We start from the raw sequence: 56,157 nt of genomic DNA on the forward strand, positions 1-56,157 counted from the left end.
CACGAGCCTCGACGGGCTCACTCCGTGGGAGTATCACCAACGGTCAATAGAGGACCAAACACTGAACAGAGCGAACTAACAACCGCGGACTCAAAGGGGAGCAGGTCATGATCTAAATCTTTTGGGAACAGGTTGGAGTCAAAGTAATGTGCTGAATACTTGACTTCTTGTACTGAGAACTCTTGAAACCACTGATCTTTTAGTGGGGATTTGTTGGTGTTTATTAAAAATGCAATCTTTGTCATGATCCTTTCGTGTTTAAATTTAAGTTGCGGTTGAATTTGGCCGTAGATCAAAGCGCATGTGGTTGTTGTGAGTGGGTGAAGGGAGTATGGTGGTCAGTCCACTTCCCTCACCGCAACCTTTTATAATTTAACATTTCCGAAAGGGTTGTTAAATCAGAGCGCATGAACTTTGTTCCCCATGAGTATTTAGAAAATACCTATGCTCCGGATTCAGCGATCCGACAAAAAGCTTATGAAATTTTCCCATGGATGGCGTTCGTTAGGTGAGTGTAATTCACTCCTTTGAACTAAATCCATATTAACAATTCGCGCAGTAGCGTGTCAATGCCAAATATATGATCAGCGCCTTGTTCTCATAAGATGTATTAGATTGTAATGAGTGGAAGGGGCAAGCCCCTTGGCTTCGCCTCAGTTTAATTTTTGCACCCATGTAGAAAAAGCAGCAAAATACACCAGTTACGCGAATGTCCATCTAATATAGAACTTATACCCTTATTACATGGGTGCAAAAATATCTGTATTGATCCGTAAGGCCCATCCGAAGGCTCCATGGTCTGATATTTCCTTTGTTGACTGCAGGAGCAATTGATGTGATTCCCGAAAATGCCCTTCGGCTTTGATTGGGTTATATTGACAAATGGCGCAGCCAGAGGCAGATCGACGTGATGTAAATGAAGCCCGAGAAGCTCTCCGCAATCTTGCCACAACGGGTAGCGACACGGCGGGTGTTTTCGGTTTGCTGAAACGCCGTTCGACCAAGTTACGCAGACGATACAAAGCCCGTTCGGCGACAACCCACCTCTGGAGCTGCCAAACTTTGCAGTAGCAGGCTAATTGAGGAGAGCCGTTTGCTGATACGCGGATAGTCGAGATTATCAAAGAGCAATAGACGGGCTTGCTGATTGCGGGGATATTTACCCTGTGAGGGTTCTGCCCGCAATATCGCAACAGCTGAAGTCTAAGTCTTGCGGGATGCAGTTTCCCTGGCAGACAGGCTAAAAAAGTTGGAGGAAAAGATCGCCTATTCAAAGTGGCTTTTTTCCTGCGCCCCCAACACAGAGGGGCGCACTTTGTGGTCTTGCTAAGGGCGCTAAGTCATGGACAAAAATTAGAAATAGCGCGTTACCAGTAAAATCAACTCACAAATTAAGGCCCATGGCTTTCAATGTTTTGCGATCGGGCGCTCCAGTTGCGGAAAGACCGTTAGCTTCCTGGAATTTTCTCAGAGCTTTCTTGGAGCCATTCCCCCAAACTCCATAAGGGTCACCTGCATTGAAGCCGCCTGCATTTAGCATCGTCTGGATTGCCTTATAGTCATCGCGGGTCAGTTCAAGGGTAGAGAACCCGCATGCAGCAGCGGCCGCATCAATGACCACATCTGTTCCAGCCATGTTAAGAGACATGCTATGAATCTCCCCATCCCGCTCTCTCAGCCGGAAGAAGGTCTTCTTGGACCCGTATAGTTTCCGCAGGAATGCCTCCCCATCGGCATTGAAAAGACCTGCCCCCTTGCTCCCGGAAAGCTCGCTCCAGCGGCCAGTTTGGGCCTCAGAGTCGTCAATGCGATAGGTCACAGAAATCGAGTTTGCACGGCTATCAGTCTGAATGTAGTCATCGGTATCAAAGACGATGGATGCAGTACCTTCCTGGCAGCCAATCTTAAGAGAAGGGTCGTCTCCATAGCCTTCCGTAAATGCGTTAACATTGATCGCAAATACTGCAGGGCTATCGTCAACTTCAGCTTGGTATTTCTTCAGGCCCCACCACCCAACAACTTCAAAGCCTTCATTGTCCAACTGGCGGAAAATGGACTGATCATAGTCGATGTCAGGGTGGGTCGGATCAGCCCAAGCGACCTTGGTGTCATCTCCGTCATCATTCGAAGGATTGGAGTTGCCAATGTCCGACGCTGATGACCTTGCGGACCCACTGACATTGGCCGGTAGTGCGATGCCATACTCAGCCTGCATCCAGGCTGCACGAATTTGGGCTAGTGTCAGCTTTTCCGTTTCGAGCCTGCTGATAGCCATGGCCTGAACCAATCCCCCTGAATACTGGGCAACTTCATCTTGGACTGCGTCAATTACCTTCATTTGCTTCATGTACTCTTCAAGAAGCTGGGCGGACTTTTCAGGATGGGGCTGAACCGCAGGCACGATTACCTCGATTGTCCCCGCGCCCTCATTGGCAAGCTTTTGATTGGTAAGCAGCGCCAAGGTTAAAGCTGTTGCATCCAATCTGGCTTGTTTGAGCACCCCAAACAGGCTGTCTGGATTTGCCATATTGGAGATTTCTTCTTCAAGCGACGCAATCTCCCCCTGGATTGCTGCAATTTCAGAGGTAATATCTGCTAATGCAGGCCCTGACACCAGCATGGTAGTCGAAAGCAACGCCGCAGCTGCAGACTGAAAAACAGTTTTCCTTATCATTTTAACTCCAAAGCTTCAGTACTTTACGTCAGCTTAGTGCGCATCTTCAGAGGGCGCACCCCCGAAGGTTGCGAAAAATCGTCCTGAGTCGCGTTGTCAAAAGGGTTTCATGGTAGAAAACGAGTAAGAAATCGAAGCGAACCCTTGTTTCAGCACTGTAAGGGGCGACGCAAAGACATCGTCCTCTGGAACTGGAGGAACGCGCGAAAGTTGGTGATGCCCTGAGGGGCGGCATATCAAGGCGGTGTCGAGTCGCCGTCAATTCTTTGCTGAGAAAAGGATATGCCACATGCCAAAGACTACCATCACCCAACTGCCCGATCCATCGGGATTTAGCTCCGACCCTTTCACTGACGTTCTGCGCGATGGCGCGCGCAAGCTGATCGAACAAGCGATCCACGCCGAGCTGGCCACACTCATGGCGGCCTTTTCGAAGGAAAGGCTCGAGGACGGGCGGGCGCGTCTGGTCCGCCATGGTCACCTGCCGGAACGCGAGGTGATGACCGGCATTGGTCCAGTGCCAGTGAAGGTGCCGCGTGTCCGTGATCGGGGTGCTGGCGACGATAAGATCACCTTCACTCCCAGCATCCTGCCGCGGTATCTGCGTAAGGCAAAGTCGGTCGAGGAGCTGCTGCCGTGGCTTTACCTCAAGGGCGTGTCCACAGGCGACTTCAGCGAGGCTCTGGAGGCTCTGCTTGGCCCGAATGCCAAGGGCCTGTCTGCCAAGACCGTCACCCGGCTGAAGGCCGACTGGTGGAAAGACTACGAGGCTTGGCAGAAACGTGACCTCGGCAACCGACGCTTTCTCTACATCTGGGCGGACGGGGTTTACTTCAAACCGCGCATGGCCGAGGAAAAACAATGTGTTCTGGTGATCGTCGGGGCGGACGAATACGGCCGCAAGGAACTGCTGGCGATGACCGACGGCTTCCGCGAAAGCACCCAAAGCTGGCGCGAGGTGCTGCTCGATCTCAAGCGCCGCGGCCTGAAGCAGGACCCAAAATTGGCTGTTGGCGACGGCGCCCTGGGGTTCTGGACCGCGCTGCGCGAGGTATTCGCCACGACGCGGGAGCAGCGTTGCTGGGTTCACAAGGCCATGAACGTGCTGAACGCGCTGCCGAAATCCAGCCAGGCCAAGGCGAAGGCGCATCTGCACGACATCTGGCAGGCCGCGACGAAGGCCGAAGCCAACATCGCCTTCGATTTTTTCGTCGAAACATACGGTGTGAAATGGGACAAGGCGGTGGCCAAGCTGGTCAAGGACCGCGACGCGCTGCTGACCTTCTACGACTACCCGGCAGAACACTGGAAGCACATCCGGACGTCAAATCCGATCGAAAGCACCTTCGCCACCGTCCGGCATCGCACGAAACGCACCAAGGGATGCCTCAGCCGCAAGACCGGTCTGGCCATGGCGTTCAAGTTGATGATGTCGGCGCAGAAGAAATGGCGCAAACTCGACGGCCGGAACCGCCTGCCCGAGATCATCCAAGGGGTTGAGTTCCGCGACGGCCTCCGCCAACTTCAAGCGGCCGCCTGATCAGGCGTCACCAACTTCTGCGCATATCTCCTGGAACTGTCCCTTCCGGCGCTTCTCGAGCTGGGTCTGAAAATCAGTGGGGCCTTCTGCATAGACAACAATCTGCGGTGGACACGGCTGATCAGTGAGGCGACCAACTGTGTCACCATCCTATACGTTTGTGGCCGAGGAAATGATTGAGGAGCGTGGCTGAAGACACTACTTTAAAGATGTGAACGCCACTTACTGAGCAGCAGCACCTCTTTTTCCAAAGAACCTCATCACTGCTCTCCACAAGAAATTATGCGTTTTGGACGCGCTACGGAGCATTCTCTCGACCAACTTTGCTTCTCGCTTCGAGAACTTCATTTCTTGGCCTTCTGGTGTCGACAGAACTTTTGTTCGCAGTTTTTGGACGCGACGAGCATAAATCGCTCCAGCACCTAGAACCAGAACCGCGGCAGAGCCTAAGAAAACCGGTACCAGAATTGATACCGAGGGCAGAATACCGGCTCGCATCATTAAGCCAGTAATACCAGTCGCTCCAATCGTAGTACCCAAGAAGCCCGCGCTTCCAATCAGAGAGATTGCTGCTCCGGCAACCGTTCCATAAGCCCAGATGGCCGCACCTCCTATTGCTGCAGTTCCAAGTGTGCCCGCCGCAATCGCAGTCCCAGTCAAGAAAGAAGCCAGCGCTGCGGTGCTTATGTATGTGCCTGCAACGTAACCTCCTGTGAGCGAACTGTATACGATCAGCCCGCCAGCAGAATGGGCGACGAGGCTTCCTCCGCTAGCCAAGGCTGTAACAACTGGGATCAATGGGAGTACCAAATTTATTTCTCCGACAAACAAATTCCATTTTCTTGTCGCTCATAGGCCCAAAACTGAGCGCCGACACGACTAGCATCGTCCCGTCTTTACGCTGTGTCAAACGCCGTGATGTAGTCCCCAACAACGCCGTCGGTTTTGGTCCGGGCTTTTCGTAGCGAATCCTCGACTGAGTTTGGATGAGAAGCCATGGAACTACAGAATACAGACTCGAGAAACACTCTGAGTTGGGCACTATCTTGGACACTAAGTGGGTATTGATAAATTTTGTAAGAGGTTGAAATAAAACAGCAATAATCGGAGGTTGCGGTTCCGGTACTCGCCTCCAAATACCAACAGCGACATATCTCCTGAAAACAAGAAGATGCCGACTAGCTGGCATGCGTTTGTCATGGCTTGCCGATTGATTGGCTGGTCTTACCCGCTGTTGGCGGCGGCAATGGCCTTTGCGATCAGGGCAGGGGTGCCGGGCAGGGCGCCGACAACCGGCAGGACTTGTCCCGCGAACGCGGCGCTGTTGAGAGCCTCGGGAATGTCCCCGCGCACGTGATCACCGGCCTGAGCGAAAAACGGCAGGCACAGGGTCCGGCGGGGCAGGGTGCGTGCGATGGTGTCGATGCCGGGGGCTTGCTCCACAAAGGCGGGGCTGATCTGCGCACTGGGTAGAAGCGCGCGCAGGTGGGTGGCGAATGCCTCTGCGGCTTCGGCTGCCTTTGGGCCGCGGGCGGAGCCATGCGCAGCGAGCAGCACGGAGAGGGGGGCGTCGGCCCATCCGGCCTCTCTTTGCGCGTCTTGCAGGGCAGCTGCGGTCAGCTCCGGCAGGGAGGAATCCAGGCCAAAGGGGCAGGCCATTGTGTAGACGCGTCCCGACAGCCGCTCGGGCAGGACCTTTGCGGTGAACCAGCCCCGGGCCATGAAAAAGGGGTAGATGATGGCGCCGTCTGTCATCACCGCATCGAGCCTGCCGGGATTGGCCAGGGTGGCGGAGCGAATATCCCAACTTGGCAGATGCACCGCCACCTCTGCCGCCAAGGCGGCAAGGGCGCGTTCCGGCGGCTCTGGCGCCGAAGGTTGCCCGTGGGATGTCAGAATGGCGGTCTTCGTGGTCATGGAGGCGGTTTCCAATGCAGCGTTTGTGGCGGCAAAACGATGGCGTAGGGTGACAATTAGGGCCGCTCAGGTGCCTGTCTATCCTGATTGTTACAAAGGCCGAAAGATCAGAGCCGCAGCCGGTTGCACATTGATGGGAGATGACCGCTGGAGCGGGCGTGTGCTGCCCTTAGGTTCGGGCAAGAATTCCACGCAAGCCCCTTTGATATAGAAGTTTTCGCGCCAGGAGGGGCGCGCATCCCTTATCCGGGCTTTTGAAGCCAAGAAGGTGGTTGACCTCACCTGCGGCTTCAAATAAATCACGGATTACTCTGAGCGGGTATGGTGAAATGGTATCATAAGAGCCTTCCAAGCTTAAGGTGCGGGTTCGATTCCCGCTACCCGCTCCAGAAATTCCCCAATGCGCTGATTTGATGTTTAACCGGGACGGTCTTCCGTTGTTTGGTTGCAGCTTCAGGGCCTGTTTGCGGCCTTTGTTTCGGTGTGCGTCCAGATGCCCTTGGGCGGAACGCTTGACCTGCGGGGCCGTGAGGGCCATGAACCACACTGGACCGCAAGGCTCATGGCTTTGCCAGGAAATTGTCATAAGGATCAGCAATGGCGCGCAAGACGGCAGCCCCGAACGCGAAAGAAGAGCGGCAAAGTTCGCGTAAAATCGGAGTGCTGGCGGCGCTGTGGCCCTTTATGCGCCCCTACAAGGCGCTGATGTTCGTTGCCACCTGCGCACTGGTCCTGACCGCTGGCGTGTCGCTGAGCCTGCCGCTGGCGGTGCGCCGGGTAGTGGACAACTTCCGTATCTCCGACAATGCGCTGCTGAACCAGTATTTCATGGCCGCCTTGGCGATGGCGGCCCTTTTGGCCGTGGGCACTGGCCTGCGCTATGCGCTGGTGACGCGGCTGGGTGAACGGGTAGTGGCTGATATCCGCAAGGCGGTGTTCGACCGGGTCATCGGCATGAGCCCCGTGTTCTACGAACGGATCATGACCGGCGAGGTGCTGAGCCGGATCACCACCGACACCACGCTGATCCAGTCGGTTCTCGGCTCGTCCGTCTCCATTGCCCTGCGCAATATGCTGTTGTTTGGCGGCGGGCTGTTCCTGATGTTGCTGACCTCGGCCAAGCTGACTGGTCTGGTGCTGCTGATCGTCCCCGCCGTTATTGTGCCGATTCTGGTGCTGGGACGGCGCTTGCGAGCTATCAGCCGCGAAAACCAAGACTGGATCGCGGCCTCCTCTGGCAATGCCGGAGAGGCGCTGGGTGCGGTGCAGACCGTGCAGGCCTTTACTCATGAGGACGCAAGCCGCCTGCAATTCGCGCAGATGACCGAAACCTCCTATGACGTTTCGCGCAAGCGGATCCGCACGCGGGCGTTTCTGACGGTCATCGTGATCTTCCTGGTGTTTTCCGGCATCGTCGGGGTGCTGTGGATGGGCGCCATCGACGTGCGCGCCGGTGTGATGACCGAAGGAACCCTGATCCAATTCGTCATCTACTCGGTTCTGGTGGCGGGCTCCGTCGCCGCCCTGTCGGAAATCTGGAGCGAATTGCAACGGGCGGCCGGGGCCACCGAGCGGCTGGTCGAGTTGCTGAATGCCGAGGATGCCGTCAACGATCCCGGCGCGCCCAAGGCGCTGGCTAAGCCGGTGCGCGGCGAAATCAGTTTTGAAAACGTGATGTTCCGCTATCCCGCGCGCCCCGATGTGCTGGCGCTGGACGATGTTTCTCTCTCCATCGAACCCGGTGAAACGGTGGCCTTTGTCGGCCCGTCGGGCGCAGGCAAGACGACGATCATTCAGCTGATCCAGCGGTTTTATGACCCGAACGCCGGTGCGGTGCGCCTGGATGGTGTTGCGCTCAGTGATCTGCGCCGGGATGCCTTCCGCAAACATATCGCCATGGTGCCACAGGATCCGATTATTTTTGCCGCGTCCGCGCGGGAAAACATCCGCTTTGGTCGCCCTGATGCCACTGATGCAGAGGTCGAAGCCGCGGCCCGCGCCGCTGCTGCGCATGATTTCATCTCGGCCCTCCCCGAAGGCTATGACAGCTATGTGGGCGAGCGCGGTGTGATGCTGTCTGGTGGTCAGAAACAGCGGATCGCCATCGCCCGGGCCATCCTGCGCGATGCGCCGGTTCTACTGCTGGACGAGGCAACCTCGGCGCTGGATGCCGAAAGCGAGCGTCTGGTGCAGGCTGCCGTGGATGAGCTGAGCCAAGGCCGCACCACGCTGATCGTAGCGCACCGGCTTGCGACGGTGAAAAAGGCCGACCGGATCGTGGTGATGGAGGAGGGCCGCATCGTGGCCACCGGCACGCATGATGCGCTGGTTGCCGAAGGCGGGCTTTACGCGCGTCTGGCGCGCCTCCAGTTCACTGACGGGCTTGCCGCAGAGTAACCTTCCTGCACGGACACATTCCGCCCCACGGGCCGGTTTCCCTTTCGTAAGCTAATGATTTGTCGCAGCGTTAAATGCGCCCCTGCCTTGACGTGACCCTTGCGCTGCGCTTGCACAGCGCGGGTTTTACAACCATCTTGATCGTAGGAGATAATCCCCCGGGACAGGGGGCAGGGGAGGAAAGCAATGGCGTTTGCCACAGTGGAAGATTGCAAGGCAGTTGAGAACGAGATGCCGTGGGAGGCGCGGGACCTGCCGACCACTCTTTACGGGTTGCTGGACCGCACGGCAGGCAAGTTCCCGACCAATAATGCAATCAGCTATCAATTGTTTTCCGGCCCGAACGACAAGGCGGAAACCCTGAACTGGAGCCAGCTCAAGGATCAGGTCACCCAGGCGGCCAATCTGTTCCGCGAGCTGGGCGTCGGAGAGAAGGACGTTGTCGCCTATATCCTGCCGAACTGCACCGAAACGCTGGTGACTATGTTGGCGGGTGCCGTTGCGGGGATCGTGAACCCGATCAACCCGCTCTTGGAGCCGGAGCAGATTGCTTCGATCCTGCGGGAAACCAACGCCAAGGTCGTGGTGACGCTCAAACCCTTTCCGAAGACCGACGTGGCCCAGAAGGTGGCCGAGGCGGTGCGCCATGCGCCGCATGTGAACACCATCCTTGAGGTGGACCTGAACCGCTATCTGACGCCGCCGAAATCCTGGATCGTGCCCCTGGTGCGGCCCAAGCTGGAGAATAAGGCGCAGCTGGCCCACGCCGATTACAAGAGCTTCACCAAGGAAGTGCGCCGTCAGCCCACCACGCTGCAGTTTGCCGACAGCACCGAGGACCGCGTCGCCTGCTATTTCCACACCGGTGGTACAACCGGCATGCCCAAGGTGGCGCAGCACACCTATTCGGGGATGATCTACAACGGCTGGATCGGGCATAGCCTGCTCTTTACCGAAGAGGACAACATCATGTGTCCGCTGCCCCTGTTCCACGTCTTTGCCTGCCATGTGATCGTGATGGCAGCAGTGGCCTCGGGCGCGCATGTGGTTTTCCCGACGCCGCAGGGCTATCGCGGCGATGGGGTGTTCGACAATTTCTGGAAGCTGATCGAACGCTGGAAGATTTCCTTTATCATCACCGTGCCGACCGCGATCTCGGCCAAAATGCAGCGCCCGGTTGATGCGGATGTGTCGACGGTGAAAACGGCCTTTTCCGGCTCGGCGCCGCTGCCGGTCGAACTGTTCCGCCGGTTTGAAAAGGCCACTGGCGTCAATATTGTCGAAGGCTACGGTCTGACCGAGGCCACATGCCTGGTGTCCTGTAACCCGGTGGATGGCGAAAAGAAGATCGGCTCGATCGGGATTCCGTTCCCCTATACCGATGTGAAGATCATCAAATCCACTGCCGACGGACTGGTGGAATGCGGCACCGACGAGGTCGGGGAGATCTGCGTGTCCAACCCCGGTGTCTATGCGGGCAATACCTATACCGAGGCGGAAAAGAACGCTGATCTCTATTTCCACGATAAATACCTGCGCACCGGCGATCTGGGGCGTGTCGACGCCGATGGTTATGTCTGGATCACCGGGCGGGCCAAGGACCTGATCATTCGCGGCGGTCACAATATCGATCCCGCCGAGATCGAAGAGGCGCTTCTCGGGCATGAGGCCGTCGCCTTTGCCGGGGCGATCGGACAACCCGATATTCACGCTGGTGAGGTGCCTTGTGCCTTTGTGGAACTGGTCGATGGTGCCAGCGCCACGGCTGAAGAGCTGATGGATTACTGCAAGGTGCACATCCACGAACGCGCGGCGATCCCGAAACATCTGACGGTGCTGGACGAGCTGCCGAAGACGGCCGTTGGCAAGGTTTTCAAACCGGACCTGCGCAAGAATGCCATCACCCGGATCTACAACGAAGCGCTGCTGAAGGCGGGGCTGCCGACCCGCGTTGAAGCAGTGATCGACGACAAGAAGCGCGGCCTTGTCGCGCAGGTCGAGGCCAACGGCGCCAGCGACGGCGAAATCGGTCAGGTTCTGGGGGGCTTTACCCGCCCGTGGGAGCATCTGCCGCAAGATCAGGGCTGACTCTGGTCTGATATCAAAATTCTGCACAAAGCGCTTGAAAGGGCGCTTTGTGTCGTTTTGGGCATTCCCTTCCTGCCATGGCGTGGCCTAGGGTTTGCCTCAGCAGGCAAAAGGGAGGCTTCCAGATCATGGACTACGAACAACTGATCGACGCGGAAACCTGGGCGTTCATTCGCCGCACCAACGACTGTTATCCGGCGGATACGGCAGAGCGTTCGGTTCCGGAGCAACGCGAGATCTACAACGCCATGGCCCGCAGTTTTCTGGCGCCCCGCCCTGATATGGTCGAGACCGAGGACCGGCAGGTCAATGGGGTGCCGGTGCGGATCTATACTGCCGGGGACCCGACGCGCACGGTGATGTATTGCCATGGTGGCGGCTTTGTCGTTGGCGGGCTGGAAAGCCACGATGACGTCTGCGCCGAGATCTGCGCCCAGACCGGATATCGCGTGGTTGCAGTCGACTATCGTCTGGCGCCCGAGCATATGCACCCGGCGATGTTCGATGACGCCTGGGCGGCCTTTGAATGGATCCTGTCAGAATATGAGGGCGGTATTGTCCTCTCTGGCGACAGCGCTGGCGCCAACCTCTGTGCAGCGGTCGCCCATCATGCCCGGGGGCGGACGGATCGCATTCTGGGGCAGGTGCTGATCTATGGGGCCTTTGGCGGCGATGTGAATGCGGGATCCTACCTCGAGCATGCCAAGGCGCCGATGCTGACCAGGGATGAAATCCTGTTTTATCAGGGGATACGCTGCAAGGATGGCAAGGTAGCCCAAGGCGATCCCACCTATGCGCCGCTGCAGGACGGCGACTTTTCCGGACTCCCCGCTACCATTCTGATCAGCGCCGATTGCGACCCTGTGCGCGATGACAGCCGCGACTACCGGGACCGCATCCTCGCGGCCGGGGGCAAGGCCCATTGGATCAACGAAGAAGGGCTGGTGCACGGTTATCTGCGCGCGCGCCATTCAGTTGGCCGCGCCCGCGACAGTTTCGAACGTATCTCGCTCGCCATTGAGGCGCTGGGCCAGGAAATCTGGCCTTACGATTAGGGTTGGGGGCGGGTGATCAGCCCGCGAAATCCCGGCAGGGGACCTCCCCGGCCTTTTCATAGTTCAGCCAGCCGCCGCTTTTGACGCGCCAGTCACCATGTCCCGCAGATGTGGTGACGTAGGTCCAACCCGCATCGGGCCAGTGGCTATAGGATACGGTGTCATCGGGCAGGATCTGCCCGATCACGGGGCTGGCTTCGCTATGCCCGGCATGCAGCGCGGTCGCGGGGCCCATCCAGCCGAGGCACGCGCCCTGTATTTCGTCCGGGATCGGCAGATCCGACAGCTGCCTGCGGATATGCAAATCATCCAGATCCAGATGGTGCTGTTTGGTATTCACCCGGCAGGACATGTCGCGCTCCATTCCCTGGATCTGCGCGACACGTTGCTGATCCTGCGGCGTCAGGCTGACCGATTTGCCGATGCAGGGCCCCGTGCCGAACACCGCCTGACCCAGAGCGGAACCAAAGCAATACCCGGCCCGGTCCATGATGGCGTTCCGTGTGTACCACAGATCATGGCAGAAATCGCCCGCGGCTGCCGGAGCGGCGAATAGGGCAAGGCAGGCAACTGCGGGTTTCAGCATGGGGGCTCCGTTTGCATCAGCTCAGAAAAGGTTTGGCCTTCATCGTATCGGCGATGGGCGCACCCAACCGGTTCAGGATCGTCGGCGCCAGTTGCAGCTGGTCGATGACAGTGTCCGCATGGGGCCCTTCTGCATCGCCGAAATAATAGAGCGCGGTTTCCTGTTGCAGCGGGCTGCGTCCGCCGTGGTGGCCGCGTTCGTCCTGTCCGTGGTCGGCGGTGACGATCACCTCGTAACCCATCTTGCGCCAGCGCGGGATGAAGGGCGCCAGCATCTCGTCCATGACCGCGCAGGCATGGTCCATCTCCTGGCAGTCATGGAAGAACCGGTGCCCCATGCTGTCGAGGGTGCAGGTGTGCAGCATGCCATAGTTCAGATCGAACCGGTGGGCGAGGTTGGTGAGCGTGCCGAAGAGATCCACATCCGAGGGCGTCATCTGATTGATGAGACCGTAACCGGTCATGCTGTGAAAACGACCGTGGTTGATGGTCTCGCTTTCGGGTTCATCGTATTCGATGTCGCGCACGAAATCGAAAGGGTGCCGGTTGAAGAACTCGGACCAGAAGCTATGCGCCACGGCGCCGGTCGTGCCGCCGCCACTGCGTACCTGGCTGAAGACGTCCTTGTGCGACAGGCGAAAGACGTTGCCGTTGCCGGTGCAGCCATGTTCCGCCGGGGCCACGCCGGTGTGGATCGAGGCATAGCAGCTGGCCGAGATTGACGGCAGTACGGCGCGGTGTTTCCACACGCGGGCATCGCCGCTATCGACCCAGCCTTCTAGATTTCCGAACAGGCGGCGGAAATTGCGCCACGGCACACCGTCCAGAATGATGAGGAGGAGCTTATTGTCCATGATCGGCAATCCTTGTCTTGGCGTTTGCCCGGCGGGTGAGACCGCCCTTATCGGCACAGGCCCACGCAGCTGCGCGGGCCTATGGTGTTTTGTGACCGCGGCGCCGGATCAGTTCCCGGCGCTTTCCATCTTGCGGTTCGCGATGACTTCTTCGAGCCAGCCCAGCCGCATTTCCGGGACCGAGCCGAGTAGCAGATCGGTGTAATCGTCGAACGGCGGCGACAGCACCTCGGTCTTGCTGCCATAGCGCTGCACGCGGCCCTGATACATCACGGCGATATTGTCCGAGATCGCCCGCACCGTCGCCAAATCGTGGGTGATGAACAGATAGGCGACGTTCTCGATCTTCTGCAGGTTCAGCAGCAGCTTCAAAATGCCGTCCGCCACCAGCGGGTCGAGCGCCGATGTCACCTCGTCACAGATGATCATCTTGGGTTTGGCCGCCAGTGCCCGCGCGATGCAGACACGCTGCTTCTGACCGCCCGACAGCTCGGCCGGGTAGCGGTCGATGAAGCTTTCGCCCAGTTCGATCTCATCCAGAAGTTCGATGATCCGCTTGCGCTTTTCGGCGCCCTTCATGTCGAAGTAGAACTCCAGCGGGCGCCCGATGATAGTCCCCACGGTCTGGCGTGGGTTCATCGCCACATCCGCCATCTGGTAGATCATCTGCAATTCGCGCAGATCATCCTTTGTACGGCTTGCCAGATCGGGCGAGAGCACGCGGCCTGCGAATTCGATTTCCCCTTCGCGCGGCGGCAGAAGGCCGGTGATCACGCGGGCGAGGGTGGATTTTCCGGAACCGGATTCACCCACCACCGCCAGCGTCTGACCAGGGTAGAGATCGGCGTTGACGTGATGCAGCACGTCGAACTTGGTGCCCTTGTAGCGGGCGGTAATGTTGCGGATGCTGAGCACTGGATCGCCCGACGGGGCCTTCTCCTCATGCTCGATCGAGCGGACTGAGACAAGCGCCTTGGTGTAGTCTTCCTGCGGTGCATTGATGATCTGATCCACATCACCGTATTCGACCATGTCGCCATGGCGCAGTACCATGATGTCATCGCTGACCTGTGCCACCACCGCCAGATCGTGGGTGATATAGAGTGCGGCTACGCCTGTGTCGCGGATCGCTTCCTTGATCGCCTTCAGCACGTCGATCTGGGTTGTCACATCCAGTGCGGTTGTCGGTTCGTCAAAGACCACCAGATCGGGTTCGGGGCAGAGCGCCAGCGCCGTCATGCAACGCTGCAGCTGACCGCCCGACACCTGGTGCGGGTAGCGATCGCCGATATTGTCCGGATCCGGCAGGCCCAGCTTGGCAAACAGGGTGCGGGCACGGGCCTCGGCGTCTTTCCTGGAGAACTTGCCTTGCTCCACCGCAGCCTCGGTCACCTGTTCCATGATCTTCTTGGCCGGGTTGAACGAAGCAGCTGCGGATTGCGACACATAGGTCACTTCACCGCCGCGCAGGCGGCGCACATCGCGCAGCGAGGATTTCAGGATATCACGCCCGTTGATCCAGACCTCTCCACCGGTGATCTTCACACCGCCGCGGCCATAGGCCATGGCGGCAAGACCGATGGTGGATTTGCCGGCGCCGGATTCCCCGATGAGACCGAGTACCTTGCCCTTTTCCAGATCAAAGCTGACGCCATGCACGATTTCGATGTCATGCGGCCGTTCACCCGGCGGATAGACCGTTGCCCCGATTTTCAGGTCACGGACTTTAATCAGTGGATCGCTCATCCGCGGCCTCCTTTCAGCGAGGTGGTTCGGTTCAGCACCCAGTCGGCAACCAGATTGACCGAGATCGCCAGCGTGGCGATGGCAAAGGCCGGGATCAGTGCGGCAGGAATGCCGTAGACGATACCGTCCTTGTTCTCTTTTACGATACCGCCCCAGTCCGCTTCGGGGGGCTGCACGCCCAGACCCAGGAACGACAGGGTGGAGACGAACAGAACCATGAAGATGAAGCGCAGGCCCATCTCAGCCACCAGCGGTGACAGGGCGTTGGGCAGGATTTCGCGGAAGATGATCCAGACGGTGCCTTCGCCGCGAAGACGGGCGGCTTCGACATAGTCCATGACCTCGATATCCACCGCAACGGCGCGGGCCAGACGGTAGACGCGGGTGGAATCCAGAAGGCCCATTACGATGATCAGCATCGGCACGGTGACCGGCGTCACAGACAGAACCACAAGGGCAAAGATCAGCGTCGGGATCGACATCACCAGATCGACAAAGCGCGACAGTGCCTGATCAACCCAGCCACCGGTGACGGCGGCAAAAAAGCCAAGAACCGAACCAAGGGTGAAGGAAACCACCGTGGCCATGGTTGCGATGAAGATGGTGGTGCGCCCGCCATAGATCATGCGGGTCAGCAGATCGCGGCCGATGTTGTCGGTGCCAAGGAGGAACTCGGACGAGGACGGCTCCCAGACGTCACCGACGACCTCGGCCATGCCATAGGGGGCAATCAGCGGCGCCAGGATGGCCATCAGGAAGTAGAGCGCTGTAAAGAACAGCCCGATGAGGGCGGAAATGGGAATATTTTTCATTTCGGATGCCTCAGACGCGGGTTCGACAGGATGGCAACGATATCTGCAACCATGTTGAGACCGATGTAGACGGCAGCAAAGATCAGACCGCAGGCCTGAACCACCGGAACGTCCCGTTTCGATACGTGATCGACCAGATACTGGCCCATGCCCGGATAGACGAAGACGACTTCGATCACGACGACACCAACCACCAGATAGGCAAGGTTCAGCATCACAACGTTGACGATCGGCGCGATGGCGTTCGGGAAGGCGTGGCGGAAGATCACCTGAAAGCCGTTGAGGCCCTTCAGTTCGGCGGTTTCGATATAGGCCGATTGCATCACATTGAGGATCGCAGCACGGGTCATGCGCATCATATGCGCCAGAACGACGAGGGTCAGAACCGCAACGGGCAGGGCGATGGAGCTCAGCTTTTCACCCAGCGACATGTTGTCGTTGATCATCGCAACCGACGGGAACCAGCGCAGTTTGACCGCGATCAGGTACATCAGCACATAGCCGATCAGGAATTCCGGGATCGAGATCGAGGCCAGCGTGACAGCTGAGATCAGCTTGTCGGGCCAACGGTCCTTGAACCGCACGGCCAGCAGGCCAAGAAAGATTGCCAGAGGTACCGCGATGACGGCAGCCCAGAAAGCGAGGAAAAGCGTATTCGACAGGCGCTTGCCGATGCTTTCTGCGATGTCGCTGCCGCTTGTCAGGGCGGTTCCCAGATCGCCGGTCATGATACCGCCGAGCCAGTCAAAATATCTCTGCAGCGCGGGCTCGTTCAGGCCAAGCTCGGCACGCAGGTTGGCCAGCGCCTCGGGCGTGGCGGACTGTCCCAGGATCGATTGCGCAACGTCACCGGGCAGGATCATTGTCCCGGCAAAAATCAGGGCAGAAACCAGAAACAGCAGGAGAAGACCCAGCGCAATGCGCTGGGCCAAAAGTTTTAACAGGAGGGGCATGTTATGCCTTCACCCACATTTTGTGCGGTGCGTAGCTGTTCATCAGGGCAAAGCCTTTTGCACCGTCGACCCAGCCTGCCAGCTTGTCCGAGGTCGCATCGACGAAGTCGTTGAACATCGGGCAGATCAGGCCGCCTTCGTCGCGCTGGATGGCGCCCATGTCGGCATACATCTGGGTCCGCTTGGCGGTGTCCAGCTCGGCGCGGGCCGCCAGCAGCAGCTGGTCGAACTTTTCGTTGTTGAACCGGGTGTCGTTCCAGTCCGCTGTCGACAGATAAGCGGTGGTGTACATCTGGTCCTGGGTCGGACGACCGCCCCAGTAGCTGGTGCAGAAGGGCTGCTTGTTCCAGACCTCGGACCAGTAGCCATCGTTCGGCTCACGCTTGACGTTCACGTTGATGCCCGCGGTTGCACAGGACTGCTGGAACAGGGCCGCCGCATCCGGTGCGCCCGGGAAGGAGTTATCCGAAGTGCGCAGCAGGATCTCACCGTCGTAACCCGATTTCTTCAGGTGGTGCATCGCCTTGTCCGGATCGAACTCGCGCTGCTCGAACTCGGTATAAAGCGGATAGGACGAGTTGATCGGGGAGTCGTTGCCGACCGTGCCGTAGCCATTGAGGATCTTGTCGACCATTTCCTGACGGTTGATGCCGTATTTCAGCGCCATCCGCACGTCGTTGTTGTCAAACGGTGCAGTGTTGCAGTGCATGATGAACACGTAGTGACCGGGGCCGCTGGTGGAATGCACGTTGATGTTCGGCGCGCGGTCAACCAGTTTCGCGGTGCGCGGGGGGACCCGGTCGATCATGTCGACCTGACCCGATTGCAGCGCGGCAACGCGGGCGGTGTTGTCGTTGATCACCACGTATTCGATGGTTTCGGCATTGCCCAGATCACCCCAGTAGTTGGGGTTCTTCTCGGCAACGAAACGCACGCCCATATCGACTTCTTTCAGGATATAGGGGCCGGTGCCGATCGCGGCTGCCGGATCGTCCTTGCCGCCGCCGGGCTGGATGGCCAGGTGGTAGTCGGTCATCAGGTAGGGAAGGTCGGCGTTGGGGCTGTCCAGCTCGATGATGACGCTGTCACCTTCGGTCGAGATGTTGGTGATGCTGCGCATGATGCCCAGTGCGCCGGATTTGGTGTCTTCGCCCGAGTGGCGGTCCATGGTCTGCGCCACGTCTTCGGCGGTCACGGGTTTGCCGTTGGAGAAGGTGATGCCCTGGCGGATCTTGAAGGTCCAGACACGTGCGTCTGCGGAGGCGGAGTAGCTTTCCGCGACCTTGCCCTGGATGCCGCCGTCGTCGGCCAGCTCGACCAGGGATTCACCCCAAAGACGGATCAGCGACAGGGCAACCTGATTGGTGGCCAGCGCCGGGTCCAGGCTGTCGGTGGTGCTGCCGCCCTGCAGGCCGACGCGGATGGTGCCGCCTTTTTGGGGGCCTGCGGCCATGACTTCGGTGGACAGCAGCGAGTTGGCTGCAGCAGCGGTGAGACCCAGCGCAGCGGCGCGGCCCATGAATTCGCGGCGGCTCATCATGCCCGTGGCAGCCTGACGCGCGAGGAAATACAGTTGATCTTTCATTGAAGTCTCCCAGTTGAATTTGCCGCTTCAAACAGCTTTTTCTTGATTGGCTATTCAAGATTTGCGCATTTGCGGCGGCCTAGCAAGCATTAATACCTGTTCCGCAGCGGCGTCCGGGGCCAAAGCGGCGGGACACATGCCAGCGACAGGTCGCGTTTTGCCAGTGGTATGCCGCATTTTTGTGAATGAAAACCGGGGGAAGGCAAAAATTCACTAAAAACGACATGCGTATGCCGGTTTTGCGCATTCGTAGTGCGATGCCGGGATTGCGTGCAGATATGGCCAAATCCCGGCGGCAGAAGAGAGAATCGCCCCCGACAACACGTGGGCAAAGGACCGGTCTGGTCGGAAAAATTCTTACCCGGTGGTGTCCATCCAAATCGTAACGGGGCCGTCATTCAGCAGGCGCACCTTCATGTCGGCGCCGAACCGCCCGGTGGCCACCGGCAGGCCAAGACCGGTCAGCGCCTCGCAGAAATAGGTATAAAGCCGCGCGCCGGTTTCAGGATCGGCGGCATCGGAAAACCCGGGCCGGTTGCCGCGTCTGGTATCTGCCGCCAGGGTGAATTGGCTCACCGCCAGAACCGCGCCGCCGATGTCGCGGACCGAGCGGTTCATCTTGCCCGCGTCGTCCTGAAAGATGCGCAGCTTGGAAATCTTCGCCGCCAGATGATCGGCTTCGGCTTCGGTGTCGCCCTCCATCGCACAGACCAGCACCAGCAGTCCGGCACTGATTTCTCCGGTCACTTCGGTATCGACGGTGACTGAGGCTTCGCTGACGCGCTGAATGAGGGCTCGCATGGGGATTGTCGTCCTTTTGTGTCGAAGGCTTAGCCGCGCCAGTCGGTGAATTCGGGCAGGGGGGCACGGGTGGTTCTGAACCTGTTTGCCGGATGATCCGGGTCGGCATAGCCAAAGCTAATCGCGCAGAGGATCAGCCGATCCTGCGGGATCTTCAGCATCTCGTGCAGCATCGGCGCAAAGGACGCGACCGCGGCCTGCGCGACGCTGGCGACCCCTGCCGCCTGCGCCGCCAGGGTAAAGGCGGCAACGAAACCGCCACTGTCCATTGCGCCATAGGGGCCAAGTTCGGCAGGTGAGGACAGGATCGCACAATGGGGCGCGCCGAAGAGGTTGAAGTTCTCCATCATCTGCCGGGCAGATCCGGCGCGGTCGCCCTTGGTCACTCCGACCGCTTCGTAGAGCGCCCAGCCACATTCCCGGCGCCGTGCCTGATATTCATTTGAATAGCCGTCCGGAAAACTCAGGTCCGGTGCGTGTCCGCCCGCCATGGCAGCCTCTGTCAGCGCGTTGCGCAGACGGTCGGTTTCGGCGCCGCTGGTGATGGTCACTTTCCACGGCTGGGCATTGCACCAGGACGGGACTTTCTGGGCGCAGCGCAGGATCTGCTCGATCACCTCCCGGTCAACCGGATCCGGGCGGAAGGCCCGGCAGCTGTGACGGTCCTTCATCAGGGCGTCCAGTTCGGTCAGATCGGCTGACTTCGTGGTCATCTGCAACTCTCCTGCTGTGGTGCGGCGCCACAATGGCCAGCGGTGCCACGGGGTTCAAGGCCAGAATTGAGATGGATCAAATCGAGACCTCACCGGTTGAGATACGCTGCCCGCGTTCGAAACAGGAGGAAGATCAATGGTAGAAAAGACCGAACAAAGCGGTTTCTGGCCGTCGCTTTATGATCCCTTTCGTGCATTTGGTGCCCGGGTTGCAGATTGGCTGAGCCCGGCGACCGAGGCCTCTTCGGGGGATGCAGCCTATGACATCACCATGGAACTGCCGGGTGTCACCGATGAGGATGTTGAGCTGACGGTGGACAATGGCGTTCTGACCATCAGCGGCGAAAAGAAGACCTCGACCGAGAAGAAAGGCGATACCTGGTACTTCAGCGAGCGCCAGTATGGTGCATTCCGCCGTGCCTTCCGCCTGCCGGAAGATGCTGATGGCGCTGCGGCAGCGGCGCATATGGAGGATGGTGTGCTTCATATCAGCGTTCCCAAGAAGGCGCTGGAACAGCCAGAGACCGCGAAGAAGATCAAGATCTCCAAATCCTGAGGCGTTTTCGGCCTTGGGCAGAATGCCGGGCAGTCCGGCGACAAACGGCGCATAGCCCCGGATCCGGGCTGTGCGCATCGGCATGTCCGGGGGGCTTGAACGTCCCAGGTTTACTGCTGGTTCCCGATATAGATTGCTGCGGCGATCAGGACAGCCAGGACGGCAACTGCGCCTGCGATTTTCCAGGCGGAGTAGGGGCGTTCGCCCTGAACCCGTCCGGATTGTCCATTGACGACAAAACGATAGGTCTTGCCCCGGTATTTATAGGCCGCCAGCCACACCGGCAGCAGAATGTGTTTGAAGGTAACGTCCGAGACTTGCGTGTCGATATGCGAGATTCGCTGACGGTCGCCGCCGATATCAAACCGCACATCCCGTTTGATCACCCGGTCCATATGGGCGCGGGCCTCCTCAAAACCGTCCTGCAAAGAGATTGCATAGGCTTCGGCCCGGAACCCGGCTAGATATTGCGGTTGATACGGCTCCAGCGCCGACAGATCCCAGGGTTCCAGCGCATCGGTATAGCGTTTGGGCAGGCTTTTCGACGCCAGCACCAGCACATCGTCAAAGAAGCGTTTGACCCGACCTGACACCGGGCGCCAGCGCACCTTTGCGACCTGTTTGGCCTGCGGTTTGCCATCGACCATGACCGTTTCGGTCACGTAGTAGACCGTACCGCGCTGGCCTGAGTAGGAACTGCGGGTGTCGGCGTCATAGGTCCAGTAGGGGACATAGATCCCCTCCATCCGGCGCCCCTTGCGGGCGTATTTTTTCAACCCGTTTGGCGCGAACCACAGGCGACCGAGCCAGTCTGTCATGGCTTTGTGGCCCGCGCGTTCGTCGATGGCGAAAGGCAGGACGCCCTTGGGTTTTATGTGGCGGCTTTCGCCAGTGTCGGTGACCACGGGCGTTGCGCAGAATGGGCATTCGCGGGCGTGGGTGGTGGGATCGAATTCTACCTCTGCCGCGCAGTTGGGGCATTTGGAAACCCGCGTGGTTTCCATGTCGGCCTCTGGCAGCTGACGATCCAGCGCGGCGCGAAAGTCCAACTCGCGCAGGGCGCCGCCGCGCCAGGGCCCCCCGTTGATCTCTTCGGTATGGCCGCAATGGCTGCAGGTCAGGGTTCCGGATTGCGGGTCGAACCGGTAATCGGCGCCACATTGCTCGCAGGGAAAACGATGGGTTTCATCCGGCACAGCGGCAGAAACAGTGTTTTCAGTGGCAGGCGGAGGGGGAGGAGGGGAAGATGGCACGGCGCTCTCTCAAATTGTAACGATTTTTTCCGGTCGTTGTTTATTTAATTGATTTTTATTTATGTTTCCCGGCGGAACCGAGTCGATCAAGGGGAATTCACGGTGAGGGTTGAGATGTGAGCTTAATGTTTGATTAACCTGTGAAGGGCTACGGCAGAAGTGTTCAGTAACAAGGAGTATGAGTATGTCTGTAGCGGCTATCCAGGATGAGATTTCCGAAGCCATCAAGGCCCATAGCACATGGAAACTTCACCTTCGCACGGGCACCATCAGCGGCAGACTTGAAACGCCTTCGCGTGACATCTGCTGTGATGACAAGTGCAAATTCGGCCAGTGGCTGCATTCGCCTAGTACGGAAGCCGGTATGGCAGGTGATGCCAACTATGTGCGTGCGAAGAAACTGCATTCCGAGTTCCACCAATTTGCCGGCGCCATCGCACAAAAGATCGAACGTGGCGATCTGGATGCGGCCAAACACGATCTGGATCTGGGCAAGCCGTTCGATGAAAAGACCAAGGAACTCACCAAACACATGATGGTCTGGCGCAAGAGCCTGCAATAGTGACGACATGTCGGCCCGGCTCAGTTCTGTCAGGCCGACAGTTAAGGCTCGGAGCGCGCGCTTGGCGCCCCGAATTCAGCCCGCGGGAGGCGGTGGGGGCGGAGGCGGCAGAATGGTGAAAAGCTGCGCCAGTTCGGCGACATCACCGGCCCGTTGCCAGCCATCCTGGCCGGGAGTCCAGACGTGGGTGTCGCGCTTCAGTTGCCCTTCCTGCGCCATGCGTCCGAGACGCGCCTTGGAATAGGGTCCCGAGGTCTGACCGTTTTCTGCGATATGCCAGACGTGTTCGACCGGGGGCGGCGGCGGGGCCATCGGCGCTGCAGCGGGCGCGGGACGGGCGCCCCAGGGACCTGACGGCTGACCCGCTGCACCCTGCGACATGGCATTGCCCATCTGCTGGGCCATCGCCATGCCCATCCCCATTCCCAAACCGGCGCCCATGCCGCTGTTCGGGGTGCGGGCTGCGGCGTCCATCGCCTCGGCAGCGGCGAACTGGGTGTATTGGCCAAGATCGCCCACGATCCCCATTTGGGTGCGCCGGTCCATGGCCTGTTCCACCGCAGGCGGCAGCGAGATGTTCTCGATATAGAGCTCCGGGATCGCCAGGCCATATTCGGCCACGGTGGCGGAAATCTCGGCCGCAACCAGTTTGCCCAGATCGGCGGTATTGGCGGCCATATCCAGCACCGGAATGCCCGAGCTGGCAACGACGCGGCTGAACTCCTGCACGATGATGTTGCGGATCTGGAAGCTGATTTCATCCATAGTGAATTCGCCATCGGTGCCGACGATCTCGGTCAGGAAGCGCGCCGGATCCACCACCCGCACCGAGTAGCTGCCAAAAGCGCGCAGACGCACCGGGCCGAACTCCGGATCGCGACAGATGATCGGATTCTTGGTGCCCCACTTCAGGTCGTTGAACCGGGTGGTGCTGACGAAATAGACCTCGGATTTGAAGGGCGACTGAAACCCGTGGTCCCAGTGCTGCAGCGTCGTCATCACCGGCATGTTGTTGGTCTCAAGCATATAGAGACCGGGGGTGAAGACATCCGCCAGCTGGCCTTCGTGCACGAACACGGCTGCCTGTCCTTCGCGCACCGTCAGCTTGGCGCCATATTTGATCTCATGGCCTTCGCGTTCAAACCGCCAGACCATGGTGTCGCGGGTGTCATCGACCCAGTGAATGACGTCGATGAACTCTCCGGTGAGAAAGTCGAAAATACCCATATCTCAGGTCCTCTTCCTACGGTGTGCCTGCTGGGAGCCTCATCGATGGGCGCAAGGGCCACCTTACAGGGGCTGTCCCATGATTTCGCGGGCGATAATGCGGGTGATCGGGCGGGCTTCTTCGGCGCTCATCCCGGTTTTCAGTCTTGGATCATACAGCATCTGCAACAGCTTTTCGTCATGGCTGGTCAGAAAGGCAAATTCGTCATCGTCGTTGAAAATCGACGGGCGCGCCCGGGGGCTGTCGTTGAGCAGGCCCAGGCCTTGTGCGATTTCCTCGTGGATGCAGCTTTGCCGGACCAGATCGGGATGCTCCGCGCGGATCAGCGCGACGCCGCGAATATAGTCGAAGGGGCTGCCCTGGGCGCCGCCGGCAAGGACAAAGCAGTAATGCGTCCGTGGCGGGTTCACGAAGAGCTGGAAATCGTTCTGGCTGATATTGGGCAGCAGTTCACGGACCCGTTTGGCCACAAAGGCGCTGTCGTCCTTGCTGGCAAAGATGACGTGGAAATTGCCGCGCTTCGCCACCGCCGCAACGGGATGGTTGGTGATCCGCCCGAGCCGCATGGCGTATTCGGCAACCCGCGCGCCGTCGGCGCGGCGCTGACTTTCAGGGATCGAGGGGCCGAATTCAGCCTGCAAGCGCACCGGCCCGGACCAGCGGCTCAGGCCGCCTGTAGCGCCGCCACCGCGCCCGGCGTATTCGTTGAAAAAGGAAATCGCTTCGAAGTTTTCCGCCAGATCCTCGGCATCATAAGGCGTATCGGGTCCGCCGCCATCGGTGCGCAAAAGGCCTCGCGTCAGCAGGTCCTGCTGCAGGACACGGTAATATTGCCGCAGCTCTGCGCTGGCGGCCGAAGGCGCAGCGGGCGCGACCATGGCAGCCGGACGTGGTTTTGGCACGACGGACTCGCTGCGGCCCATGGGCATGCAGGCTGACAGCAGGCCCAAACCCAAAAGCGCGGCAAGGCGTACAGGCGCGGATATTGCCCGCCCGGCGCTGCCTTCGGCACAAATCGCCGCCGACCTATGACGTTTTTGCCAGATCATCAGGTCAGGACGGAACCGCTGTGCCGGCATTGTCTCCGATGCCATCGCGGCGCGCCTTGGCGGCGGCCAGTGTATCGCGCAGCTCGGCTTCCATCTTCTTCAGCTCGCCCTCGGCAGCGGCGCGTTTGGCTTTGCCCTCATCGGCGATCTGCAGGCTTTCCTGAATGGTGCCGATCAGATCCGCATTGGCCTGTTTCACCGCTTCGATATCGAACACACCGCGTTCCATTTCCTGCCGGATCGCCTTGTTGCTTTCGCGCAGGTTGGCCGCGTTGGAGGTCAGCAGCTCGTTGGTCAGATCATTGGCATCGCGCACCGCTGCAGCAGCCTCGGCCGAGCGCTGGATGGTGACCGCCTGCGCCAGCTGGGTTTCCCAGAGCGGCACGGTATTGACCAGCGTTGAGTTGATTTTGGTCACGAGCGATTTGTCGTTCTCCTGCACCAGGCGGATCGAGGGCAGCGACTGCATGGTGACCTGCCGGGTCAGCTTCAGGTCGTGCACCCGGCGTTCCAGATCGTCCCGGGCGGCGCGCAGATCGCGCAGTTCCTGCGCGCGGATCACCTGGTCGGCTTCGGCGGCTGCTGCGACGGCTTCTTCCAGCGCGGGAATTTCGCTGCTGTCCAGCTCTCCGAGCTTGGCCTCGCCCGCAGCGATATAGAGCGCCAGCTCGTCGTAAAAGGCCAGCGTCTTTTCATACAGCATGTCGAGCGATTTGATGTCCTTCAGGAGCCCGTGTTCATGGCCAAGAAGATCATCGGTGATCTTGTCGATCTGCGCCTGGATGGTCTCATAGCGCGCGGTGAATTTAGCAAAGGGCGCGGCGCGGCCCAGCAGGCGTTCCCAGAAGGTGGGTTTGCGACGTACATCCAGTTCCGAGACGGAAAAGCCGCGGATCGTGGTGACGATATCCCGCAGAGAGTCCCCGGCGGGGCCGACATCCTTGTTGCGCACATCGGCCAGCATCGCCTGACTGATGGTCTGCAATTCGGCCTGCGCGCCGGATCCGAACCCGATGATCGAGTTGCTGTCGCTCATGTCGATTTCGCCCATGCGGCTGCGGATCGCTTCGCTGGTGACTTCATCCGCCTGCTCCAGCGGCTGGATGTCACCCGTGGGATCCGCAAGCGCGACGCCCGTCACCTCCGTGACCATGGCCTCGGCTTCGATTGCTTTCTTCTGAACGGTCTCGGACATCGGTGGCGTTCCTCGGGTCAAAGTGTCAATTGCGGTCCAGGCGGACCCCTTCGTGCTGCAGGCGGTCGCGCAGCACGTCGATTTCGATGGTCAGATCACTGCGGTCTTCGAGCAGCATCTTTTGCGTACGGGCTGCAAAATTCTGTTCCAGATCTTCCAGCAGGGCAAGGTAGTCACTACGGGCCTGCGGATCCTGGCTGCGGGCATAAATATCTGCGAATTTGATGGTCGCATCGCGCGCGCCCTGCAGATAGACGGTCAGATACTTGCGCGCACCGGTCAGGTCGCGCGGGTCTTCTTCTATGGTGCGGAACATGTCCCGGGCGACAGCCTGAAACTGATCCACACGCGCCTCCAGCTGCCGGTCACGCGCCCTAAGCGCCGCGTCCCGCATGGCGTCAAGGTAGGCTTCGGCCTCATCCACGGCGCGGGCAACGCGGCTTTGCTGGAAGTCGTCCACGCCCTCCACGCCCTTGTCCTGCAAAGGGTCAAGGCCAAAGGCGGCCAGATGCAGGCCGGTGGCTGTCAGCCCGTAGACGGCGGCGATCATGATCCCCGGTTCTGCCTTCCAGGCGGCCAGCGCGGCCCCGGCGCCGGTCAAAACCGAGGCGAGGATCTTGCGCGGCAAGGCCGGTTTGCGCGCGACACGGCGCGCGGCAAAGGCGGTTTCGGCCCGCAACCCTTCGCGCAGAAGAAAGGCGGCCCCGGTCCAGAGGGCAGCTGCAATCCCGCCAAGCGCCAGACCGGTGGCCCCGTCGTTCAGCGACAAGATCAGCAGCACGCCCCCAGGCACGAACATGGTATTGGCACGGGCGCCGACAGGATCGACCTGTGCGCTGCGAAAGGAATTGGTTTTGCCCGTTGGCGGGGATGTGTCACCCAAGGCGGCCGGATCACCGGCGCCATCGGGGCTGTATTTGCCGCCATACCTCTGTGCCATGGATCAGCCTCCCACAATCCATCCGGTGCTCAGTCCGAACATCAGAACAAGCAGGGCGGCGAAGGCGACTTTCTGCACGCGGGTTCCCCCATGACACGATTTACATGCCTGAAATCTAAGGGATTGCAGGCCGCCTTGCTAGGGGGAAGTGTCGGGCAAATGCCTCAGCGGCGGGGATTCTTGCCGATTGGACGATTGCCGGGCTTTGCGCCATTGCCGCCGCGTCCCTTGCCGCGGGTATCCGGTTTGCCGGGCTGTCCAGGCTTGCCGCCGCCAGTATGGCCGGATTTGCCCGTCGGGGCTCCTTGTGGTTTGGCCTGCGATTTGCCACGCGGTTTGCCAGCGCCGCCGCCGCTATAGGGGGCAGGGGCGTCAGTGCCGGGTTTGCGGCCGCCGGGGCGCTTGCCGCGCATCGGTTTGCGCCGCTGGGGGCGGTCGGTCTGTGGCGTCTCTTCGGTGTCGTCTTCGAGACCTAGCTGATCGCGGATCACCCGGGGGCGCAGTTCTTCGACTTCCCCGGGTTTCAGATTGCCCAGCTGGAACGGGCCGTAGGACAGGCGCAGCAGGCGGTTGACGGAAAACCCGATATCCTCCATGGCGCGGCGGATTTCGCGGTTCTTGCCTTCGCGCAGTCCCACGGTCAGCCAGGCGTTCGCCCCCTGCTGGCGGTCCAGCGCCACGGTCATGGGCTGGAACGTCTCGCCGTCGATCACCAGCCCTTTGCGGAGCGGCTCGAAATCCGTTTCTTGCGGGCGACCCTTGATACGCACCCGGTAGCGGCGCAGCCAGCCGGTCGAGGGCAGTTCCAGCTTGCGCTTGATGCCGCCATCGTTGGTCAGGAGCAGCAGCCCTTCGGAATTGAGGTCAAGCCGCCCGACGGTCATCACCCGCGGCAGATCCTCGGGAAGTTCGTCAAAGATGGTCGTGCGGCCCATCTCGTCGCTGGTGGTGGTCACCAGTCCGGCGGGTTTGTGATAAAGCCACAGGCGCGGCGCTTCTGCCTCGGGCAGGGGCTGGCCGTCGATCAGGATCCGGTCCCGCGCCGTGACGTTCAGCGCGGGGCTGTCGATCACCTTGCCATTCACCGCAACCCGCCCCTCGGCGATCATCCGCTCGGCCTCGCGCCGCGAGGCAACGCCGGCCCGCGACAGAACCTTGGCGATCCGGTCACCTTCGGGCGTGCCCGTGCTCTTGTCGCCTGCAGTGGCGTCGGGACGCGACGGTTTCGCGGCTTTGCCTGTCGGGCCTTTGGGGCGGTGCGGGCGCTTGGGGGATGCGGGTGTTTTGCTCATCCCATCGCCATAGAGCATTCCGGCGTCTTGCGAAAGCGGGCATTCTACGGCAGGGAAGGCCATGGTTTTCCGTTCTCACATGACCCTGGCCCTGGAAGAGGCCCGCGCTGCCGCCGCGCGCGGCGAGGTGCCGGTGGGCGCGGTTCTGATTGCGCCGGACGGAACGGTCGCGGCGCGGGCCGGAAACCGCACTCGGGAGCTGAACGATCCCACCGCCCACGCCGAGATCCTGGCGATCCGCGCCGCCTGCGCCGCAGCGGGAGGGGAGCGACTGACGGGATATGATCTTTATGTGACGCTGGAGCCCTGCGCCATGTGTGCGGCGGCCATCGCAGCGGCGCGTATCGCGCGGGTCTACTACGGCGCCTCTGATCCCAAATCCGGCGGCGTTGCCCATGGGGCCTGTGTGTTTTCACATCCGCAGGCACACCATGTGCCCGAGATTTATGAAGGCATCGCCGAAGCGGACTGTGCTGCCATTCTGAAAGAGTTCTTCACCGCAAAACGATAGGGGCCGGAATGAAAGGGCATGTGAAACCGCCGGAAGAGGTCCTTGCCGCGTTCAGGGTGACGGTACCGGAGTGGATCGCGACCACCGCCATTGCCAGCCTTTGGAAAGTCTCCCGCGCCGGGGGCGGTGCCGCGGTGCTGAAATACTATGGCGCCCGGGGCATGGGCAGCGAGGCCAGCGGTTTTCGGTTTCTGCAAGCTGCGCCCGAGAGTTGCGCGGCCCAGGTCTATGACCTGCGCCCGGATGCCGCCCTGGTCGAATGGCTGGAGGGGCCATCGCTCGCCGATGTTGCAATCGCTGGTGAGGACGAAATGGCTGCACGCGAACTGGTGAGGGTCGCCTCTGGCCTGCATCCCGGTACGGGCCAGGCGCCAGAGGGCTATCCCCGGCTGGAAGATCGTTTTGATGCGCTGTTCCATCTGAGGCCCGCGCCGAGTTGTGCGGCAGGGGGCAAGGCGGCGATTGCCGCGTGCCAGACCCTGGCCCGCGATCTTCTCGACGCGCAGGTGGATGTGCGCCCGCTGCACGGGGATTTGCATCATGGCAACGTGATGAAAACGCCCCGCGGGTTTTGCGCCTTTGATGCCAAGGGGATCGTTGGGGAGCGGACCTACGAGTTGGCCAATGCCTTTCGCCATCCCTATGGGGACCCCGATTTGATCCGCGACCCGCGTCGGATCGGGATGCTGGCCGATCTTTGGGCCACAGGATTTGCAGTGGATCGTCAGCGTCTTTTGCAATGGGCAGCGGTCAAATGCGCGCTCTCCATTGCCTGGCGCAGTAAAGGGCGATTGGCGCAGGACGCGGAGCTGGATCTGCTGGCGGCGCTGCTGTACTGCGCGTCGGGGCCGGGCGGCGCGCGCGTATAGACACTGGACGGCCCATGCAGACCATGCCATGTTCGCTCTTTGTTTCGCTGATCGAACCGGGAGGAAGGCGATGTCCGCGATTATCGTTGGGGAAGATGGGCTGGCCCGCTGCGGCTGGAGCGCCAGCGCACCGGAATTTGATGCCTATCATGATGCGGACTGGGGTTATCCGGTTGGCGACGATATCCGGTTGTTCGAAAAGATCTGTCTTGAAAGCTTCCAGTCCGGCCTCAGCTGGCGCACCATTCTGGCCAAGCGCGAGAATTTTCGCGCCGCTTTCGCGGGCTTTGATTGGAATGTCATCGCCACATACACCGATGCGGATGTGGAGCGCCTGTTGCAGGATGCCGGGATCATCCGCCACCGAGGCAAGATCGAAGCCGTGATCAACAATGCGAAACGCGCGCAGGAGCTGGTAGAAGAAGCCGGATCGCTCGCCGCGTTTTTCTGGAGCTTTGAGCCGGATCCGCAGAGCCTGCCCGAGCCGCAGACGCAATCGACCAGCCCGGACTCCGTGGCGCTGTCAAAGGCGCTGAAGAAACGTGGCTGGAAGTTTGTCGGCCCCACCACCGTCTTTGCCTTCATGCAGGCGATGGGGCTGATCAATGACCACGCGCTGGGCTGCTGCTGCAGAGAAAAGGCCGCCCGCGCGCGGGCGGCGTTTACAAAGCCGGTTTAGACCTCAAGCGCTGTCATCACCTCAGGTTCGATCACTTCGACCCCGGGCAGGCCTGCGCTCAGATCCTCTGCGGATTGCTCCAGCAGGGGGAAAGTCTTGTAGTGGCAGGGGATTACCGTCTTGAAGTCGAAGTAGCGCTTGGCCGCATAGGCCGCCTGCTTCATGTCCATGGTGAAGTGACCGCCAGCGCAGAGAATGCCGATATCGGGTTTGAAGTAATCCCCGATCCAATCCATGTCCGCCATGATCGCGGTGTCGCCGGAAATATAGATCGTCTTGCCCTCGGCCTGCAGCACATAGCCGACTTCCGACCCGCCGGTGCGCGGGCCTTCGGGGGTGGCAAAGGTCGAGCTGTGCGAAGCAGGCACCATCGACAGTTTCGGCCCGCCCAGATCGACGGTTCCACCCTTGTTGAAGCCGACGGTTTCGACCCCTTCGGTTTCACCCCAGAAGCCCATGATGTCATATTGGCCAACCACGGGAATGTTCAGTTTTTTCGCGAGCGGCAGCACATCGACCACATGGTCGAAATGCACGTGGGTCAGGATGATATGGGTGGCGCCTTCAATGGCGGCATCATGCTGGTCCTCGGGCAGGCTGGGGTTACCGGTCAGCCAAGGGTCCAACAGCAGCACTTTTCCTTCGGTTTCAAAACGGAAACTGCCGTGGCCCAGCCAGATGATCTTCATGGTGTCTCTCCCAATTCATTGATTTGTCTGCTCTCACCCTAGCACGCCGAATGCCTGTTTCCATCGGTTTGCTGTCCTGCAGGCCCGGTCAGGGCCCCGGTCCACAGTGTTTCGCAGCAAACTTGTGCTCTAGCGGTGAATGTGCCCTCATGGGCGTCAGAACATGATGGGAGGCAGTGCTGTGACAATGATCGGGTCGAAGGCCACCGTTCTTCTGAGCCTGCTGGCACTTGCGCCGATATCCGCTGCGCCCGGCCATGCCGAGGGCGCGGGAGGGCACCAGGGACACCAGCAGCATCAGGGTGATGAGGCGCAACCCTATGCCGGGCAGCAAAGTCGGCGAATCAAGAGCCTTTCGGATGCGGACATCGCTGAGCTGCGCGCGGGCAAGGGCTGGGGCTTTGCCCTTCCGGCGGAACTGAACGGCTGGCCTGGCCCTGCGCATCTTCTGGAACTGGCGCCGCAGATCGGGCTGAGCGAGACGCAGATCGGGCAGGTGCGCCAGATCCATCGCGAAATGGCCACCGAGGCGCAGCAGGCCGCCGAGGTCTTCATTGCCGCCGAAGAACGTCTTGATCAGGCCTTTGCCTCAGGCAACCCCGACGCCGATGAGTTGCGGCGCCTGGTCTCCGAAGCAGGCGCGGCGCGGGCGGATCTGCGGTATGTCCACCTGTCCCGGCATTTGCAGACGGTGCAGTTTCTTTCGGGCGAACAGATTGCCGCCTATAATCGCTTGCGCGGCTACGCGGCTGATCCTTGCGACGCGGTGCCGGAGGGGCATGATCCCGCGATGTGGCAGATGCACAATAACTGCGAATGAGCGCTCCTGCGCTCCCCAGCCTGTGGCTGGGGAGGGATTAGACACCCGTTTTCGGTGCAGACCCGCTTGCGGCGCGGACGGTGCGGCGGTAAACGCGTCTGTAACACGAGATGAGGGTTTCCATGTCGATTGACCAAAGCACTGCCGCCAAAGTGGCCAAACTGGCCCGGATCAAGGTCGAAGAGGACGCGCTGCCTGCGCTGGCAGACGAGTTCAACACCATCCTTGGGTTCATCGAACAGTTGAACGAAGTGGATGTGGACGGGGTCGAGCCGATGACCTCGGTCACGCCGCAGCGTCTGAAGCGGCGCGAGGATGTGGTGAACGATGGCAATCAGCAGGACAAGATCCTGGCCAATGCCCCCGACGCCCGCGAGGGCTTCTTTGCGGTCCCCAAGGTGGTGGAGTAAGACATGAGCGATCTGAACAAACTGGGCCTGGCCGAGGCCCGCGATGCCCTGCGCAAAGGCGACACCACCTCTGTCGAGCTGACCGAAGCCTGCCTGAAGGCCATCGAAGGCGCCGATGCGCTGAACGCATTCGTGCACAAGACGCCCGAGATCGCGCTGGAGCGCGCAAAGGCAGCCGATGCCCGCATCAAGGAAGGCGATGCGCCTGCCATGTGCGGCCTGCCGGTCGGGATCAAGGATCTGTTCTGCACCAAGGGCGTGGACAGCCAGGCGGCCTCCAACATCCTGAAAGGCTTCAAGCCCGAGTATGAGTCGACCGTTTCGCAGAAACTGGTGGATGCGGGTTCCGTGATGCTGGGTAAGCTGAACATGGACGAATTCGCCATGGGCTCGTCCAACGAAACCTCTGCCTATGGCGATGTGGTCAGCCCCTGGCGGCGTGACGGCAGCGATGCCAAGCTGACACCGGGTGGCTCCTCGGGCGGCTCTGCGGCTGCCGTGGCGGCAGACCTGTGCCTTGCGGCCACCGGCACCGACACCGGCGGCTCGATCCGTCAGCCTGCGGCCTTTACCGGCACCGTCGGCATCAAACCCACCTACGGGCGTTGCTCGCGCTGGGGCATCGTGGCCTTTGCCTCCTCGCTGGATCAGGCCGGGCCGATGACCAAATCGGTGCGCGATGCGGCGATCATGCTGGAAGCCATGGCCGGGCACGACCCGAAAGACAGCACCAGCGCCGATCTGGCGGTGCCGGATTTCGAGGCGATGCTGACCGGCGACATCAAGGGCAAGAAGATCGGTATCCCGAAAGAGTACCGCATGGACGGCATGCCTGCCGAGATCGAAAATCTCTGGGCCGATGGCACTGCCATGCTGAAGGACGCGGGCGCCGAGATCGTCGACATCTCGCTGCCGCACACCAAATACGCGCTGCCTGCCTATTACGTGATCGCCCCGGCCGAAGCCTCGTCGAACCTGGCACGCTACGACGGGGTGCGCTACGGCCACCGCGCCACGCTGGAGGCTGGCGATGGCATCACCGAGATGTACGAAAAGACCCGCGCCGAAGGCTTTGGCCACGAGGTGCAGCGCCGCGTGATGGTCGGCACCTATGTGCTGTCGGCAGGCTTCTATGATGCCTATTACAACCGCGCCCGCCGCGTTCGCACCCTGATCAAGAAGGACTTCGAAGATGTCTTTGCCGCAGGCGTGGACGCGATCCTGACACCGGCGACGCCCTCTGCTGCTTTTGGGCTGGGTGAAATGACCGATGCGGATCCGGTACAGATGTACCTCAATGACGTCTTTACCGTCACTGTGAACCTTGCGGGCCTGCCGGGCATCTCTGTGCCTGCGGGTGTCGATGCACAGGGTCTGCCGCTGGGCCTGCAGCTGATCGGCCGCCCCTGGGAAGAGGGCGATCTGCTGAACACCGCCTATGCGCTGGAGCAGGCCGCCGGGTTTGTGGCAAAGCCGGGGAAATGGTGGTAAAACCGGCTCAAACAAGAGCATGAACCATACGACCATAAACAGGTGATCCCGATGCGCGTCTTCGTCTCCCTCGCCGCCGCTGGCAGTCTTCTGGCCCTTGCAGCTTGCAGCCCGCCAGTGCCGGACAGCGCGGCCGGGGTGGGCGTGGACGGCGATCCCTTCGCCGCCCGTCCGGCGCAGGGCACCACGATCAACGGCGATCCACTGATCCCCTCGCCTCAGGTTGTCGGCGCGCCCCTGGCGATGCCGACAGATCAGAGCGGAGCCACCTCGGTCGCTGCGGCTGGAGCCTCGGTTGGCACTGGCAGCAATGCCGATATCGCTCGCGAAACGGCAGCAGCCCTGAGTGCGGCGCGGGCCAACTCTGGTCAGGCGCCGCTTGAAGCAAGCCCGGACAACCCTGCGCCGCAGATTGTCGGTGGCAACCCGCGTCTGTCGGACGAAAACAGCTTTGATGCGGTGTCGTCGCGCCAGACCATCGAAAGCGATGCCGAGCGTCTGAAACGGCAGCGCGCCCAGTATCAGGTAGTGGAGCCGACGGCGCTGCCCACGGTCTCTGCGGGCAACCGGGATCCAAATATCGTGCAATACGCGCTCAGCACTTCCAACCCGCCGGGCAACCGCATCTTCAGCCGCACGGGTATCAACCTCAAGGCCCGCTCGTCGCGTAATTGCGCAGGCTATGCTTCGCCCGAGCTGGCCCAAGTGGCGTTTCTTGAGGCGGGCGGCCCCAAACGCGACCGCTACGCGCTGGACCCGGATGGGGATGGCTATGCCTGCGGCTGGGACCCGTCCCCCTATCGTCTGGTCCTGCGCGAAGACTCCTGATGTCCGGAACTGACAGGGCAGGGGATGAGGCCGGGGCGATCTGGCATCCCAGCCCCAATTTCGGTCCGCGTCGTGACGGTCTGACGCCGGCTTTCGTGGTTCTGCACTACACAGCAATGGAGACGGCTGAGGCTGCCCTGCAGCGGCTGTGTGATCCTGCGGCCGAGGTGTCGGCCCATTACCTGATCGGACAGGATGGCACCCTCTGGCAGATGGTCGAGGAGGCGCAGCGCGCCTGGCACGCTGGTGCGGGCGAATGGTGCGGGCTGGAGGATCTCAATTCCCGGTCCATCGGGATCGAGCTGGACAATCGCGGCGATCACCCGTTCTCCGAACCGCAGATGGCGCGGCTGGCGCAACTGCTGGGCGATATCCTGCGCCGCTGGGAGATCGCGCCCGAGGCGGTGATCGGCCATTCGGACATGGCGCCGGGCCGCAAATGCGATCCGGGTGCCCGGTTCGACTGGGCGCGGCTGGCCCGTCAGGGGCTCGCCCGGCAGGTAGCGCAAGCGGAGGCGGCAGGGCAGAGCCTGATGGAGTCAGAGAGCGCCGATATGGCGCGTTTCCGCGCCTATGCCCGCGACATCGGATATACCGCCCCGGTGGAGGATGAGACGCTGCTGGCAGCTGTGCGGCTGCGCTATCGTCCCCAGGCCCGCGGGGCGCTTTGTGCGGAGGATTTCGCGCCGCTGGGCCAGGCAGACCTCTGGGTCTGAATGAGACCGGCTGCAACCACCCTTGACCTGTCAGCCCCCAGGGCCTAGGTGCAGCCCTGCGCAGAAGGCTGGACGGCCGCGCTGGGGGCTCGCCCTCCGCGAGGAAAGTCCGGACTCCCTAAAGCAACGGTGCCGGGTAACGCCCGGGCAGGGCAACCTGACGGATAGCGCCACAGAAATGAAACCGCCGTGCCCCCGGCAACGGATCAGGGCGCGGTAAGGGTGAAACGGTGGGGTAAGAGCCCACCGCGCCCCTGGCAACAGGGGCGGCACGGCAAGCCCCACCGGGAGCAACGCCAAATAGGGCCCCCGCGCGGGTAGGTCCCGGCAACGGGATACCGCCGCTAGGCATGCTTTAGCCAAGAGGGGCCGGGTTGGCAGCTAGAGGTACGCAGTAATGCGTATCGCAGATGAATGGCCGTCCATGAGGCGCAAGTCTCGGGACAGAATCCGGCTTACAGGCCTTCTGCGCAAAATATCCCCCCGAATCCTATTGACTTGGGGGGCAGTGCAGGTAAAAGCGCACGCTCATATAGGAATTTACCGAGAGGCCCCCTGCCTTTTCGGACGCAGGAGAAGCACCATGGCGAAGCCGACGACCATCAAGATCCGCCTGAACTCGACCGCGGGCACGGGCCACTTCTACGTGACCAAGAAAAACGCACGCACCATGACCGAAAAAATGGTCATCCGGAAATACGATCCGGTTGCGCGCAAGCACGTCGAGTACAAAGAAGGCAAAATCAAGTAAGCCCATCCGGCATACAGGATTTTCAAAAAGGGTCACGCCCCGCGCGTGGCCCTTTTTCGTGTTTGGAGCCGGGTTTTCGGCGGTCGTTGCAGGCGCAGGGCAGGTGAGAGCTTGTTCGAATTTGAAAAAATTACCCGATAGTTTAGCCGCCTGTACGAAAGGATAGTTCCCCTTTTCGCCTCATTTCGGTCGTAACTTGTTTACGTGGGTAAATGAGACAAGTGGGTGATAGTATGTTCAGGCGTATCTTGTTCAGCGTGGTTTTTGCCGTGGCCGTGGCGCCCTCTCCGGAGGCGACGATTGCGGGCGTGGTGCCGGTTCCGGCGCCGGTGATGGCCGGGCCGCTGTCCCTGACCGCTGGTCGAACTCAGCAGCCTGCGACAGCGCCGCGCTCGGGCAGCCAGACCCTGCGGGTCGAGGTGCAGGGCCGGGCCTTGTCGCTCTCCGTTGTACGGGCGGGCTCGACCGGGCTCGCGGTGCTCAGCGCCCCTGCGCATAGCGTGATTGGTAACCTGCCTGACATGACACCTGCGGATTTCCAGACCATTGCGGCGCGCGAAAGCGGCTGCAGCGTCTCGGGCGAGGTTCAGGTGCTCGGCAGCGACCGGGGCACGGTTGCCCTTGCCACCGGTCTAAGCTGCTCCTGAGCCGCCTCTCAGCTGGTCTGGGGGCTTGTGGAGATGAGCCTCAGGCGCGCCATTCCGCGACGGTCGTAACCGGCTGCAATCCCATGCTGCTCATCAACCCGGCAGAGGCGGTGTCAAAGACGGCAAAGCTTGTGGTCAACGTGTCGATGCCAAGTGTCTGACAGCGGGATTTCACTTCTGTCACCAGTGCCTGACCAACTCCCAGACGGCGGAATGGCGGATCCACGGCAATATGATGCAACTGGATCCGTTTGCCGCCGCGCATCACTGGCAGGTGAGGCTGGTCTTCGATCTCATAGATAGCATAGCCCATCAGGGCGCCTGCGGGGCTTTGCGCGGCGATTGCCTGTATCCCGTCCTTTTCCATCCAGTCTGACAGCCAGTCTGCAATGTCACTGTCGGCCGGGGCAGACGGGTAGCGGAGCGGTTGTTCTTCCGCGTGCTGTGCATGGAGGTCCCGCAGCAAGGGAACAATACGCCCTGCGTCGCGGGCAGTGATATCGGTAATCTTCATCTTCTAAATCCTGTGGTCAGTTCAAAAGGCCCAGCCCAAAAAGAAAAGGCTGGGCATAAAGAAAGGGCGGATCGCTGTGATCCGCCCCTTGCTGAAGTCTTGGTATGGCCGGTGGCGTTATTCGCGGTTCCCAAGCAGCTGAAGCAGCATCATGAAGAGGTTGATGAAGTCCAGATACAGGCTGAGGGCGCCCATGATCGCGGCTTTGCCCAGCCATTCCTGATCGCCGGATTCGGCCATCTGCAGGTAGGTGTTCTTGATGTTCTGGGTGTCATAGGCGGTGAGGCCTGCAAAGATCAGAACGCCGATCACCGAGATGGCAAAGGCCATGGCGGAGGACGCCAGGAAGATGTTCACCACCGAAGCCACGATCAGGCCGATCAGCCCCATGATCAGGAAGGTGCCCATTGCGGAAAGGTCTTTCTTGGTGGTGTAACCCACCAGGGAAAGGCCCGCGAATGCGATGGCGGTGATCAGGAATACCTGAACGATCGATTCACCGGTGAAAACCAGGAAGATCGAGCTGATCGACAGGCCCATGACGGCTGCGAAGGTGTAGAACACCAGCTGCGCGGCCGAGGCCGACAGGCGGTTGATGGCGGCGCCAAAGCCGAACACGAAGGCGAGTGGCGCGAACATGATCACCCACTTCAACGGCGACGCGTAGATCGCATAGCCGAGGCTGGTCAGGTATTTGTCGGCGCTCAGCTGTGCAGAGGCGGCCGACGGATCGGTTGTCACCGCGAGGCCCGCGATGGCCCAGGCGGCCAGAAAGGTGATGAACGTGCCCACGGACATGGTGCCGTAGACTTTGTTCATATGGGCGCGTAGGCCCGCATCGATCTCGGCAGTGCGTGCGCCTGCTGTAGAACGAATGGTGTCAAACTGTGCCATGTATCATGGTCTCCGTTTTCAAAAAGTCTCCCCAGTTGCGCGGAACAGCCAGTTCAACGGCCATGCACAACATTCCCGTCAAATATCGGGTCAAAGCCCATACGGTTCAAGTCTGCGATGAAAAGATTTGCCGCAAAAACATGAAAAGGCGCACCATTACAGCGGGTGCGCCTTCAGTCGTCATTTGTCATCTGTGAGGTCTCTGTCAGCGCGTCCAGGAATCCGGTGCGTCCCAGAATGGGCGGCGGGCCTCTTCCTTGGCGGCGTCGCGGCTGATGCCGATGTCTGCCAGCGCCTCAGCGTCCAGTTTTGCCAGCGCGCGCCGCTGGCGGGTCAGAGCGAATGCGCCTTTGATGCGATCCGCGAGGCTGCGGCGGGGTTTCGGGCTGACCGAGGTGGTGGAGATATAGGTCATGGCTCTTGTCCTTTTTTTCGTTCGTGATGGTATCGTGGGCCTTTATCAATTCTGTTGATGTATATGGGGGAGTGTGATTAATATTGGAAACGAATGTTTTTGATATCTTCCATCAGAGGTCGTGATGATTAGAAATTTGGACCTGACGACGCTGCGCTCATTTGTGGCAGTGGCAGACAACGGCGGCGTGACACGCGCAGCAGGTTTTTTGCATCTCACTCAATCGGCGGTTTCGATGCAGTTGAAACGGCTGGAGGAGTTGCTGGGGCTTGAACTGCTGGACCGGTCGGGGCGCTCCATTGCCCTGACCCCATCGGGGGAACAGCTGCTCGGTTATGCTCGCCGCATGGTCGCGCTCAATGACGAGGTGATCACCCGGCTGACCGATCAGGCTTTTGAAGGTGAGGTTGTTCTGGGGGTGCCGCATGACGTGGTCTATCCGGTCATCCCGCGCGTACTACAGCGGTTCAACACCAGCTTTCCCCGCGTCAGCGTCAATCTGGTGACCTCGAATACCCGCGATCTGAAGGCCGGCTTCGCCAAAGGGGCCTATGACCTGATCCTGACAACCGAAGGAACTGCGGGCGAGGGTGGCGAGCCCATCCACGAAATGCCGCTACGCTGGATCGGCGCGGTGAACGGCTCCGCCTGGCGGCAGCAACCGCTGCGTCTTGGCTTTTGCCGCAACTGTATTTTCCGGGCCTCTGCAACCGCAGCACTGGATGAGGTTGGGATCGAGTGGGATATGGCGGTGGACAGCGAATCCGACCGCACGGTGGAGGCCACGGTGAGCGCGGACCTTGCCATTGGTGTTCTGCTGGAGGGCACCCAACCTGCGCATCAGGAGGTTATCGAACACGGCGGCGTGCTGCCTGCCTTGCCGGTGCAGCAGATCAACCTCTATGGCGCGGACCGGGTGCGGGCCGAGTATGTTGGCGATCTGGCCAATATCATTCGGCAGGGGTTTGCCGCTCTGCGTCCGGCGCAGTTGCGCGCGGCGGGCTGATCAAAGGGGCTGAGGGAGTAAACGGCTCTCGAAAAGGGATGTGATCGCCATGGCCCTATAACCGTGCGATGGTGATTTCCCGGTTCTATTTACCTTTCACGGGGTAATAACGACCTTCCCGGTCGAGGCCCGGCTGCGCAGCAGCTCCATTCCTTCCGCGACCTGCGACAGTGGCAGGACGTGGCTGATATGCGGTTTGATCCGGCCTGCCGCGTGCCAGTCGAACAGGGTCGCAAAGGCCTGCTGAATGACCTCTGGCCGGGCTTTCATGTAGCCGCCGATATAAAAGCCGATCACGGTCAGGTTCTTGACCAGAAGATGATTGGCCGGGATCTGGGGCACTTCGCCGCTGGCAAACCCGATCGGTAGCAGCCGCCCGCAGGGGTTAGTCGCCCTAAAGGCAGCTTTCCACACCGGGCCCCCGACCGCATCATAGACAACATCGGCGCCGCCCAGGTCCTTGACGATGCTGCGCAGATCCTCGCTGTCGTCGATCAGGTGATCCGCGCCAGCGGCCCGGGCCACTTCCAGTTTGTCGGCGCCGCGCGCATGGGCGATAACGCGGGCGCCCATCAGCTTGCCAATCTCCACTGCGGTCAGCCCAACGCCTCCGGCAGCGCCGGTGACAAGCAGGGTTTCGCCCGGTTGCAACCGGGCGCAGTGATCCAGCGCCACCAGGCTGGTGCCATAGGCGATCTGCAGCGCGGCGGCGTGTTCAAAACTCATGCTGTCCGGAATGCGGACCGCGCGGCTGGCGTCAAACACACCTTCTTCAGCCAAGCCACCTTGACCGCAGAAGACTGCAACCCGGTCACCGATCTTGAACTCTGTTACCGTTTCTCCCAGTGCGGTTACCGTGCCAGAGACCTCCAAGCCCGGTACGAAGGGCAGGGTGGGGGTGTCCTGATAAGTGCCCTTTTGCATCAGCAGATCCGCGAAATTCAGCCCGCAGGCGGCGATCCTGACAGCGATCTGGCCTGCAGCCGGAGCCGGGCAGGCAATTTCGATCAGTTCCGGGGCGGCGTCGAAGGCGGTGACCTGATAAGCCTGCATGATGTCCTCTTGGTTTTGCCGCGCGAAAGGTGATTCGTTGCGTGACTGTTTGACAACAGACGCCGCAAATTCACCTCGCTATTTATGGGGAGGCATTATTTCACATGTTGTTGGTCGCATTAGCATGACAAAATGATGCATGAAATCATGTATTTGGATATCTTCAACCGCGACTGACCTTTGTCGCACTTGAATTCAACCGTGGAGGTCGTAAGCTCAGCTGAGGGGTTGAGCCTCTGTCGCGGTTTTAGAAGGTCCGGTAACGCGGGCCAGTGTTGATATCCTGACGGATTTAGCAATCATCGCGGCTACTTGGGCGCGAACCACTTTGGTATAACTAGGAGATAGCACATGGCTCATCCTGTAGATGTGCATGTCGGCAAACGGATCCGTCACCGTCGCTGGCTAATTGGTATGACACAGCAGCAACTGGCCGAGAAAGTCGGCATCAAGTTCCAGCAAATTCAGAAATATGAAACCGGTGCCAACCGGGTCAGCGCCTCCCGCCTTTGGGATATTTCTGACGCGATGGACGTCCCGGTCAGTTTCTTTTTCGATGGTCTACAGGAAGAGGATAAGGCCCCTGCCGACAAGGCAGACAAGGCGTCGGTGCCCGAGGATCTGATGGGCGATAAAGAGGCCCTGGATCTGGTGCGTTCCTATTACGCGATCCCCGAGAACCAGCGCAGGCGATTGTTCGAGCTGGCCCGTGTGCTCAGCGACGCAGCCTGAAAGTGAAAAGACCCTTCGGGGTCTTTTTTCTTGAATAGCGTGCGGCCAGATGGCACCGCCATCGCATGACACAGAATCCTGATTCCGATTTGGACGTTGCGCAGAAGATGGCCGATGCGGCCGGCGCAGCGATCCTGCCGTATTTCCGTAGCGCCACTCTTGGAGCGGACAACAAGCTGGAGGACGGGTTCGATCCGGTCACCGTCGCTGATCGCGATGCGGAACTGGCGATGCGGGCGGTGCTGGCGCAGTTGCGCCCTGATGATGGTATCCTGGGCGAGGAATTCGCTCCCGTCGAAGGCAGCTCTGGCCGGACCTGGGTTCTGGATCCTATCGATGGCACCCGCGGTTTCATAAGCGGCACGCCGACCTGGGGGGTGCTGATCGCCATGTCCGAGGCAGACGGCCCCGTGCTGGGCGTGATCGATCAGCCCTACACCGGCGAACGCTTTATCGGCGCGGCCGGGCTGGCGCAGATGACCGGGCCACAGGGCGCACGCGATCTGGCGACCCGCAACGGCACGGCGCTGGATCAGGCGATCCTTTTCACCACCTTCCCCGAAGTCGGCACCCCTGAAGAACGTGCTGGGTTCGAACGTGTCTCCGGAAAGGTCCGGCTGACGCGCTATGGCATGGACTGCTACGCCTATGCACTGCTGGCGGCGGGGCAGATCGATCTGGTGATCGAGGCGGGCCTCAACGCCTATGACGTGCAGGCCCCGATCGCAGTGATCCAGGCTGCAGGCGGTGTCGTAACTGATTGGGAGGGCGGCCCGGCCCATGAAGGCGGCCGGGTGCTTGCCGCCGCCAATGCCGAGTTGCACGCGGCGGCGCTGGCCCTATTGAAAAACAGCTGATCAGGTCCCGTCCGGGGCTTGAGCGCGGCCATGGCAGTGCTGTATAGCACCGCCACGGCCCGAGTCCTTTACCCGTATTCTGTCGGGCCAGTTCACACTTCCAAAACCGAAACGGGTGACAAAGGAGTGTGAACCGATGCAGGAAATCCTGATTCAAAATGCGACCACCGTCATCACCATGGATGATGCGGGCCGCGTATTGCACGATGCAGATGTTCTGATCCGGGGCGGTCAGATTGCCGAGGTGGGACAGGGGCTGCGCACGACAGGGCAGATCGTATCTGGCCGGGGCTGCGTGGTGACGCCGGGCCTCGTCAATACGCATCACCATCTTTATCAGAACCTCACGCGCGCAGTGCCCGGGGCGCAGGACGCGCTGCTGTTTGGCTGGTTGCAACGGCTCTATCCGATCTGGGCGCGCTTTGGTCCGGAGGAGATGTTCGTCTCTGCCCAGCTGGGGCTGGTGGAACTGGCTCTCTCCGGCTGTACGCTCAGCTCTGACCATCTGTACCTTTATCCCAACGGCGCGCGGCTGGAGGATACCATCCATGCCGCCCGCGAGGTCGGTTTGCGGTCTCACCCGACACGCGGCGCCATGAGCATCGGGGAAAGCGACGGGGGATTGCCGCCGGATAGCCTAGTCGAGCAAGAGACGGCCATTCTTGAAGATATGATCCGCGTGGTTGATGGCTTTCACGACGCCTCTGAGGGCTCTATGTGCCGGGTGGGGCTTGCGCCCTGTTCGCCGTTTTCCGTCAGCCGCGACCTGATGCGGGATGCGGCGTTGCTGGCGCGTGACAAGGGCGTGATGCTGCATACCCATCTGGCCGAAAATGATGAGGATATCGCCTATTCCGAGGCGCAGTTCGGCTGTCGGCCCGGGCAATATGCCGAGGAACTGGGCTGGACCGGCGATGACGTCTGGCACGCCCATTGCGTCAAGCTGGACGCGCAGGAGATCGATCTGTTTGCGCGCACCCGGACCGGCGTGGCGCATTGCCCCTGTTCCAATTGCCGCCTTGGCAGCGGTATCGCACCGGTACGGGCGATGCGCGATGCCGGGGTGCCGGTGGGGCTGGGCGTTGATGGCTCGGCCAGCAACGATATCGCCAACTTGATCGGCGAGGCGAGGCAGGCCATGCTGCTACAGCGGGTTGCGCAGGGCGCTGATGCCATGAGCGCCTATGAGGCGCTGGAAATCGCCACCCGTGGCGGCGCTGATATTCTGGGTCGTCCCGATTGCGGTCGGCTCAGCCCCGGCAAACGCGCCGACGTGGCAGTCTGGGATGTGACCGGCGTTGCCTCCAGCGGCAGCTGGGACCCGGCGGCCTTGCTGCTGGCCGGGCCGACACAGGTCAAACACCTGTTCGTGGAAGGGCGTCAGATCATCTCTGGCGGAGAGGTCACCAGCCTTGATCTGCCGCGGCTGATCGAACGCCATGGTCAGCTGGCCCGCGCCTTGGCCGAGAAGGCGTAACGGAGGGTTTCTGGCGGGGCGGGCCGTCAGACCTGCCGCCCGCCGATCCACACTTCGGACACGGCCCGGTCATCACCCATCATGATGGTGGCAAAGGTGGCCTCCCAGATGTCATCGGCGCGGGCGGCGCGCTGGGCGATGGCGGGGGAGGAGGCGAGATCGAGCACCACAAGATCGGCCTCCATGCCCAGGGCGACATTGCCAATCTTGTCTTCAAGCCGCAGCGCCGTGGCCGAGCCTTGCGTTGCCAGCCACAACAGCTGGGCCGCGTGCAGGGGCGTGCCGCGCAGCTGGCCGATCTCATAGGCTGCCGCCATGGTGCGCAGCATGGAAAAGCTGGATCCGCCGCCGGTGTCGGTGGCAAGGCCGATCCGCTGCCCTTCGGCCATCAGTCCGGCCATATCGAACAGCCCGGACCCGATGAAGGTGTTCGACGTGGGGCAATGCACCAGCGCGGCGCCATGTTCGCGCAGCCGGTCACGTTCGCGCGGTTCCAGATGGATGGCATGCCCATAAAGGCCACGTGCGCCCAACAGGCCAAAGGCCTCGTAGGTGTCCAGATAATCACGGGCATCCGGGAACAGATCCTTGACCCAGGCGATCTCATCCGTCTGTTCACTCAGATGGGTTTGCATCAGGCAGCTGGGGTTGGCGGCCCAGAGGGCGCCGATGGCCTCTAGTTGTTCAGGGGTAGAGGTGGGGGAGAACCGCGGCGTGATCGCATAATCCAGCCGGTCGATCCCGTGCCAGCGCGCGATCAGCGCCGCACTGTCGTCATAGGCAGACTGAACCGTATCCTGCAGCCCTTCTGGGGCGTTGCGGTCCATACAGGTTTTACCCGCCACAACCCGTTGCCCGCGCGCCTGCGCCGCCGTGAAGAAGGCATCGACGCTTTCGGGGTGAATGGTGCAATAGCTGCAGACCGTGGTGGTGCCATGGGCAGCGGTCAGGTCCAGATAGCGGGCTGAGATCTCATCGGCATAGGCACGATCACCAAAGCGCATCTCCTCGGGGAAGGTATAGCTGTTCAGCCAGTCGATCAGCCGCTTGCCCCAGCTGGCAATAATGGCGGTCTGGGGATAGTGCACATGCGCATCGACGAAGCCGGCAAGAATCAGCTTCTCCCCATGATCATGCAACGCGGCTGCGGGAAACCTCTGGCGCAGATCGTCAAAGCTGCCGACGGCGGCAACCTTCCCATCCTGCACTGCCACTGCCTCGCTCAGCCTTGCCGCTTCCTGCGGTGCCTCGGTGGCAAAGGGGGAGCCTTGAAAGGACAGGACCTGTCCCCGCAGGATGTGGGCGTTGCTCATGATGTGCTGTCCTTTCGTGCGAATTCACCGCATGCAGGATACGCGCGGCGCGCGCGGCGGTAAATTGTGTCATTGTCATTGTTTTCCGGTAGCAGCTTCTTCTATTCATGGGACAAGCATCGGAAGGGGCAGCGTATGAGCACAGGCGACGAGACCATCGGGACCGACAAGGGCCAGGACGACGCCTATATGCTGGATCGCCGCCGCGTGGCGCAGATCCTTTATGCTGTGGATACCAACGACAAGGCCGAGCTGGCGAACCTGATGGAGCCGCTGCACGCGGCCGACATCGCCGACCTTCTGGAGCAGGTGAACGCCTATGACCGGGCCCGGCTGATCCGGCTTTATGACCGCGAATTCGACGGCGAAATCCTGTCAGAACTGGACGAGGCGATCCGCGAGGAAGTGATCGCGATCCTCAACCCGCAGGTTTTGGCTGAAGCAGTCCGGGATCTGGACAGCGACGATGTGGTCGACCTGCTGGAGGACCTTGAGGAGCCGCAGCAGGAAGCCATTCTCGACGCGCTGGAGGATTCCGACCGGGTCGCGATCGAGCAATCGCTGAGCTACCCGGAAAACTCCGCCGGCCGCCTGATGCAGCGCGAAGTGGTGATGGCGCCGGAACACTGGACGGTGGGGCAGGCGATTGATTTCATGCGCGAAAGGTCGGACCTTCCAGCGCAGTTCTATCACGTGGTCATGGTCAGTCCGCGCCTGCATCCGGTGGGCAATGTCACCCTTGGCCGGATCATGTCGGCCCGACGCGAGGTACCGCTTACCGATCTCAGGGAAGAAACCTTCCAGGTCATTCCCGCCGATCAGGACGAGGAAGACGTGGCCTATGCCTTTAACCAGTATCACCTGATTTCGGCCCCGGTGGTCGATGACGAGGGGCGTCTTGTGGGTGTCATCACCATCGACGATGCCATGGCGGTTCTGGATGAAGAGCACGAAGAAGACATCCTTCGCCTGGCCGGTGTCGGCGAAGGCAGCCTGTCGGACCGGGTGATTGACACCACCAAGCGGCGGTTCCCCTGGCTGGCGGTCAACCTGGTAACGGCGGTGCTGGCGTCGATGGTGATTTCAATGTTCGAAGATACCATCGCCCGGTTCGTGGCCCTCGCCGTGCTGATGCCCATCGTGGCCTCGATGGGCGGCAATGCCGGCACCCAGTCGCTGACGGTGGCGGTGCGTGCGCTGGCCACACGCGACCTGACAGGATCAAACGTCTGGCGGGTGATCCGGCGTGAGGTTCTGGTGGGGCTGGTCAACGGTCTGATCTTTGCCGTTGTGATGGGCTGTGTCGGGCTGTTGTGGTTCGGCTCGCCGCAGCTTGGCGCGGTGATTGGCGTCGCGATGGTCATCAATCTGGTCGTGGCAGGCCTCGCCGGGACCGTGGTGCCGGTTATGCTGGAAAAAATGAATGTGGACCCGGCACTTGCCTCGGGGGCTTTTGTGACGACGGTGACCGATATCGTTGGGTTCTTTGCCTTCCTCGGTCTGGCTGGGCTGGTTCTTCTCTAGGCATTCAATCCCGGCAAAGGAGGGAGCAATGGCGGATCTGGCAGCGATCAAGGCACAAGCGCGCAAGGCGGCCTTTGCCCGGCGCAAAGAGTCCTTCGACATGGGAAAACCCGGTGCCGCCGGGCATCTGTCCGAGGTGCTGGCCGGGTATCGCGGTGTTCCACTGTCCGGATACATGCCGATCCGAACCGAGATTGATCCGCTGCCTGCCATGGCCGAAGCCGCAGCCCATGGAGCCGTCGGCGTACCGGTGATCGAAGGCGCAGGTCTGCCCTTGCGATTCAGTCGCTGGCAGCCCGATGCGCCGCTGCGCGAAGGACCATTTGGCGCGATGGTACCTGCGGTGGATGACTTCTTTGAACCCGAGATCCTGATTGTGCCGCTGGTGGCCTTTGATCTGTCCGGCGGGCGGCTTGGCTATGGTGGCGGCTTTTACGACCGAACCCTGGAGCTCTTGCGCAGCAAGCGGGCGACGCTGGCCATCGGCTTTGCCTTTGACGCGCAGGAGGCGGAAGATCTGCCGCTGGAGCCGACCGATCAGCCGCTTGACATGATCGTGACCGAAAGCCGTATCATCCAGTTTTCCCGATAGGGAAGGGGCTTAGGTCGCATGTGGCTCGCGGTATTTGAGGCGAAAAACGCCACATAGGGCGCGTCGGGGGCTTGTTCCCCGTCGCAGCGCCGCCTAGGACTGAGCCATGAGAATTCTGTTTCTAGGCGATGTGATGGGCCGCGCGGGGCGCCGTGCCATCACCGAAAACCTGCCGCGACTGCGCAAGGAGTGGCGGTTGGATTTTGTTGTGGTCAACGGCGAGAACGCGTCGAATGGCATGGGGCTCAGCGGCGATCACGCCAAGCTTCTGCTTGACGCCGGGGCTGATTGTCTGACCCTTGGCGATCATGCCTTCGACCAAAAGGACATGATGCAGTTCATCGAAAAGGAACCGCGCATCATCCGGCCACTGAATTTCGCAAAAGGCGCACCGGGGCGGGGATATCGCCTGTTCGACGCGCCCGGCGGGCGCAAGGTGCTGGTAACGCAGGCGCTGGGTCAGGTGTTCATGAAGCGGGCCTATGACGATCCCTTTGGCGCCGTCGAAGGCGTGCTGAAGGCGCATCCGCGCGGCGGGCTGGCGCAGGCGGTGATCGTCGACATGCATTGCGAGGCGACCTCGGAAAAGATGGCGATGGGGCATTTCTGCAATGGCCGGGCCTCGCTGGTGGTCGGCACCCACACTCATGTCCCCACCGCTGATGCGCAACTCCTGTCCGAAGGCACCGGTTATCTGACCGATGCGGGCATGTGCGGCGACTACAATTCCGTCATCGGCATGGACAAGGCCGAACCGATGCGCCGGTTCCTGACTGGCATGCCCAAAAGCCGCTTCACCCCGGCGGAAGGGGAGGCGACCCTGTCGGGTGTCTTTATCGTAACAGACGACCGCACCGGCGCGGCCAAGGAAATCCACATGGTCCGGGACGGTGGTCTGCTGCAAGGCGCGGCACCGGTCTGATCCACTGACCTGTCGCTCCGGCCACCAAATGCGCATTGAAATCATCGTGAGATGCCAAATGCTTGTGGGCGGGGTGCAGAAGTGCTTGCTCCGCAATTTAGGATCGGGGACACTCTGCGCCGGTCTGGCATAATGGGCGGGACCGCAGCATCGCAAACCAGGTAGGATATTTGCCGCACATGCATGTCTTTCAAGTCGCTCAGAACGGCAGCGCCCTGATCACCCTTCTGATCGTCGCACTGATGTTTCTGGCCTTTCTGAAGGAAACCTACCCGACCGAGGTGGTGGCCCTCGCTGGGGTGTCTCTGATGCTGATCACCGGCGTTCTGCCTTATGATGCGGCGCTGCCGGTGCTGTCCAACCCGGCGCCGTGGACGATTGCGGCGATGTTCATCATCATGGGGGCATTGGTGCGCACCGGGGCGCTGGATGCCTTTACCGCGATTGCCCGCAAACAGGCCGAGGTTAGCCCCAGGCTGGCCGTCGCCATGTTGATGGCCTTCGTCGTGGGCGCTTCGGCGATTGTCTCCAACACGCCGGTGGTGGTGGTGATGATCCCGGTGTTCATCCAGATCTCCCGCACGCTGGATGTTTCGGCCTCCAAGATGCTGATCCCGCTTAGTTATGCGGCGATCCTGGGCGGCACGCTGACGCTGATCGGCACCTCGACGAACCTGCTGGTGGACGGTGTGGCCCGGGCGCAGGGTATGGAGGCTTTCAGTATCTTCGAGGTCACGCCGCTGGGGATCATTCTGGTGATCTGGGGCATGATTTATCTCCGTTTCATCGCGCCGCGGCTGCTGCCGGACCGGGACAATCTGGCCAACCTGCTGAGTGATCGGTCAAAGATGAAATTCTTCACCGAGGCGGTCATTCCCCCCGAAAGCAACCTGATCGGCCGCGAGGTTTCTGGGGTTCAGCTGTTTAAACGTCCCGGCGTGCGCCTGATCGACGTCATCCGCGGCGATGTCTCGCTGCGCCGGAACCTCAAAGGCGTCGAGCTGCAGGTCGGAGATCGGGTGGTGCTGCGCACCCAGATGACCGAACTTCTGAGCCTGCAAAGCAATAAAGAGCTGAAGCGTGTCGATCAGGTGTCCGCGGTGGAGACCAAGACTGTCGAGGTTCTGATCACCCCCGGCTGCCGTCTGGTCGGGCGCTCGCTGGGGGCCATGCGTCTGCGTCGCCGCTATGGTGTTTATGTGCTGGCGGTGCACCGGCGCAATCAGAACATCGGTGTGCAGCTCGACGATCTGGTGGTACGGGTCGGCGATACCCTGCTGCTGGAAGGCGCTCCAGCGGATATTCAGCGTCTGGCGGCGGATACGGATATGGCCGATGTCTCTCAGCCGACGCAGCGGGCCTATCGCCGCAGCCACGCACCCCTTGCGATTGCGGCGCTTCTAGGAATCGTGCTGCTGGCCGCGCTGGGTGTTGCACCGATCCTGCTGCTGTCGGTTGTCGCGGTTGCGCTGGTGCTGGTCAGCCGCTGCATCGACGCGGATGAGGCGTTTTCCTTTGTCGACGGGCGGCTATTGGCGCTGATTTTCTCGATGCTGGCGATTGGCGCCGCGCTGGAAAGCTCGGGCGCAGTTGCGCTGATCGTCAATGCCATTGCGCCGGGCCTGTCGGGCCTGCCGCCCTTCCTGCTGGTCTGGGCGGTCTATCTGCTGACGTCGGTACTGACCGAGCTGGTGTCGAACAATGCGGTGGCGGTGGTGGTGACCCCCATCGCCATCGGGCTTGCCCAGGCGATGGGGCTGGATCCGCGTCCGCTGGTTGTTGCGGTGATGGTGGCAGCCTCGGCGTCCTTTGCGACACCCATCGGCTATCAGACCAATATGCTGGTATATGGTCCCGGCGGCTACAAGTTCACCGACTTCCTGCGCGTCGGCATTCCGTTGAACCTGAGCATCGGCTTGTTGGCCTCAGCCCTTATCCCGCTGTTCTGGCCGCTGTAAGGCGCGGTCACATCGGCCAGAAGAACAGGATGGCCGGGATCGAAACCGCGATCACCAGGATTTCCAGCGGCAGGCCCATGCGCCAGTAATCGCCGAATTGATAGCCACCGGGACCCAGCACCAGCGTGTTGTTCTTGTGTCCGATGGGGGTCAGGAAGGCCGCAGAGGCCGCCACGGCGACCGCCATCAGGAACGGGTCCGGGGAGACATTCAGCGCCGTTGCCATCTGGATGCCCACCGGGGCCGCGACAATCGCCGTGGCCGTGTTGTTCAGCACATCTGACAGCGTCATTGTGACCACCATCAGTACGGTCAGGATCGCCCAGGCAGGCAGACCTTCGGTCAGACCGATCAGACCGTTGGCGATCAGCTGCGTGCCGCCGGAACTGTCCAGCGCGGCGCCGAGTGGGATCATCGAGCCCAGAAGGACGACCACGGGCCATTCCACATGGTCGTAGATCTCCGCCACCGGCAGGATCTTGGTCAGCACATAGGCAATCGCCACGAGGCCCAGGGCCACCGGCAGGTAGACAAGGCCCACCGAGGCCGCCGCCACCGCCGCAGCAAACAGGCCGATGGCCATCCAGGTCTTGTCATTGGCGGTGACGGACAACCCCCGCGCCGCCAGCGGCAAGCAGCCAAGCCAATCAGTCACATCCGCGCTGCGGTCGCGCGGGCAGAGCAGCAACAGGATATCGCCCGGTTCGATGGTGATCTGGCGGATGTGGCTGGTCAGACGCCGCCCTTGCCGGGAAATACCCAGCAGAACCGTGCTTTGGCGCCATGCAAGGCCGACGGCCTGGGCGCTGCGCCCGTTGACCCGCGCGGTTTCCGGCACCACCACCTCGACCAGCTCCAGACCTTCGCCCGCGGCGGTCAGTTTTTCCTGCCGCGCGGCATCGGCAAAGTCGAGCGACAGCGCGGTGCGGAATTCGTCCAGCGCCTCGGGCGTGGCTTCGATCACCAGCGTGTCGGCGGCCCGCAGGCTGTATGCCGCGGCACGACCATAAAGCCGTTTGCCGTCCCGGATCAGACCCAGGATCGCGACGTCCGCCTTTTCCGCCTCGCTGTCCAGCTCTCCCAGGCGCTTGTCGATCAGGGGGGACTCTTCGGGCACCGTCAATTCGGCGATGTAATCGGCGATTTGCGCCTCTGACGCGCCGGCGGCGTTCTTGCGCTGCGGGATAAGGCGCCAGCCGATCAAGGCCACGAAGGCGAGACCGGCAACCGAGGCAACGAGGCCGACCGGGGCAAAGTCGAACATCTGGAAGGGTTCGCCAAGGGCTTCATGGCGGATCGAGGCGATAATGATATTGGGCGGGGTGCCGATCAGCGTGACCATACCGCCAAGGATCGTCGCAAAACTCAGCGGCATCAGGCTCAGCCCCGGCGCGCGGCCCGCCTTGCGCGCGGTCTGGATATCCACCGGCATCAACAGGGCGAGCGCAGCTACATTGTTCATGAAGGCCGACAGGACCGCGCCGATCCCGCCCATCAAGCTGATATGCAGGCCCAGGGCGCGGCTGCTGTCGACCAGCGTGCGGGTGATCAGGAACACCGCGCCAGACCGCACCAACCCGGCCGAGACGATCAGCACCAGTGCCACCACCAGCGTCGCGGGATGGCCGAAACCGGCAAAGGCATCCTTGGCCGGGACGACGCCGATCACCACCGCCACCATCAGCGCTGAAAAGGCCACCAGATCATAGCGGTAGCGCCCCCAGAGCAGCATCCCGAAGACCGCTGCGAAGATGGTGAAAAGAATGCCTTGGTCAAATGTCATTGCTGCCTGTCCCTGGTTAAATCCGGCATGAAGCCCTGCAAACGCCGGGACAGTCATTCCGGTAATGGGGGCAGTGTCGCGCAAAGCCGCAGCCGATGCCAGTACTGGCCTGAAAGCCGGACGGATTTGTGTGCCTGAAGCTTTGAGGCGTGCTGCTGAGGTGGCTTTGGCACCAATCTCTTGCGGCCCGCGATGCAGGGCTGTATCAAACGCCCCGACAAGATCAATCGGTAGAAATGGAGGCTGGCGCATGGCAGGCCACTCAAAATGGGCGAATATTCAGCACCGCAAGGGTCGTCAGGACGCCGCGCGTTCAAAGCTTTTTTCCAAGCTGGCCAAGGAAATCACCGTGGCCGCGAAGATGGGCGACCCGGATCCTGAAAAGAACCCGCGCCTGCGTCTTGCGGTGAAAGAGGCCAAGAGCCAATCGGTCCCCAAGGACGTGATCGAACGCGCGATCAAAAAGGCGATCGGCGGCGATGCGGAAAACTATGACGAGATCCGCTATGAAGGCTACGGGCCGAACGGCGTTGCGGTGATCGTCGAGGCGATGACCGACAACAAGAACCGGACCGCTTCGACGGTGCGCTCGACCTTTACCAAGAACGGCGGCAACCTTGGCGAGACCGGCTCGGTCGGCTTCATGTTCGACCGCAAGGGTGAGGTGACCTATCCCGCTTCGGTTGGCGATGCGGACACCGTGATGATGGCTGCCATCGAAGCGGGCGCCGAGGATGTCGAAAGCTCGGAAGACGGCCATATCATCTATTGCGCCGACACCGATCTCAACGATGTGTCCAACGCGCTCGAAGCGGAACTGGGCGAGTCTGAATCGACCAAGCTGATCTGGAAGCCGACCACCACCACCGAGCTGGACCTGGAAGGCATGCAGAAGCTGATGAAGCTGGTCGATGCGCTGGAAGATGACGACGACGTGCAGCGTGTCACCACCAACTTCGAAGCCTCGGACGAGGTCATGGCGCAGCTGTAACGCGGCATCATACGCTTCGCAGTAGAATAAAAAGGCCCGCCAATCTGGCGGGCCTTTTGCGTTTAAGTTCCTTTGGGCCGAAAGGTCAGTCCAGCTTGCGGTAGCTCAGGAAATTACCGCCGGGCAGATACATCAGCGTCATTTCGAAATCGGACATGCTGTCGATGGCATAGCAGTAGCTCTCGCCGGTCTCTTCTTCGCGCGCGTAAAGGTAGGGGCCTGCGCCCTGAAAACTGTCGCACCAGTTTGACACGGAAATATAGTCGCGTCCGGTGATGGCACCGTCATATGTGTTGTCGCGCTCAGACCCCAGAATGTTGAACTGGGAATTGGGATCATCGACCGAGTACCAACTGCCTTGCATCCGGTTCAGGATTGAATCCGCGTTGGTCCAGGGACGAATGGTGATATCGCGCAGCACAACATCCGCGCTGCGGTCGTAAATGGCTTCCAGATCGCCCTGAACCTCGATGGGCGTGCCGGGGTCCAGTTTCTCCATGATGGCAAAAACGAACTGCGGCGTGCGCCCGTCATCGGAGACGTAGAACTTGGTGCCGTCGGCATGAAAGCTGCAGGTGCGGGCGCCCTCATAGGTGCAGTCCTGCAGGTTGGCCATGTTGGAATAGGGCTCGCCATAGGTGCCCGCCGGGGCGGGGCCTGTGGCTGGAGCAGGTGCCGGTGGCGGAGGGGCGGGCTTCGGTGTGGTTTCGCTCTTGCTGGTGGAATTGTCCACCAGAGTCAGGGTGAACTGTTTCGCGGTCTTGCCGGTGTCCAGTTTGCGGAAGCCGGTGCTCTCATATCCCCGTGCGGCACACTCGGAATCTCCCGATATTGTGAAGGCCTGTGAGGTGGTGCAGAAGGTGAAATCACCGCTGGCAAAGGCCGAACCCGAAGAATTGGCACGGTAGTAATAGTAGCGATTCTTCAGATCCCCGCCGAGCGGCGTCTTGCAATCGCCCGCATCGATGTTCCACCATCCCTTGGATACCCAGGTGTCGCCATCGGCGTATCCGATCGCCACGCTGAGGCTGCGCCCGGCATCGTTGCAGATTTCAAGGCCTGCAAAGGCAGGAGCGGCAGAGAAGGCGAGGCATAAACCGGCAGTGACAAAGCGCATAACATATCCTGAATTTGAACGATTTCAGGCTAGGCACGGGGAATGCATCGCGCAAGAAAAACCGGCCTGTAACGTGTCAGCACCGTAAAAGGCACCGCAATTGTGGCGTTTTGAGCTTTTCAGTCGGCCCCGGCGGTGATCACGCCCGCGGCGCGCAGTTCCGCGTGCTCCGGTATCCAAAGGTCGGAGTTGGCCACCTCAAAGACCCTCTGCACAAACCCTTCGCTGATGCCCTGCTGCAGGAAAAAGGACAGGTCCTTCTCCTGCTCTTTCTTCAGGTCCAGTTGCGGCAGCCCACCTTCGAACATCAGTGCATAGCCGTGAAATCCGAGCTGTCCCTTGGGGGCGAGGAGGCGCTCCTGCCCAGCGGCAAAGATCACTGTGCAGGCCGAGGCACAGAGGTCGGCAGCCTGGGTATCAAGGCCACGGGTCCGGATCAGCTTGGCCACGCCGCGCGCCTCGTAGATCAGCCCGCCGGGGCCGGTCAGATGCAGGGAGCGGACCTCTGGTGCCGCGTCCAGCGTGGCTGTAATGCGCCGGGTCAGCCCGTGGGTGATCTCGCCGGTAAAGATCAGGGTGCGGCCATCATCGGACAGGGTCAGACTATAGAGCTGCTGGCGCGCCTGTTCCTGCTGCTGGGCATAGGGCAGGGTTTCCACCTGTCCGGCAGTCAGCAGGGCGCCCCACCACTGCGTCAGTGTTGCAAATCCTGCAAACAATAGAACGAGATAGCTGCCCCAGACCGGCGCCATCGATCCGGTGCTGCGGATGTGCCCGTCCGTGCTGCGCAGCAAATCGCGGCTTTGCCAGGCCAGCAGCACCCCATCTGCCGCGATCAGCGCCCAGGCCAGTGACACGGGCAGCCAGAAGAAATGATTGAGGGCCAGCCAGACCAGCAGAACCCCGGCCCGTGGCAGAACCACGTGCAGGCCAAGGCTGCGCCGCAGAGAGGCTGGCCCGGGTGTCACACCGGGCTTTCTGTCATTCGAAGACCTGGCAAATCTCCTCCAGAGGTTTTTTGAACTTGGCGACTGAGGGAACCATAGCATTTTCTGCCGGATGGCCTACAGCGATGATCATCGTAGGCTTTTCCGAGGCCGGGCGACCCAGGGCGCCATTGAGGAACTTCATCGGGTTCGGCGTGTGGGTCAGGCTGACCAGACCAGCGGTATGCAGCGCCGTCAGCAAAACGCCGGTGGCAATGTTCACGCTTTCGGGCACGTAGTAGTTCTTGTAACGGGTGCCGTCCGCAAACTCGCCCCAGCGCTGGGCGAAGACCACGATCAGCCAGGGCGCGATGGTCAGATGCGGTTTGTCTTCATTGGTGCCGATCGGCTCAAGCGCCTTGATCCATTCATCGCCAGCGCCGCCTGCATAGAACTTGCGTTCTTCTTCCTCAGCCTCGGCGCGGATCCGGGCCTTCAGTTCTGGGTTCGAAACGGCCGCAAAGAACCAGGGCTGGTGGTTGGCGCCCGATGGCGCGGTGCCCGCCGCCCGGATGCAGTCCTCGATCACCTGTCGGGGCACCGGCTGATCTGTGAAATCGCGCACCGTGTGGCGCCGCTGCATATGGGCGAGAAACTCAGTCGCCTTTTCCTGCATCTGCGCATCCGTGTACGCGGCCCGGTCGGGCAATGGCAGCGGATCATAGCTGAGAGAGTCTTGTGAAAACATGAGGGGTCTTTCCGATTGGTCTTAACGGTCTTGGGTCAAATGCCGTCGCGCTGATGTCTGCACAGACCGGGTGACCTCTGCAAGGGCAGGCGCCATCACCCGCGCCACCTGCCACGTGAGCGGAACCCGCAGGATTGTGTCGGGGATGAGTGGCACCAGACGGCCGCTGTGCAGCTCTTCCCCGATGATGGAAAGCGGGTTCATGCCCCAGCCGAGACCGGCAGCTGCGGCTTCGATAAAAGCCTGGGTAGAGGGCAGGTAGTGCGCGGGCGGCGACAACCGGGGTGCCACGTTCCGCTCCAGCCACTGCTGCTGCAGTCTGTCCTTTGCGTTAAAGATCATGCAGGGCGCCTCGGCAGCGGCCTCTGGCGTGACGCCGTCTGGAAACCAGCGCGCCATGAAGTCCGGGCTGGCGGTTGCCGCATAGTCCAGCGTGCCGAGCGGGTAGGCATCAAACCCGGGCACGGGCCGGGTGCTGGCGGTGACCGCGGCTGAGACCTCGCCGCGCTTCAGCCAGTCGGCGCTGTGATCCTGATCGTCCACCAGGAGATCGAACAGCACGCCGTCAGTTCCGGCCATCGCGTCGATGAACCAGCTGGCAAGGCTGTCGGCATTGACCGCGATGCGCAGACGCACCGGGGCCGTGCCGTTTTCCAGCGCCAGCTCCCGCGCCAGCTGCGCCTCAAGAAGGCCGATATCCTCGGCGTGTTTGGCAATCCTCAGCCCCGCCGCCGTGCCGGTGCAGGGCACACCGCGCAGGACCAGTGCGATGCCGGTACGGTCCTCCAGCGCCTTGATCCGCTGTGAAATGGCCGAGGGCGTCACCCCAAGGGCATGGGCCGCAGCTTCGAACGAGCCATGGTGTAAAACGGCCCGGAGCGCGGAAAGGTGATTGGGGTCGAGTTGCATTAGCTGTGCTTAATCCAGGTTATCATATTTAATTGGATTATCCGGACTGGGGCGCATAGTCAAAGCGCGAAGAGTTCCAGCAGAAAGACGCCCAGCATGTCAGCCAGCCTTGCTTCCGGATTTGCCCTCGGCTTTAGCCTGATCCTCGCGATCGGGGCGCAGAACGCATTTGTGCTGCGGCAAGGGCTGCGGCGGCAGCATGTGTTCTGGATCTGCCTGA

Annotated in this window: 53 protein-coding genes, 1 tRNA gene, 1 other RNA gene and 1 pseudogene (1 of these 56 only partly in view); 28 read left to right on the top strand and 28 right to left on the bottom strand. The window is 61.1% G+C overall.

The annotated features are described in order from the left end of the window. Positions 1–870 precede the first annotated feature (870 nt). Both C6W91_RS13255 and C6W91_RS13260 read right to left on the bottom strand, forming a co-directional pair. Positions 871–1,040: pseudogene (locus C6W91_RS13255) on the bottom strand (transposase); the annotation flags it as partial. A 344-nt stretch (positions 1,041–1,384) separates the two neighbouring features. After that, positions 1,385–2,674: a peptidoglycan-binding protein gene (locus C6W91_RS13260; RefSeq protein ID WP_370570920.1), complete on the bottom strand. Its 1,290-nt coding sequence runs from the start codon at positions 2,672–2,674 to the stop codon at positions 1,385–1,387. A 289-nt stretch (positions 2,675–2,963) separates the two neighbouring features. Between C6W91_RS13260 and C6W91_RS13265 the strand changes: the two genes are divergently transcribed. Then, positions 2,964–4,214, top strand: a complete 1,251-nt coding sequence (locus tag C6W91_RS13265; protein ID WP_370570921.1) for an IS256 family transposase — start codon at positions 2,964–2,966, stop codon at positions 4,212–4,214. 1,224 nt (positions 4,215–5,438) lie between these two features. Here the strand turns inward: C6W91_RS13265 and C6W91_RS13270 are convergent. Then, the gene (locus C6W91_RS13270; protein ID WP_274835760.1) at positions 5,439–6,131 is read right to left on the bottom strand and encodes a CbiX/SirB N-terminal domain-containing protein; all 693 of its coding nucleotides are present in this window, start codon (positions 6,129–6,131) and stop codon (positions 5,439–5,441) included. 315 nt (positions 6,132–6,446) lie between these two features. On the opposite strand from C6W91_RS13270, the gene C6W91_RS13275 reads away from it, so the two are divergent. From C6W91_RS13275 to C6W91_RS13290, 4 genes are all read left to right on the top strand, one after another. Then, positions 6,447–6,520: transfer RNA gene (locus C6W91_RS13275), tRNA-Gly, on the top strand. A gap of 208 nt (positions 6,521–6,728) precedes the next feature. Further along, on the top strand, positions 6,729–8,528 hold the full coding sequence (locus C6W91_RS13280; protein ID WP_274838619.1) for an ABC transporter transmembrane domain-containing protein: 1,800 nt from the start codon (positions 6,729–6,731) through the stop codon (positions 8,526–8,528). 186 nt (positions 8,529–8,714) lie between these two features. Next, complete coding sequence (locus C6W91_RS13285; RefSeq protein ID WP_274828317.1) at positions 8,715–10,616, top strand: acyl-CoA synthetase; 1,902 nt, start codon at positions 8,715–8,717, stop codon at positions 10,614–10,616. Between the two features lie 128 nt (positions 10,617–10,744). Further along, positions 10,745–11,671, top strand: a complete 927-nt coding sequence (locus C6W91_RS13290) for an alpha/beta hydrolase (RefSeq protein ID WP_274835758.1) — start codon at positions 10,745–10,747, stop codon at positions 11,669–11,671. Positions 11,672–11,687: 16 nt separating this feature from the next. Here the strand turns inward: C6W91_RS13290 and C6W91_RS13295 are convergent, their stop codons facing one another. The 8 genes from C6W91_RS13295 to C6W91_RS13330 form a co-directional block, all read right to left on the bottom strand. Further along, a complete protein-coding gene (locus C6W91_RS13295) occupies positions 11,688–12,257 on the bottom strand; it encodes a DUF4453 domain-containing protein (RefSeq protein WP_274838620.1) in 570 nt (189 codons plus the stop codon). A 16-nt stretch (positions 12,258–12,273) separates the two neighbouring features. Further along, on the bottom strand, positions 12,274–13,110 hold the full coding sequence (locus C6W91_RS13300; protein WP_065270806.1) for an alkaline phosphatase family protein: 837 nt from the start codon (positions 13,108–13,110) through the stop codon (positions 12,274–12,276). A gap of 108 nt (positions 13,111–13,218) precedes the next feature. Beyond that, on the bottom strand, positions 13,219–14,856 hold the full coding sequence (locus C6W91_RS13305) for an ABC transporter ATP-binding protein (protein ID WP_274835755.1): 1,638 nt from the start codon (positions 14,854–14,856) through the stop codon (positions 13,219–13,221). Continuing rightward, a complete protein-coding gene (locus C6W91_RS13310) occupies positions 14,853–15,668 on the bottom strand; it encodes an ABC transporter permease (RefSeq protein ID WP_065270804.1) in 816 nt (271 codons plus the stop codon). Before C6W91_RS13310 ends, C6W91_RS13305 begins: the two co-directional genes overlap by 4 nt. Continuing rightward, complete coding sequence (locus tag C6W91_RS13315) at positions 15,665–16,621, bottom strand: ABC transporter permease (protein WP_065270803.1); 957 nt, start codon at positions 16,619–16,621, stop codon at positions 15,665–15,667. The genes C6W91_RS13310 and C6W91_RS13315 overlap by 4 nt, the downstream gene beginning before the upstream one ends. A 1-nt stretch (position 16,622) precedes the next feature. Further along, a complete protein-coding gene (locus C6W91_RS13320) occupies positions 16,623–18,206 on the bottom strand; it encodes an ABC transporter substrate-binding protein (RefSeq protein ID WP_274832474.1) in 1,584 nt (527 codons plus the stop codon). Positions 18,207–18,563: 357 nt separating this feature from the next. Continuing rightward, positions 18,564–19,007, bottom strand: a complete 444-nt coding sequence (gene dtd / locus C6W91_RS13325) for a D-aminoacyl-tRNA deacylase (protein WP_274838621.1) — start codon at positions 19,005–19,007, stop codon at positions 18,564–18,566. 29 nt (positions 19,008–19,036) lie between these two features. Next, positions 19,037–19,720 carry a nitroreductase family protein gene (locus C6W91_RS13330; protein ID WP_274838622.1) on the bottom strand — a complete coding sequence of 228 codons (684 nt, stop codon included), beginning with the start codon at positions 19,718–19,720 and terminating at the stop codon, positions 19,037–19,039. A gap of 136 nt (positions 19,721–19,856) precedes the next feature. Between C6W91_RS13330 and C6W91_RS13335 the strand changes: the two genes are divergently transcribed. After that, a complete protein-coding gene (locus C6W91_RS13335) occupies positions 19,857–20,276 on the top strand; it encodes an Hsp20/alpha crystallin family protein (protein ID WP_274835752.1) in 420 nt (139 codons plus the stop codon). Between the two features lie 110 nt (positions 20,277–20,386). Here C6W91_RS13335 and C6W91_RS13340 read toward each other — a convergent pair whose 3' ends face one another. After that, positions 20,387–21,529, bottom strand: a complete 1,143-nt coding sequence (locus C6W91_RS13340; RefSeq protein ID WP_370570922.1) for a TFIIB-type zinc finger domain-containing protein — start codon at positions 21,527–21,529, stop codon at positions 20,387–20,389. Positions 21,530–21,713: 184 nt separating this feature from the next. Here C6W91_RS13340 and C6W91_RS13345 point away from each other — a divergent pair, with 184 nt between their 5' ends. Further along, positions 21,714–22,091 (top strand): CZB domain-containing protein, encoded by a 378-nt coding sequence (locus C6W91_RS13345; RefSeq protein ID WP_065270798.1) that lies wholly within the window; start codon positions 21,714–21,716, stop codon positions 22,089–22,091. Positions 22,092–22,166: 75 nt separating this feature from the next. On the opposite strand, the gene C6W91_RS13350 is transcribed toward C6W91_RS13345, so the two are convergent. From C6W91_RS13350 to C6W91_RS13370, 5 genes are all read right to left on the bottom strand, one after another. Further along, the gene (locus tag C6W91_RS13350) at positions 22,167–23,318 is read right to left on the bottom strand and encodes an SPFH domain-containing protein (RefSeq protein WP_065270797.1); all 1,152 of its coding nucleotides are present in this window, start codon (positions 23,316–23,318) and stop codon (positions 22,167–22,169) included. Positions 23,319–23,381: 63 nt separating this feature from the next. After that, positions 23,382–24,248 (bottom strand): DUF2927 domain-containing protein, encoded by an 867-nt coding sequence (locus C6W91_RS13355; RefSeq protein ID WP_274835765.1) that lies wholly within the window; start codon positions 24,246–24,248, stop codon positions 23,382–23,384. Between the two features lie 124 nt (positions 24,249–24,372). Further along, positions 24,373–25,563 (bottom strand): toxic anion resistance protein, encoded by a 1,191-nt coding sequence (locus C6W91_RS13360; protein WP_065270796.1) that lies wholly within the window; start codon positions 25,561–25,563, stop codon positions 24,373–24,375. A gap of 25 nt (positions 25,564–25,588) precedes the next feature. Next, positions 25,589–26,503 (bottom strand): 5-bromo-4-chloroindolyl phosphate hydrolysis family protein, encoded by a 915-nt coding sequence (locus C6W91_RS13365; RefSeq protein WP_370570923.1) that lies wholly within the window; start codon positions 26,501–26,503, stop codon positions 25,589–25,591. Between the two features lie 164 nt (positions 26,504–26,667). Then, positions 26,668–27,795, bottom strand: coding sequence for a pseudouridine synthase (locus tag C6W91_RS13370; RefSeq protein ID WP_274838655.1), 1,128 nt, complete (start codon positions 27,793–27,795; stop codon positions 26,668–26,670). A gap of 61 nt (positions 27,796–27,856) precedes the next feature. Here C6W91_RS13370 and C6W91_RS13375 point away from each other — a divergent pair, with 61 nt between their 5' ends. From C6W91_RS13375 to C6W91_RS13385, 3 genes are all read left to right on the top strand, one after another. Next, entirely contained in the window at positions 27,857–28,306 is a 450-nt protein-coding gene (locus C6W91_RS13375; RefSeq protein WP_274835749.1) for a nucleoside deaminase, read from the top strand. 8 nt (positions 28,307–28,314) lie between these two features. Then, positions 28,315–29,175 carry an aminoglycoside phosphotransferase family protein gene (locus tag C6W91_RS13380; RefSeq protein ID WP_368981637.1) on the top strand — a complete coding sequence of 287 codons (861 nt, stop codon included), beginning with the start codon at positions 28,315–28,317 and terminating at the stop codon, positions 29,173–29,175. A gap of 70 nt (positions 29,176–29,245) precedes the next feature. Beyond that, on the top strand, positions 29,246–29,854 hold the full coding sequence (locus tag C6W91_RS13385) for a DNA-3-methyladenine glycosylase I (RefSeq protein ID WP_274835747.1): 609 nt from the start codon (positions 29,246–29,248) through the stop codon (positions 29,852–29,854). Here C6W91_RS13385 and C6W91_RS13390 read toward each other — a convergent pair. After that, positions 29,851–30,543, bottom strand: a complete 693-nt coding sequence (locus C6W91_RS13390) for a metal-dependent hydrolase (protein ID WP_274835746.1) — start codon at positions 30,541–30,543, stop codon at positions 29,851–29,853. The genes C6W91_RS13385 and C6W91_RS13390 overlap by 4 nt on opposite strands. A 187-nt stretch (positions 30,544–30,730) precedes the next feature. On the opposite strand from C6W91_RS13390, the gene C6W91_RS13395 reads away from it, so the two are divergent. From C6W91_RS13395 to C6W91_RS13430, 8 genes are all read left to right on the top strand, one after another. Then, the gene (locus C6W91_RS13395; protein WP_274835745.1) at positions 30,731–31,363 is read left to right on the top strand and encodes a Spy/CpxP family protein refolding chaperone; all 633 of its coding nucleotides are present in this window, start codon (positions 30,731–30,733) and stop codon (positions 31,361–31,363) included. A gap of 122 nt (positions 31,364–31,485) precedes the next feature. Further along, positions 31,486–31,773, top strand: a complete 288-nt coding sequence (gene gatC / locus C6W91_RS13400; RefSeq protein ID WP_274828335.1) for an Asp-tRNA(Asn)/Glu-tRNA(Gln) amidotransferase subunit GatC — start codon at positions 31,486–31,488, stop codon at positions 31,771–31,773. 3 nt (positions 31,774–31,776) lie between these two features. Beyond that, complete coding sequence (gatA, locus tag C6W91_RS13405; protein ID WP_274838625.1) at positions 31,777–33,264, top strand: Asp-tRNA(Asn)/Glu-tRNA(Gln) amidotransferase subunit GatA; 1,488 nt, start codon at positions 31,777–31,779, stop codon at positions 33,262–33,264. Positions 33,265–33,315: 51 nt separating this feature from the next. Further along, positions 33,316–34,092: a hypothetical protein gene (locus tag C6W91_RS13410; RefSeq protein ID WP_274838626.1), complete on the top strand. Its 777-nt coding sequence runs from the start codon at positions 33,316–33,318 to the stop codon at positions 34,090–34,092. Further along, positions 34,092–34,808 carry an N-acetylmuramoyl-L-alanine amidase gene (locus C6W91_RS13415; protein WP_274838627.1) on the top strand — a complete coding sequence of 239 codons (717 nt, stop codon included), beginning with the start codon at positions 34,092–34,094 and terminating at the stop codon, positions 34,806–34,808. The genes C6W91_RS13410 and C6W91_RS13415 overlap by 1 nt, the downstream gene beginning before the upstream one ends. Before the next feature lie 60 nt (positions 34,809–34,868). Beyond that, positions 34,869–35,282: RNase P RNA component class A (gene rnpB, locus C6W91_RS13420), an RNA gene on the top strand. A gap of 109 nt (positions 35,283–35,391) precedes the next feature. Continuing rightward, positions 35,392–35,559: a 50S ribosomal protein L33 gene (gene rpmG, locus C6W91_RS13425; protein WP_065270785.1), complete on the top strand. Its 168-nt coding sequence runs from the start codon at positions 35,392–35,394 to the stop codon at positions 35,557–35,559. 233 nt (positions 35,560–35,792) lie between these two features. Beyond that, positions 35,793–36,206 carry a hypothetical protein gene (locus C6W91_RS13430; RefSeq protein ID WP_065270784.1) on the top strand — a complete coding sequence of 138 codons (414 nt, stop codon included), beginning with the start codon at positions 35,793–35,795 and terminating at the stop codon, positions 36,204–36,206. Positions 36,207–36,246: 40 nt separating this feature from the next. On the opposite strand, the gene C6W91_RS13435 is transcribed toward C6W91_RS13430, so the two are convergent. The 3 genes from C6W91_RS13435 to C6W91_RS13445 form a co-directional block, all read right to left on the bottom strand. Further along, the gene (locus tag C6W91_RS13435; protein ID WP_065270783.1) at positions 36,247–36,720 is read right to left on the bottom strand and encodes a GNAT family N-acetyltransferase; all 474 of its coding nucleotides are present in this window, start codon (positions 36,718–36,720) and stop codon (positions 36,247–36,249) included. A gap of 117 nt (positions 36,721–36,837) precedes the next feature. Continuing rightward, entirely contained in the window at positions 36,838–37,614 is a 777-nt protein-coding gene (locus C6W91_RS13440) for a Bax inhibitor-1/YccA family protein (RefSeq protein ID WP_065270782.1), read from the bottom strand. Between the two features lie 205 nt (positions 37,615–37,819). Continuing rightward, positions 37,820–38,029 carry a DUF1127 domain-containing protein gene (locus C6W91_RS13445; RefSeq protein ID WP_065270781.1) on the bottom strand — a complete coding sequence of 70 codons (210 nt, stop codon included), beginning with the start codon at positions 38,027–38,029 and terminating at the stop codon, positions 37,820–37,822. A 124-nt stretch (positions 38,030–38,153) separates the two neighbouring features. On the opposite strand from C6W91_RS13445, the gene C6W91_RS13450 reads away from it, so the two are divergent. Beyond that, positions 38,154–39,035 (top strand): LysR family transcriptional regulator, encoded by an 882-nt coding sequence (locus C6W91_RS13450; RefSeq protein ID WP_065270780.1) that lies wholly within the window; start codon positions 38,154–38,156, stop codon positions 39,033–39,035. A 96-nt stretch (positions 39,036–39,131) separates the two neighbouring features. Here C6W91_RS13450 and C6W91_RS13455 read toward each other — a convergent pair whose 3' ends face one another. Next, positions 39,132–40,088 carry an NADPH:quinone oxidoreductase family protein gene (locus C6W91_RS13455; protein WP_274838628.1) on the bottom strand — a complete coding sequence of 319 codons (957 nt, stop codon included), beginning with the start codon at positions 40,086–40,088 and terminating at the stop codon, positions 39,132–39,134. A gap of 351 nt (positions 40,089–40,439) precedes the next feature. On the opposite strand from C6W91_RS13455, the gene C6W91_RS13460 reads away from it, so the two are divergent. The 3 genes from C6W91_RS13460 (at position 40,440) to C6W91_RS13470 (ending at position 43,154) form a co-directional block, all read left to right on the top strand. Then, positions 40,440–40,820 carry a helix-turn-helix domain-containing protein gene (locus C6W91_RS13460; RefSeq protein ID WP_065270778.1) on the top strand — a complete coding sequence of 127 codons (381 nt, stop codon included), beginning with the start codon at positions 40,440–40,442 and terminating at the stop codon, positions 40,818–40,820. Between the two features lie 65 nt (positions 40,821–40,885). Beyond that, positions 40,886–41,677: a histidinol-phosphatase gene (gene hisN / locus C6W91_RS13465; protein ID WP_274838629.1), complete on the top strand. Its 792-nt coding sequence runs from the start codon at positions 40,886–40,888 to the stop codon at positions 41,675–41,677. Between the two features lie 136 nt (positions 41,678–41,813). After that, a complete protein-coding gene (locus tag C6W91_RS13470; protein ID WP_370570927.1) occupies positions 41,814–43,154 on the top strand; it encodes an 8-oxoguanine deaminase in 1,341 nt (446 codons plus the stop codon). A 26-nt stretch (positions 43,155–43,180) separates the two neighbouring features. Here C6W91_RS13470 and guaD read toward each other — a convergent pair whose 3' ends face one another. Then, entirely contained in the window at positions 43,181–44,467 is a 1,287-nt protein-coding gene (gene guaD, locus C6W91_RS13475; protein WP_274838631.1) for a guanine deaminase, read from the bottom strand. Between the two features lie 135 nt (positions 44,468–44,602). On the opposite strand from guaD, the gene mgtE reads away from it, so the two are divergent. From mgtE to C6W91_RS13495, 4 genes are all read left to right on the top strand, one after another. Further along, the gene (gene mgtE / locus C6W91_RS13480) at positions 44,603–45,991 is read left to right on the top strand and encodes a magnesium transporter (protein WP_065270774.1); all 1,389 of its coding nucleotides are present in this window, start codon (positions 44,603–44,605) and stop codon (positions 45,989–45,991) included. A 28-nt stretch (positions 45,992–46,019) separates the two neighbouring features. Then, positions 46,020–46,583, top strand: coding sequence for a 5-formyltetrahydrofolate cyclo-ligase (locus C6W91_RS13485; protein ID WP_370570928.1), 564 nt, complete (start codon positions 46,020–46,022; stop codon positions 46,581–46,583). Positions 46,584–46,689: 106 nt separating this feature from the next. Continuing rightward, entirely contained in the window at positions 46,690–47,505 is an 816-nt protein-coding gene (locus tag C6W91_RS13490; RefSeq protein WP_274835734.1) for a TIGR00282 family metallophosphoesterase, read from the top strand. A 179-nt stretch (positions 47,506–47,684) separates the two neighbouring features. Next, the gene (locus C6W91_RS13495; protein ID WP_370570929.1) at positions 47,685–49,463 is read left to right on the top strand and encodes an SLC13 family permease; all 1,779 of its coding nucleotides are present in this window, start codon (positions 47,685–47,687) and stop codon (positions 49,461–49,463) included. 7 nt (positions 49,464–49,470) lie between these two features. Here the strand turns inward: C6W91_RS13495 and C6W91_RS13500 are convergent, their stop codons facing one another. Continuing rightward, positions 49,471–51,246, bottom strand: coding sequence for an SLC13 family permease (locus tag C6W91_RS13500; RefSeq protein WP_370570930.1), 1,776 nt, complete (start codon positions 51,244–51,246; stop codon positions 49,471–49,473). Between the two features lie 250 nt (positions 51,247–51,496). On the opposite strand from C6W91_RS13500, the gene C6W91_RS13505 reads away from it, so the two are divergent. Then, complete coding sequence (locus C6W91_RS13505; protein ID WP_065270771.1) at positions 51,497–52,237, top strand: YebC/PmpR family DNA-binding transcriptional regulator; 741 nt, start codon at positions 51,497–51,499, stop codon at positions 52,235–52,237. Positions 52,238–52,322: 85 nt separating this feature from the next. On the opposite strand, the gene C6W91_RS13510 is transcribed toward C6W91_RS13505, so the two are convergent. The 4 genes from C6W91_RS13510 to C6W91_RS13525 form a co-directional block, all read right to left on the bottom strand. Beyond that, entirely contained in the window at positions 52,323–53,354 is a 1,032-nt protein-coding gene (locus tag C6W91_RS13510) for a DUF1036 domain-containing protein (protein WP_274838633.1), read from the bottom strand. 119 nt (positions 53,355–53,473) lie between these two features. Then, positions 53,474–54,322: a hypothetical protein gene (locus tag C6W91_RS13515; protein ID WP_274838634.1), complete on the bottom strand. Its 849-nt coding sequence runs from the start codon at positions 54,320–54,322 to the stop codon at positions 53,474–53,476. A 13-nt stretch (positions 54,323–54,335) separates the two neighbouring features. Further along, positions 54,336–55,028, bottom strand: a complete 693-nt coding sequence (locus tag C6W91_RS13520) for a nitroreductase family protein (protein ID WP_274832497.1) — start codon at positions 55,026–55,028, stop codon at positions 54,336–54,338. Positions 55,029–55,049: 21 nt separating this feature from the next. Further along, complete coding sequence (locus tag C6W91_RS13525; protein ID WP_274838635.1) at positions 55,050–55,937, bottom strand: LysR family transcriptional regulator ArgP; 888 nt, start codon at positions 55,935–55,937, stop codon at positions 55,050–55,052. 96 nt (positions 55,938–56,033) lie between these two features. On the opposite strand from C6W91_RS13525, the gene C6W91_RS13530 reads away from it, so the two are divergent. Further along, positions 56,034–56,157: the beginning of a LysE/ArgO family amino acid transporter gene (locus C6W91_RS13530; protein ID WP_274838636.1), read on the top strand. It continues 482 nt past the right edge of the window; only the first 124 of its 606 coding nucleotides appear in the window; it begins with the start codon at positions 56,034–56,036; its stop codon lies off the right edge, out of view.

The sequence above is a fragment of the Phaeobacter sp. SYSU ZJ3003 genome (assembly GCF_041300735.1).
Lineage (GTDB): Bacteria > Pseudomonadota > Alphaproteobacteria > Rhodobacterales > Rhodobacteraceae > Phycobacter > Phycobacter gallaeciensis_A.

Coding starts and splice junctions, on each gene's coding strand:
- C6W91_RS13460 (WP_065270778.1), top strand. CDS start 40,440: ATGGCTCATCCTGTAGATGTGCATGTCGGCAAACGGATCCGTCACCGT.
- C6W91_RS13365 (WP_370570923.1), bottom strand. CDS start 26,503: ATGGCACAGAGGTATGGCGGCAAATACAGCCCCGATGGCGCCGGTGAT.
- C6W91_RS13305 (WP_274835755.1), bottom strand. CDS start 14,856: ATGAGCGATCCACTGATTAAAGTCCGTGACCTGAAAATCGGGGCAACG.
- C6W91_RS13355 (WP_274835765.1), bottom strand. CDS start 24,248: ATGCCCATGGGCCGCAGCGAGTCCGTCGTGCCAAAACCACGTCCGGCT.
- C6W91_RS13490 (WP_274835734.1), top strand. CDS start 46,690: ATGAGAATTCTGTTTCTAGGCGATGTGATGGGCCGCGCGGGGCGCCGT.
- dtd (WP_274838621.1), bottom strand. CDS start 19,007: ATGCGAGCCCTCATTCAGCGCGTCAGCGAAGCCTCAGTCACCGTCGAT.
- C6W91_RS13440 (WP_065270782.1), bottom strand. CDS start 37,614: ATGGCACAGTTTGACACCATTCGTTCTACAGCAGGCGCACGCACTGCC.
- C6W91_RS13320 (WP_274832474.1), bottom strand. CDS start 18,206: ATGAAAGATCAACTGTATTTCCTCGCGCGTCAGGCTGCCACGGGCATG.
- C6W91_RS13310 (WP_065270804.1), bottom strand. CDS start 15,668: ATGAAAAATATTCCCATTTCCGCCCTCATCGGGCTGTTCTTTACAGCG.
- C6W91_RS13485 (WP_370570928.1), top strand. CDS start 46,020: ATGGCGGATCTGGCAGCGATCAAGGCACAAGCGCGCAAGGCGGCCTTT.
- rpmG (WP_065270785.1), top strand. CDS start 35,392: ATGGCGAAGCCGACGACCATCAAGATCCGCCTGAACTCGACCGCGGGC.
- hisN (WP_274838629.1), top strand. CDS start 40,886: ATGACACAGAATCCTGATTCCGATTTGGACGTTGCGCAGAAGATGGCC.
- C6W91_RS13505 (WP_065270771.1), top strand. CDS start 51,497: ATGGCAGGCCACTCAAAATGGGCGAATATTCAGCACCGCAAGGGTCGT.
- C6W91_RS13380 (WP_368981637.1), top strand. CDS start 28,315: ATGAAAGGGCATGTGAAACCGCCGGAAGAGGTCCTTGCCGCGTTCAGG.
- C6W91_RS13510 (WP_274838633.1), bottom strand. CDS start 53,354: ATGCGCTTTGTCACTGCCGGTTTATGCCTCGCCTTCTCTGCCGCTCCT.
- C6W91_RS13445 (WP_065270781.1), bottom strand. CDS start 38,029: ATGACCTATATCTCCACCACCTCGGTCAGCCCGAAACCCCGCCGCAGC.
- C6W91_RS13375 (WP_274835749.1), top strand. CDS start 27,857: ATGGTTTTCCGTTCTCACATGACCCTGGCCCTGGAAGAGGCCCGCGCT.
- C6W91_RS13360 (WP_065270796.1), bottom strand. CDS start 25,563: ATGTCCGAGACCGTTCAGAAGAAAGCAATCGAAGCCGAGGCCATGGTC.
- C6W91_RS13390 (WP_274835746.1), bottom strand. CDS start 30,543: ATGAAGATCATCTGGCTGGGCCACGGCAGTTTCCGTTTTGAAACCGAA.
- guaD (WP_274838631.1), bottom strand. CDS start 44,467: ATGAGCAACGCCCACATCCTGCGGGGACAGGTCCTGTCCTTTCAAGGC.
- gatA (WP_274838625.1), top strand. CDS start 31,777: ATGAGCGATCTGAACAAACTGGGCCTGGCCGAGGCCCGCGATGCCCTG.
- C6W91_RS13350 (WP_065270797.1), bottom strand. CDS start 23,318: ATGGGTATTTTCGACTTTCTCACCGGAGAGTTCATCGACGTCATTCAC.
- C6W91_RS13470 (WP_370570927.1), top strand. CDS start 41,814: ATGCAGGAAATCCTGATTCAAAATGCGACCACCGTCATCACCATGGAT.
- C6W91_RS13495 (WP_370570929.1), top strand. CDS start 47,685: ATGCATGTCTTTCAAGTCGCTCAGAACGGCAGCGCCCTGATCACCCTT.
- C6W91_RS13525 (WP_274838635.1), bottom strand. CDS start 55,937: ATGCAACTCGACCCCAATCACCTTTCCGCGCTCCGGGCCGTTTTACAC.
- C6W91_RS13410 (WP_274838626.1), top strand. CDS start 33,316: ATGCGCGTCTTCGTCTCCCTCGCCGCCGCTGGCAGTCTTCTGGCCCTT.
- C6W91_RS13520 (WP_274832497.1), bottom strand. CDS start 55,028: ATGTTTTCACAAGACTCTCTCAGCTATGATCCGCTGCCATTGCCCGAC.
- C6W91_RS13290 (WP_274835758.1), top strand. CDS start 10,745: ATGGACTACGAACAACTGATCGACGCGGAAACCTGGGCGTTCATTCGC.
- C6W91_RS13370 (WP_274838655.1), bottom strand. CDS start 27,795: ATGAGCAAAACACCCGCATCCCCCAAGCGCCCGCACCGCCCCAAAGGC.
- C6W91_RS13455 (WP_274838628.1), bottom strand. CDS start 40,088: ATGCAGGCTTATCAGGTCACCGCCTTCGACGCCGCCCCGGAACTGATC.
- C6W91_RS13285 (WP_274828317.1), top strand. CDS start 8,715: ATGGCGTTTGCCACAGTGGAAGATTGCAAGGCAGTTGAGAACGAGATG.
- C6W91_RS13280 (WP_274838619.1), top strand. CDS start 6,729: ATGGCGCGCAAGACGGCAGCCCCGAACGCGAAAGAAGAGCGGCAAAGT.
- C6W91_RS13335 (WP_274835752.1), top strand. CDS start 19,857: ATGGTAGAAAAGACCGAACAAAGCGGTTTCTGGCCGTCGCTTTATGAT.
- C6W91_RS13295 (WP_274838620.1), bottom strand. CDS start 12,257: ATGCTGAAACCCGCAGTTGCCTGCCTTGCCCTATTCGCCGCTCCGGCA.
- C6W91_RS13435 (WP_065270783.1), bottom strand. CDS start 36,720: ATGAAGATTACCGATATCACTGCCCGCGACGCAGGGCGTATTGTTCCC.
- C6W91_RS13315 (WP_065270803.1), bottom strand. CDS start 16,621: ATGCCCCTCCTGTTAAAACTTTTGGCCCAGCGCATTGCGCTGGGTCTT.
- C6W91_RS13330 (WP_274838622.1), bottom strand. CDS start 19,720: ATGACCACGAAGTCAGCCGATCTGACCGAACTGGACGCCCTGATGAAG.
- C6W91_RS13270 (WP_274835760.1), bottom strand. CDS start 6,131: ATGACCACGAAGACCGCCATTCTGACATCCCACGGGCAACCTTCGGCG.
- C6W91_RS13345 (WP_065270798.1), top strand. CDS start 21,714: ATGTCTGTAGCGGCTATCCAGGATGAGATTTCCGAAGCCATCAAGGCC.
- C6W91_RS13415 (WP_274838627.1), top strand. CDS start 34,092: ATGTCCGGAACTGACAGGGCAGGGGATGAGGCCGGGGCGATCTGGCAT.
- gatC (WP_274828335.1), top strand. CDS start 31,486: ATGTCGATTGACCAAAGCACTGCCGCCAAAGTGGCCAAACTGGCCCGG.
- C6W91_RS13300 (WP_065270806.1), bottom strand. CDS start 13,110: ATGGACAATAAGCTCCTCCTCATCATTCTGGACGGTGTGCCGTGGCGC.
- C6W91_RS13260 (WP_370570920.1), bottom strand. CDS start 2,674: ATGATAAGGAAAACTGTTTTTCAGTCTGCAGCTGCGGCGTTGCTTTCG.
- C6W91_RS13450 (WP_065270780.1), top strand. CDS start 38,154: ATGATTAGAAATTTGGACCTGACGACGCTGCGCTCATTTGTGGCAGTG.
- mgtE (WP_065270774.1), top strand. CDS start 44,603: ATGAGCACAGGCGACGAGACCATCGGGACCGACAAGGGCCAGGACGAC.
- C6W91_RS13430 (WP_065270784.1), top strand. CDS start 35,793: ATGTTCAGGCGTATCTTGTTCAGCGTGGTTTTTGCCGTGGCCGTGGCG.
- C6W91_RS13500 (WP_370570930.1), bottom strand. CDS start 51,246: ATGACATTTGACCAAGGCATTCTTTTCACCATCTTCGCAGCGGTCTTC.
- C6W91_RS13265 (WP_370570921.1), top strand. CDS start 2,964: ATGCCAAAGACTACCATCACCCAACTGCCCGATCCATCGGGATTTAGC.
- C6W91_RS13395 (WP_274835745.1), top strand. CDS start 30,731: ATGATCGGGTCGAAGGCCACCGTTCTTCTGAGCCTGCTGGCACTTGCG.
- C6W91_RS13385 (WP_274835747.1), top strand. CDS start 29,246: ATGTCCGCGATTATCGTTGGGGAAGATGGGCTGGCCCGCTGCGGCTGG.